This window comes from Kitasatospora sp. NPDC015121, from assembly GCF_055562955.1.
Genome location: NZ_JBVHEH010000017.1, coordinates 1 through 46,279, shown reverse-complemented (window position 1 = coordinate 46,279; position 46,279 = coordinate 1). Strand labels below are relative to the sequence as shown.

The 46,279-nt window shown below is 73.3% G+C and carries 42 protein-coding genes; 37 read left to right on the top strand and 5 right to left on the bottom strand.

What is annotated here, in order from left to right:
* Positions 1-570: 570 nt before the first annotated feature.
* Complete coding sequence (locus ACZ3J7_RS25400) at positions 571-1,275, bottom strand: bifunctional DNA primase/polymerase (RefSeq protein WP_465625024.1); 705 nt, start codon at positions 1,273-1,275, stop codon at positions 571-573.
* A gap of 255 nt (positions 1,276-1,530) precedes the next feature.
* Between ACZ3J7_RS25400 and ACZ3J7_RS25395 the strand changes: the two genes are divergently transcribed.
* Together ACZ3J7_RS25395 and ACZ3J7_RS25390 are read left to right on the top strand one after the other, a co-directional pair.
* Entirely contained in the window at positions 1,531-2,907 is a 1,377-nt protein-coding gene (locus ACZ3J7_RS25395) for a transcriptional regulator (RefSeq protein WP_465625022.1), read from the top strand.
* 182 nt (positions 2,908-3,089) lie between these two features.
* A complete protein-coding gene (locus ACZ3J7_RS25390) occupies positions 3,090-4,277 on the top strand; it encodes a hypothetical protein (protein WP_465625020.1) in 1,188 nt (395 codons plus the stop codon).
* 91 nt (positions 4,278-4,368) lie between these two features.
* On the opposite strand, the gene ACZ3J7_RS25385 is transcribed toward ACZ3J7_RS25390, so the two are convergent.
* Entirely contained in the window at positions 4,369-5,658 is a 1,290-nt protein-coding gene (locus ACZ3J7_RS25385; RefSeq protein ID WP_465625018.1) for an ABC transporter substrate-binding protein, read from the bottom strand.
* A 306-nt stretch (positions 5,659-5,964) separates the two neighbouring features.
* On the opposite strand from ACZ3J7_RS25385, the gene ACZ3J7_RS25380 reads away from it, so the two are divergent.
* The 8 genes from ACZ3J7_RS25380 to ACZ3J7_RS25345 all read left to right on the top strand — a co-directional run bounded on the left by ACZ3J7_RS25380 (position 5,965) and on the right by ACZ3J7_RS25345 (position 13,317).
* On the top strand, positions 5,965-6,402 hold the full coding sequence (locus ACZ3J7_RS25380; RefSeq protein ID WP_465625016.1) for an SCO4402 family protein: 438 nt from the start codon (positions 5,965-5,967) through the stop codon (positions 6,400-6,402).
* A 144-nt stretch (positions 6,403-6,546) separates the two neighbouring features.
* Positions 6,547-7,410: a formyltetrahydrofolate deformylase gene (gene purU / locus ACZ3J7_RS25375; RefSeq protein ID WP_465625014.1), complete on the top strand. Its 864-nt coding sequence runs from the start codon at positions 6,547-6,549 to the stop codon at positions 7,408-7,410.
* Between the two features lie 395 nt (positions 7,411-7,805).
* Entirely contained in the window at positions 7,806-8,261 is a 456-nt protein-coding gene (locus ACZ3J7_RS25370) for an ATP-binding protein (protein ID WP_465625012.1), read from the top strand.
* A gap of 428 nt (positions 8,262-8,689) precedes the next feature.
* Positions 8,690-9,958 (top strand): MFS transporter, encoded by a 1,269-nt coding sequence (locus tag ACZ3J7_RS25365; protein ID WP_465625010.1) that lies wholly within the window; start codon positions 8,690-8,692, stop codon positions 9,956-9,958.
* Positions 9,959-10,045: 87 nt separating this feature from the next.
* Positions 10,046-11,353 (top strand): MFS transporter, encoded by a 1,308-nt coding sequence (locus ACZ3J7_RS25360; RefSeq protein ID WP_465625008.1) that lies wholly within the window; start codon positions 10,046-10,048, stop codon positions 11,351-11,353.
* Positions 11,354-11,363: 10 nt separating this feature from the next.
* Positions 11,364-11,882, top strand: coding sequence for a GNAT family N-acetyltransferase (locus ACZ3J7_RS25355; protein ID WP_465625006.1), 519 nt, complete (start codon positions 11,364-11,366; stop codon positions 11,880-11,882).
* An 82-nt stretch (positions 11,883-11,964) separates the two neighbouring features.
* On the top strand, positions 11,965-12,294 hold the full coding sequence (locus tag ACZ3J7_RS25350) for a DUF4229 domain-containing protein (RefSeq protein ID WP_465625005.1): 330 nt from the start codon (positions 11,965-11,967) through the stop codon (positions 12,292-12,294).
* Positions 12,295-12,300: 6 nt separating this feature from the next.
* Positions 12,301-13,317 carry a LacI family DNA-binding transcriptional regulator gene (locus ACZ3J7_RS25345; RefSeq protein ID WP_465625003.1) on the top strand — a complete coding sequence of 339 codons (1,017 nt, stop codon included), beginning with the start codon at positions 12,301-12,303 and terminating at the stop codon, positions 13,315-13,317.
* Between the two features lie 5 nt (positions 13,318-13,322).
* On the opposite strand, the gene ACZ3J7_RS25340 is transcribed toward ACZ3J7_RS25345, so the two are convergent.
* The gene (locus ACZ3J7_RS25340) at positions 13,323-13,757 is read right to left on the bottom strand and encodes a GNAT family N-acetyltransferase (protein WP_465625002.1); all 435 of its coding nucleotides are present in this window, start codon (positions 13,755-13,757) and stop codon (positions 13,323-13,325) included.
* Between the two features lie 59 nt (positions 13,758-13,816).
* Positions 13,817-15,010 carry an MFS transporter gene (locus ACZ3J7_RS25335; protein ID WP_465625000.1) on the bottom strand — a complete coding sequence of 398 codons (1,194 nt, stop codon included), beginning with the start codon at positions 15,008-15,010 and terminating at the stop codon, positions 13,817-13,819.
* A gap of 428 nt (positions 15,011-15,438) precedes the next feature.
* On the opposite strand from ACZ3J7_RS25335, the gene ACZ3J7_RS25330 reads away from it, so the two are divergent.
* Entirely contained in the window at positions 15,439-16,770 is a 1,332-nt protein-coding gene (locus ACZ3J7_RS25330) for a dicarboxylate/amino acid:cation symporter (protein WP_465624998.1), read from the top strand.
* A 123-nt stretch (positions 16,771-16,893) separates the two neighbouring features.
* Entirely contained in the window at positions 16,894-17,457 is a 564-nt protein-coding gene (locus ACZ3J7_RS25325) for a Uma2 family endonuclease (RefSeq protein WP_465624996.1), read from the top strand.
* Between the two features lie 198 nt (positions 17,458-17,655).
* Here ACZ3J7_RS25325 and ACZ3J7_RS25320 read toward each other — a convergent pair whose 3' ends face one another.
* Positions 17,656-17,859, bottom strand: a complete 204-nt coding sequence (locus ACZ3J7_RS25320) for a cold-shock protein (protein WP_003998944.1) — start codon at positions 17,857-17,859, stop codon at positions 17,656-17,658.
* Positions 17,860-18,213: 354 nt separating this feature from the next.
* Between ACZ3J7_RS25320 and ACZ3J7_RS25315 the strand changes: the two genes are divergently transcribed.
* From ACZ3J7_RS25315 to ACZ3J7_RS25195, 25 genes are all read left to right on the top strand, one after another.
* Positions 18,214-19,101, top strand: coding sequence for a menaquinone biosynthetic enzyme MqnA/MqnD family protein (locus ACZ3J7_RS25315; RefSeq protein ID WP_465624994.1), 888 nt, complete (start codon positions 18,214-18,216; stop codon positions 19,099-19,101).
* A gap of 85 nt (positions 19,102-19,186) precedes the next feature.
* The gene (locus tag ACZ3J7_RS25310; RefSeq protein WP_465624992.1) at positions 19,187-20,794 is read left to right on the top strand and encodes a serine/threonine-protein kinase; all 1,608 of its coding nucleotides are present in this window, start codon (positions 19,187-19,189) and stop codon (positions 20,792-20,794) included.
* 91 nt (positions 20,795-20,885) lie between these two features.
* Positions 20,886-22,094 (top strand): cyclic dehypoxanthinyl futalosine synthase, encoded by a 1,209-nt coding sequence (mqnC, locus tag ACZ3J7_RS25305; protein WP_465624990.1) that lies wholly within the window; start codon positions 20,886-20,888, stop codon positions 22,092-22,094.
* A gap of 14 nt (positions 22,095-22,108) precedes the next feature.
* Positions 22,109-22,696, top strand: coding sequence for an amidohydrolase family protein (locus tag ACZ3J7_RS25300; RefSeq protein WP_465624988.1), 588 nt, complete (start codon positions 22,109-22,111; stop codon positions 22,694-22,696).
* 129 nt (positions 22,697-22,825) lie between these two features.
* Positions 22,826-23,383: a hypothetical protein gene (locus tag ACZ3J7_RS25295; protein WP_465624986.1), complete on the top strand. Its 558-nt coding sequence runs from the start codon at positions 22,826-22,828 to the stop codon at positions 23,381-23,383.
* A 44-nt stretch (positions 23,384-23,427) separates the two neighbouring features.
* The gene (locus tag ACZ3J7_RS25290) at positions 23,428-24,123 is read left to right on the top strand and encodes a demethylmenaquinone methyltransferase (protein WP_465624984.1); all 696 of its coding nucleotides are present in this window, start codon (positions 23,428-23,430) and stop codon (positions 24,121-24,123) included.
* A 93-nt stretch (positions 24,124-24,216) separates the two neighbouring features.
* Positions 24,217-25,497 carry a geranylgeranyl reductase family protein gene (locus ACZ3J7_RS25285; protein ID WP_465624982.1) on the top strand — a complete coding sequence of 427 codons (1,281 nt, stop codon included), beginning with the start codon at positions 24,217-24,219 and terminating at the stop codon, positions 25,495-25,497.
* Between the two features lie 136 nt (positions 25,498-25,633).
* Positions 25,634-26,545, top strand: coding sequence for a DMT family transporter (locus ACZ3J7_RS25280; RefSeq protein ID WP_465624980.1), 912 nt, complete (start codon positions 25,634-25,636; stop codon positions 26,543-26,545).
* A gap of 425 nt (positions 26,546-26,970) precedes the next feature.
* Positions 26,971-27,330 (top strand): NADH-quinone oxidoreductase subunit A, encoded by a 360-nt coding sequence (locus ACZ3J7_RS25275; RefSeq protein ID WP_014137597.1) that lies wholly within the window; start codon positions 26,971-26,973, stop codon positions 27,328-27,330.
* A 77-nt stretch (positions 27,331-27,407) separates the two neighbouring features.
* Positions 27,408-27,962 carry a NuoB/complex I 20 kDa subunit family protein gene (locus ACZ3J7_RS25270; protein ID WP_033251613.1) on the top strand — a complete coding sequence of 185 codons (555 nt, stop codon included), beginning with the start codon at positions 27,408-27,410 and terminating at the stop codon, positions 27,960-27,962.
* Positions 27,959-28,669, top strand: a complete 711-nt coding sequence (locus tag ACZ3J7_RS25265; RefSeq protein ID WP_465624978.1) for an NADH-quinone oxidoreductase subunit C — start codon at positions 27,959-27,961, stop codon at positions 28,667-28,669. The genes ACZ3J7_RS25270 and ACZ3J7_RS25265 overlap by 4 nt, the downstream gene beginning before the upstream one ends.
* A complete protein-coding gene (locus ACZ3J7_RS25260) occupies positions 28,669-29,997 on the top strand; it encodes an NADH-quinone oxidoreductase subunit D (RefSeq protein ID WP_465624976.1) in 1,329 nt (442 codons plus the stop codon). Before ACZ3J7_RS25265 ends, ACZ3J7_RS25260 begins: the two co-directional genes overlap by 1 nt.
* Before the next feature lie 17 nt (positions 29,998-30,014).
* The gene (gene nuoE / locus ACZ3J7_RS25255; RefSeq protein WP_465625243.1) at positions 30,015-30,734 is read left to right on the top strand and encodes an NADH-quinone oxidoreductase subunit NuoE; all 720 of its coding nucleotides are present in this window, start codon (positions 30,015-30,017) and stop codon (positions 30,732-30,734) included.
* Positions 30,734-32,092 (top strand): NADH-quinone oxidoreductase subunit NuoF, encoded by a 1,359-nt coding sequence (gene nuoF / locus ACZ3J7_RS25250; protein WP_465624974.1) that lies wholly within the window; start codon positions 30,734-30,736, stop codon positions 32,090-32,092. The genes nuoE and nuoF overlap by 1 nt, the downstream gene beginning before the upstream one ends.
* Positions 32,089-34,539 carry an NADH-quinone oxidoreductase subunit G gene (locus ACZ3J7_RS25245; RefSeq protein ID WP_465624972.1) on the top strand — a complete coding sequence of 817 codons (2,451 nt, stop codon included), beginning with the start codon at positions 32,089-32,091 and terminating at the stop codon, positions 34,537-34,539. The genes nuoF and ACZ3J7_RS25245 overlap by 4 nt, the downstream gene beginning before the upstream one ends.
* On the top strand, positions 34,536-35,888 hold the full coding sequence (gene nuoH, locus ACZ3J7_RS25240; RefSeq protein WP_465624970.1) for an NADH-quinone oxidoreductase subunit NuoH: 1,353 nt from the start codon (positions 34,536-34,538) through the stop codon (positions 35,886-35,888). The genes ACZ3J7_RS25245 and nuoH overlap by 4 nt, the downstream gene beginning before the upstream one ends.
* A 6-nt stretch (positions 35,889-35,894) precedes the next feature.
* A complete protein-coding gene (gene nuoI / locus ACZ3J7_RS25235; protein WP_465624968.1) occupies positions 35,895-36,476 on the top strand; it encodes an NADH-quinone oxidoreductase subunit NuoI in 582 nt (193 codons plus the stop codon).
* Positions 36,473-37,324, top strand: a complete 852-nt coding sequence (locus ACZ3J7_RS25230; RefSeq protein WP_465624966.1) for an NADH-quinone oxidoreductase subunit J — start codon at positions 36,473-36,475, stop codon at positions 37,322-37,324. The genes nuoI and ACZ3J7_RS25230 overlap by 4 nt, the downstream gene beginning before the upstream one ends.
* Positions 37,321-37,620: an NADH-quinone oxidoreductase subunit NuoK gene (nuoK, locus tag ACZ3J7_RS25225; protein ID WP_014137607.1), complete on the top strand. Its 300-nt coding sequence runs from the start codon at positions 37,321-37,323 to the stop codon at positions 37,618-37,620. Before ACZ3J7_RS25230 ends, nuoK begins: the two co-directional genes overlap by 4 nt.
* 15 nt (positions 37,621-37,635) lie before the next feature.
* The gene (gene nuoL, locus ACZ3J7_RS25220) at positions 37,636-39,534 is read left to right on the top strand and encodes an NADH-quinone oxidoreductase subunit L (protein WP_465624964.1); all 1,899 of its coding nucleotides are present in this window, start codon (positions 37,636-37,638) and stop codon (positions 39,532-39,534) included.
* Positions 39,534-41,171 (top strand): NADH-quinone oxidoreductase subunit M, encoded by a 1,638-nt coding sequence (locus tag ACZ3J7_RS25215; RefSeq protein WP_465624962.1) that lies wholly within the window; start codon positions 39,534-39,536, stop codon positions 41,169-41,171. The genes nuoL and ACZ3J7_RS25215 overlap by 1 nt, the downstream gene beginning before the upstream one ends.
* Positions 41,168-42,805, top strand: a complete 1,638-nt coding sequence (gene nuoN / locus ACZ3J7_RS25210) for an NADH-quinone oxidoreductase subunit NuoN (protein ID WP_465624961.1) — start codon at positions 41,168-41,170, stop codon at positions 42,803-42,805. Before ACZ3J7_RS25215 ends, nuoN begins: the two co-directional genes overlap by 4 nt.
* A gap of 220 nt (positions 42,806-43,025) precedes the next feature.
* A complete protein-coding gene (locus ACZ3J7_RS25205) occupies positions 43,026-44,039 on the top strand; it encodes a polyprenyl synthetase family protein (RefSeq protein ID WP_465624959.1) in 1,014 nt (337 codons plus the stop codon).
* 34 nt (positions 44,040-44,073) lie between these two features.
* A complete protein-coding gene (locus tag ACZ3J7_RS25200) occupies positions 44,074-44,733 on the top strand; it encodes a response regulator (RefSeq protein WP_465625241.1) in 660 nt (219 codons plus the stop codon).
* Between the two features lie 434 nt (positions 44,734-45,167).
* Positions 45,168-46,279: 2-oxoacid:acceptor oxidoreductase family protein (locus tag ACZ3J7_RS25195; protein ID WP_465624957.1), on the top strand; the 1,112-nt coding region annotated here is incomplete at its 3' end.

Genomic DNA, 46,279 nt, shown 5'->3' with positions numbered 1-46,279 from the left:
GCCGTCCCCGGTCGCGGTTGGGGGGGGGGGGGGGCCGGGGGGGGGGCCGGGGGCCCCCCCCCGGGCCCCCGCGCGGGCCCCCCCGCCGGTCGTGGTCGCGCGCGGCTCCCCGGCCGCGCCCGGCCACTCCCTCCCGCCCCTGGTTCCCCTCCGGTTCCCCGCCCCGCTCCCCTCCTGGTTCCCCTCCGGCTCCCCGCCCGCCGCCGCGTTCGGCTTCCCCGTCCGAACCCCCTCCCGGCAGCCCCCCGGGCTCTCGGCACCCCTGGTCCGTCCGCTCCTTTCGCTGGCCCCGCCGTTCCGTGCCGACGCTGAGGATGATCCCCTCGGCAGTCGCGGCCAATCCTTGAGCGATGTCACCCGATCGGTGGGCTTCCGCCGTTGACCTGCGGGTATGACGACCGGTTCCGGAAGATCGCGCTCCGCACCGGTCGGCCCCGCCCCCGGGCGCACGAACGGCGGGCGCACGAACGGCGGGCCCGGTCCCCGGATCGGGGGCCGGACCCGCCGCGGCCGCGCGGGGTGCCGCGCGGACACGCCCCCACCGGATCGGCCGGGGGCACGCTCGGAGGGTCAGCGCACGGCCGCCGCCGGGCGCTGGACGGGGCGCGGGGCCGAGGCCTCGCGCCCGCAGGCGTACGCGAGCGGGCTGATCAGCTCCATCGCGTCCGGCAGCCAGCGGTTCAGCGCGGACGGCGGCCGGGCCCACTGCGCCGACGCGTACCCGCCGACCCGGGACGGCGGGGCCACCACCCAGTCGCCCTCGCCGCGCGCCACCAGGTCGAGCCGCTCCGGCGACCAGCCGATCTGCCGGAGCAGGTCCGGCAGCTTGTCGACCACCCCGGGCAGCACCAGGAAGTGCAGCCGCCGCCCGGTGCGCCCCGGCGCGGCCGGCGCCGCGACCACCGGGCCGAGCTGCAGGCCCATCCGCTCCATCCGGGCCAGCGCCAGGCAGCCGGCCACCTCCGGCACGTCCAGCACGTCGAACGTCCGGCCGGTGGGCAGCAGGATCGAGGCCTCCGGGTGCTCCGTCCACCACGTGCGGACCACCCCGGGCCCGGCGCTCGCCCGGTCCCGCCAGTCCGCGCCGACGGGGTGCGCGCCGGGGAGCGCGCAGCGCTCCTCGCCGCAGGAGCACCGGACCGGGCCGTCGCCGTCGAGCAGCCAGGCGCCCGGCGCGACCTCCCAGTGCCGGTCCTCGGCGTAGCGGACGGCTTCGATCAGCAGCGGCGGCAGGTTCTGTTCGGGGGCTCCCGGGGTGTTGTCCACGTGCAGCACAACTACCGTCCGTGAGTGCGGGTTACGGCCCGGGGCCGAACGCTTCGAACGGACCGCTCGATGTCACCCGGGACGGTGATCCTGGTCGGAACCCGTCCTCCGAGCAGGGGCGGTAACGGGCGCAGTGGGGGCGCACAGGGGCATTCACCCGGGCGCGTGGGGAGCGGGTACGTCACCGTGGGTATTCCGCATGGTGTTGCACAGTCGTCGCCCTCCGGTCGGGTCCGGACGGCGTTGGGGAGGCGGAAAAATCCCATGGCCGCGAGACCACTCGTCGCACGAGAGCCGAACGAGCGCCTACAGCAGCTGATCCAGGAGGCGGGCTGCTCCAACGCGGGCCTGGCCCGCCGGGTCAACCTCTGCGGAGCCGAACACGGACTCGACCTCCGTTATGACAAGACCTCGGTCGCCCGCTGGCTGCGCGGGCAACAACCCCGGGGGCAGGCGCCCGCGGTGATCGCCGAGGCGCTCGGCCGCAAGCTCGGCCGCGGCGTGACCGTGGACGAGATCGGCATGGCCGACGGCAAGAGCCTCAGCTCCGCCGTCGGCCTCCAGTTCGCGCCCAGCCTGGGCGCCGCGCTGGAGCAGATCTGCGAGCTGTGGCGCAGCGACGTCGGCAAGCGCGACTTCCTGGCCGGCACCACGGTCGCCGCCTCCGCGCTGGTCGAACCCAGCCGGGACTGGCTGATCACCCCGCCGGACCCGGTGGTCGCCCGCACCGGCGGCACCCGGGTCGGCCTGGCCGACGTCGCCGCGATCCGGGCCACCACCCAGATGCTGGTCGACCTCGACCACCGGTTCGGCAGCGGCCACGTCCGCCCCGTCGTGGTGCACTACCTGAACAGCGTGGTCTCCGGTTTCCTCGGCGGCTCCTACCGCGACGAGACCGGCCGTCAACTCTTCGGCGCCGTCGCCCGGCTGACCGAACTGGCCGGCTACATGGCGGTCGACACCGGCCAGCCCGGGCTCGCCCAGCGGTACTACATCCAGGCGCTGCGCCTGGCCCAGGCCGCCGACGACCGGGGCTACGGCGGCTACGTGCTCGCCGCCTCGATGAGCCACCTCGCCGCGACCCTCGGCAACCCCCGGGAGATCGCCCAGCTCGCCCGCGCCGCCCAGGAGGGCGCCCGCACGGTGGCCACCCCCACCGCGATGGCGATGTTCTACGCCGCCGAGGCCCGCGGCCACGCCCTGCTCGGCGACGCGTACGCCTGCGAGAACGTCGCGGCGAAGGCGCTGGCCGCGATGGAGCGCCGCAACCCGGCCGACGACCCGGACTGGATCGTCCACTTCGACGAGGCCTACCTCGCCGACGAGTTGGCGCACTGCCACCGGGACCTCCAGCAGGGCGAGCGGGCCGAGCACTACGCCCGCACCGCGCTCGAACTGCACCCCGCGCACCGGGTCCGCCGGCGCGCCGTCGACCTCGTGCTGCTCGCCACCGCCCAGCTCCAGCAGCGCGACCTCGAACGCGCCTGCGAGACCGGCACCGAGGCCGTCCGGCTGCTCAGCGGGCTGCGCTCGAACCGGGGCGTCGAGTACCTGGACGACTTCCGCAACCGGCTGGAGCCGTACCGCGGGCACCGCGCGGTGCGCGAGTTCCACGCCCGGATGGACGGGGAGGCCGCGTAGCCGCCGGACGGCGCCGGGCAGGATACGGGAACGTGAAGCAATAGCACGGAACAGCAGCCCACGTAGTCACCTGTGCCGGTGAACCGGTAGCGTGGCCTCGCAGTTGTGGTCCGCCGTCAGCAATCCGGCGGGGCAACCGAGAGGCCCGGGATCCCGGTGCCGTGCACAGGTGAGGAATCGCGTTGAGCCAGCGCCGCTCGTATCCCAACTCCGGCGACTTCAATCTCGACGACCTGTTCCGCCCGGAGCCCGCCGCAGACGGCCAGGGCAGTCCGGCGCAGGCCGCCCAGCCGCCGTACGCGCAGCCCCCGTACGCCCAGCCGCAGCAGCCCGTCCAGCCGCAGGCCCCCGTCCCCCAGCAGCAGTCCGCGCCGCCGCTCGGCCAGAGCGGCAGCCCCGAGTACTGGGGCGCGCCCGCGCAGCAGCCCGCGGCGGCCCCGCAGGCCGACGAGGGCGCCACCCAGTACCTGCCGCCCTACCCGGCCGGCGGCCCGTCGGTGGGCGCCGCGGCCCCCGGGGCGGGCACCCAGCCCGGCTTCCCGGCCCAGCCGCCCGCCTTCGCGCCCCAGCAGCAGCCCCAGCAGCCCCAGCAGCCCGGCTACCCCGCCCCGCAGACCTTCGGCGGCGGCGTCCCGGGCTACGGCGCCGCGCAGCAGGGCTACGAGCCGCAGGGGTACGAGCAGCAGGGCTACGCGCCCGGCGGCTACCAGGCGCAGCCGGAGGGCGGCGGCCGCAAGCCCGACAAGAAGGTGCTGATCGGCGCGGGCGTGGCCGGCGTCGCGGTGATCGCGATCCTGGTCGGCGTGCTGGTCAGCGGCGGTGGCGACGACGAGAAGGACCCGAAGACCGCCAAGGGCGGCGCGGCCACCCAGAGCGCCGCCGCGCCCGGCGCGAACAGCGGGAACGCCGCCGTCGGCCCCGAGGCGAAGGCCCAGGCGCAGGCGATGTCCGACCTGCTGGGCACCGCGAGCGCCAGCCGCACCTCGGTGGTCAACGCGGTCACCGCCGTCGGCAAGTGCCAGAGCCTGCCCGAGTCGCAGGCCGCCCTGACCGCGGCCGCGGCGCAGCGCCAGGACCTGCTCAAGAAGCTCGGCGACCTCAAGGTCGACCAGCTCACCGACGGCACGAAGCTGGTCGCCCAGCTCCAGCAGGCCTGGCAGGCCTCCGCGACCGCCGACACCGAGTACGCCGGGTGGGCCGGCGACCTGGTGGCGGGCTGCGACCCGGCGAAGGCCAAGGACAACGACCACTACCGCAACGGCAACGCCGCGAGCGGCACCGCGACCTCGGCGAAGGAGCAGGCCTCGGGGCTGTGGGGGGCGATCGCCGCCAAGACGGGGCTGCAGGGCAAGAACGCCGGCGAGCTGTAGGAGCGGGGGCGGACGCGCGGCGGGACCGCGACGAGGGCGGTGGGCCGTCCTCCCGTCGCGATCCCGCGGTGGTGCCGGGCCGCTCGCGCGCTCACGCCGGGGGCCTGCCGTTGGTGAGGACCCAGCGGATGTCGGTGAAGCCCTGGCGCTGCTCGACCAGGCGGCCGTTCTGGACCCGCTGGAAGGTGACCGAGGTGTTCACCAGGCGGGGGGAGTTCGCGCTGGGGAGCATGTTGGTGACGCCCCAGCCGAGCGGCGGGGTGGTCCCGGCGGTGTCGATCGGGTCGCCGCTGTCGAGGACGACCTGCAGCGCCTTCGGGGTGATCGGCTTGCTCTTGTCGATCCGGCCGGCGGCCTGGCGGAGCACCTCGTAGGCGACCCAGGTGGTCTGCACGCCGGGGTCGGAGACGTCGATGGTGGCGCCGTTGCCGTAGCTGCGGGCGGTGTTGCGCAGCTCGTCCCAGACCCGGGAGGACTCGGCGGGGAACCAGCCGGTGGCGTAGGCGCCGCGCAGCGGGCCGTTGTCGCCGCCGGTGGAGTCGACCACGGACTGCTGGAAGGAGCCGATCACCGAGGCGAGTTGGGTGTTCTTCGGGTTGGCGCGGCGGTACGGGTCGAGCAGGTTGGCGGTGGGCTCGGCGCCGAGCGCGGAGAGCACGCAGTTGCCGGGCCGGTCGTCGCCGATGGCCCGGCGGGTGTACGCCGAGTAGTCGTTGGACTTCTCGGGGGCCTTGATGTCGGTGACCTTGACGTCGGTCTGCCGGACGGCGCCGCCGAGGTAGTTGACCAGCGCGTCGCCGGCCCGGCTGTCGGGGCGGATCAGCGAGATCTGCTTGCAGCCGGCCTCGACCAGCTGGCGGCCGCTGCCCGCGACCAGGGCGGGCAGACCGCCGTTGACGGGGTAGGAGAGCGGGCTGCTGAACTCGGGGCCGGAGAGGCCGTAGCCGCCGACGAACGGGATGCCGGCCTGCTCCAGGATCGGCATGAAGCTGCTGCCGTACTGGCTGGCGGAGCCGACCACGGCGACGGCGTGGGCGTTGACGGCCTGCTCGGCGCAGGCGGTGGCGCCGTCGGTGCTGTCGTGCTCGTTGCAGGTCAGCACGCGGACCTTGCGGCCGGCCAGGCCGCCCTGGTCGTTGAGCTGGCGGCCGACGGCCTCGGCGAGGGCGGTCATGCCGGGGCGGTCGGCGGCGCCGGTGCCGGACGGGGCCCAGGTCATGACGGTGACGTCCTTGCCGGCGGCGTCGGCGGCGGCGGGTCCGCCGCAGGCGGAGGCGGAGAGCAGGGCGGGCAGGACCGCGGCGGAGGCGGCGAGAGCGGCGGTGGTGCGGCGGCGTCCGCTGACGGCGGGTAGCGGGTGGGGGTTTCCGGTCCGCGTCATGGTGCTCTTTTCCTCCCTGGACATGCTGCTTCGGGGTTCCCGTGCTCCGTTGCGCAGGCTCGGCGGACCAAGGGTGGTCGTCACCGGGCACGTCGAGAGGGACGCCCAGTGAACGGAGAGCCAACGAGGGAGGAACACGGAGCGTTGCCGGTCCGTGACGCGTGTAGAGGCGCGGTCGGGCCGCGGGTGGAGCCGCGCCGGGGTGGGAACGTACGATCGGCTCCCGTGTCCGACAGCATGGATTCTCCGCACCGGTCTGCCCGAAACGCTTCTCGAACGGGCGCCCGCTCCAGCACGATGGGCGTCATGCCTCTGAGTGATCTGCCCTGGTGGCGCTGGCGGGCCCGGATCCGCTCGGCGCTGCACATGCTCGCCGACCCCGGCTTCCAGCAGCGGGCCTGGCTGGACGGCCGGTCGGGGTACGGCGACCCCTCCGACGCGGTGTACCGGCTGGTGGAGGACAGCTGGCTGGACCGCTGGTCGGCGGAGAAGTACGTCGGCTCGGTCTTCCGGGACTCTGCGGAGGCCGTCGCGGTGAACGCGGCGGTGCTGCGGGTGCTGCTGGTCGTGCACCAGGTCGGCGAGGACGCCCCGGCCGCCGCGTACCTGGGCCACCCGGACTGGGCGGAGGCGGTCCGGGCGGCCCGCGAGGCGCACCACCGGCTGGCCGTCGCCGACGGCGACGACCCCGGGCTGCCGCCGCTGCCGCTGGACGAGCTGGCCCGGCTGACCGCGCGCGGCTGACCGGTCGGCGCGGCGCGCGGGGCGTCCCGGGTGCCGCGCGCGGGAGTCTCGGGTGGCGGGCGGCGGCGCTGCGACCGGCCGATCTGTGCGAGGCTGGGCGGTCGCCGTCACCACCCGAGCCCAGAAACGGGGTCCCGCGCACCCATGGAAGAGACCGCCCGCTCGCAGTACGTCCTGACGCTGTCCTGCCCCGACAAGCAGGGCATCGTGCACGCGGTGTCCAGCTACCTGTTCATGACGGGTTGCAACATCGTCGACAGCCAGCAGTTCGGTGACGCCGGCACCGGACTGTTCTTCATGCGCGTGCACTTCTCCGCCGAGGAGCCGGTCACCGCGGAGAAGCTCCGGGCGAGCTTCGCCGCGGTCGGCGCCTCGTTCCGGATGGAGTGGCAGATCCACGCGTCCGCGGAGCGGATGCGGGTGCTGCTGATGGTCTCCAAGTTCGGGCACTGCCTGAACGACCTGCTGTTCCGCACCCGGATCGGGGCGCTGCCGGTGGAGATCGCCGGGGTGGTCTCCAACCACACCGACTTCCGCGAGCTGACCGAGTCGTACGGCATCCCGTTCCACCACCTCCCGGTCACCCGGGACACCAAGGCGGCGGCCGAGCGGCAGCTGCTCGACCTGGTCGCCGAGCAGCGGATCGACCTGGTGGTGCTGGCCCGCTACATGCAGGTGCTCTCGGACGACCTGTGCAAGGCGCTGTCCGGTCGGGTCATCAACATCCACCACTCCTTCCTGCCGAGCTTCAAGGGCGCCAAGCCGTACCACCAGGCGCACGCCCGGGGCGTGAAGCTGATCGGCGCGACGGCCCACTACGTCACCGCCGACCTGGACGAGGGTCCGATCATCGAGCAGGAGGTCGCCCGGGTCACCCACGACGTGACGCCCGACCAGCTGGTGGCGCTCGGCCGGGACGTCGAGTGCCAGGCGCTGGCCCGCGCGGTGAAGTGGCACAGCGAGCGCCGGGTGCTGCTGAACGGTTCGCGCACCGTGGTGTTCGCCTGACCGTCCGGTCGCCCGCTCCCCGTCCGCCGTTCCCATCTCCCCGTCCGCACCCGGGTGTTCGAGCGCCGGTTGGACATTTGTAGGAAGGGTGGTTCGCTCGTGGCGCCCCGGTCCCGGGGTGTCGCGGGCGGTACGGTCTTGGGTACCCGTGAGGCCGGTGCCGCCGACCGGTCGTGCGAACCCCGGCAGGGTGAGCGGGACAGTATGCACCGAGCCGTCCCCCGAACGCTGGAATATGCCCGAAGCTCTTGCTGCGACCCCGTCGCGGAATCATTCTGGGGCGTATTCGTGTCGATGCCATGGGCAGTCGCGGGCCGGTGACCCCCGCTCCGAGGAGCGACCGGCCGGACCGGCGGGACCGAACGGGCCGAATACCTAGTGCGGGTGGTGGAACGGTGCAGGTACTCCAGGTACAGCTGGCGGTCCAGGCGGACCCGGCGGAGGTGTCACGGGCCCGGCGGTGGGTCGGGGACCGGTTGCGGGCGGTCGGGATCGACCGGGACTCCGCGCTGGCCGAGACCCTGGTGCTGGTGGTCTCCGAACTGGTCACCAACGCGGTGGTGCACACCGGCTCCCCGGCGGTGCTCAGACTGCTGCTGCCGGCCGACCCCGCCGTGCCGCCCGCGGTCCGGGTGGAGGTCGCCGACGCCAGCCGCACCGCCCCCGCGCCGCGGCACGCCGGGGCCGACCAGGACGCCACCAACGGCCGCGGCCTGGAGCTGGTCGAGCTGCTCTGCGAGCGCTGGGGCTGGTACCCGGAGAACTCCGGCAAGCGGGTGTGGTGCGAGATCGGCGACCCGGACGGCACGGTCGGCGCGCTCGGCGCCCGGCCGGCGGTCTCGGCGGTCTGAGCCGGGCCCGGCGGTCCGGGCCGGCCCGCCGCCGGTCCGGTCCCGAGGACCGGTCCCGCCGGTCGGTCCGCGCCGGTCGCGCGCTACCTACGCTCCGGATGATCCGGTCTGAATTTCGGACAACCCATTGACGTGACGTATCCGACTGATCACTCTTGGGTGCGGCGCCCGTTGCGAGGGGACGCCGAGGGAGCCCGGGCGGTGCCGACACTCAGGGGGTCGTTGGCCGACTCCGCCCGGAACCTCGGCGAGATCGGGTCGCCCAGGCGTCACGGCTCTCGGGGCCCGGACGCCGACCGGGCGGCGGGCCGCCGTGCCGTGCTCGGGGTGCGCACGGCGGGCCGTCGTCCCGACCGGGCGGGGCGTAGGCCGCATCGTGACCCAAAATCACTGGAAACCGGTAGTGGTCTACACCAAAACTGTGGGACGTGACCGCACCCGAACTGCAAGCCGCCCCCACCCCGCAGGTCAGCACGGCGAAGGCGCCCGCCATCTGGTCGGGCAACTTCCGGCTCTACTTCACCGCCCGCACCGCCGGGCTGCTCAGCGACGCGATGCTCCCGGTGGCCGTCTCGGCCGGCCTGATCACCGCCCATTACAAGACCTCCGAAGTCGGCTTCGCGATGGCCTTCCTGCTCGGCCCGTTCGCCGGCCTGGTGCTGTTCGGCGGCGTCCTCGCCGACCGGTTCACCGCCCGGCGCCTGATGATCTTCGCGGACCTGCTCAACCTCGCCACCCGGGTGCTGCTCGCGGTGCTGTTCTTCCGCGGCCTCGACCAGCTCTGGCAGCTCTACCTGCTGCTCGCGCTGGCCGGCACCGCCGCCGCGATGTTCCAGCCCGGCGCGGCCTCCACCGTCCCGCTGGTCTCCCGCGACGTGCAGGGCGCCAACGGCGTGCTGCGGATCTCGGAGGCGCTGACCGCCCTGGCCGGCCCCTCGCTGGCCGCCGCGCTGATCACCCTCTCCACCGGCTGGGTGATGGTGCTCGCCGCCGTGATGTACGCGGTCAGCGCCGGCTGCCTGTTCGCCCTGCGGCTCGGCCCCGTCCCCGCCCCGCCGCCCGGCGACAGCCTGTGGCGCAACCTGGTGGTCGGCTGGCACGAGTTCTGGTCCCGCAGCTGGATGTGGGGCGTCATCCTGATCTGGATGGTCTTCACCGTGCTGTCCTGGGGCCCGCTCGCCCCCGTGGTGGTCGGCGACATCGCCGAGCGCGACGGCGTGGTGGTCTACGGCGTGATCAACAGCATGCTCGGCGCGGGCACCATCATCGGCGGCGTGCTGGCGATCCGGGTCAAGCCGGTCCGCCCGCTGGCGGCCGGCGCCTGCGCCCTGTTCCTGTTCGCCGTCCAGCAGTTCGCCTTCGCGGCCGGCCTGCCCTGGCCGCTGCTCGGCGCCGCCCAGCTGGTCTCCGGCATCGGCATCAGCTTCTGGGGCGTCATGTGGGCGACCAGCGTGCAGACCCAGGTCCCCGGCGAGGTGCTCAACCGGATCCACGCGTACGAGGTGGCCGGCTCGGTCTGCATGTTCCCGCTCGGCTCGGCGCTGGCCGGCCCGGCCGTCGACCTGTTCGGCACCACCGAGGTCTACCTGATCGGCGGCGTGGTCACCCTGGCCACCGCGAGCGCGCTGCTGCTCAGTCGGCCGATCCGCGAACTGCGCCGGGTCCCCGACGGCGAGGTGGTCGCCGCCGGGCACTGAGCCGCCCGCCCCGGCTGTCAGGAATTCGGGGATCCATGGCAGCCGGGGCCGTCGTGCCGGACCGGCCGGGTCGGGAGACTCGGACGGGTGAAGGAACCGCAGCTCACCGCCGAAGCCCCCGCCCCGCCCGGCAGTCCCCGCGCGCCCCGCGCGCCCCGCGTCCACTACGGCTGGATCGTGGTCGCCGTCTCGCTGGTCGTCCTGATGGGCTCGGCCGGGTTCCGCTCCGCGCCCAGCCTGATGATGGACGCCCTGCACGACGAGTTCGGCTGGTCGCGCGCCACCGTCTCCAGCGCGGTCTCCGTCAACCTCGCGCTGTACGGGCTCACCGCGCCGTTCGCCGCCGCCCTGATGGACCGCTTCGGCGTCCGTCCCGTGGTGGTCTGCGCGCTGCTCGCCATCGCCACCGGCAGCGGGCTGAGCATCCTGATGACCCGGCCCTGGCAGCTGGTCCTCGGCTGGGGCGTCATCGTCGGGCTCGGCAGCGGCTCGATGGCCGGCGCCTTCGCCACCACCGTCTCCGGCCGCTGGTTCCAGGCCCGGCAGGGCCTGGTCACTGGTGTGCTGACCGCCGCCGGGGCGGCCGGCAACCTGGTCTTCATGCCGCTGCTCGCCGCCCTGGTCGAGCGGCACGGCTGGCGCACCGCGGTCGTGGTGGTCTCGCTCTGCGCCACCTCGGTGGCCGTCCCCGTCCTGCTGCTGATGCGCGAACGGCCCGCCGACGTCGGCCAGTTGCCCTACGGCGCGACCGAGGCCCCGGCCCCGCCCGCCGCCGGGGGCCCGGCGGTCGCCCGCTCGCTGCGGGTGCTGCGGACGGCGACCCGGCAGCGGGTGTTCTGGCTGCTCGCCGGGTCCTTCGCGATCTGCGGCGCCACCACGGTCGGCCTGGTCGGCACCCACTTCATCCCCGCCGCCCACGACCACGGCATGCCGGTCACCACCGGCGCCTCGCTGCTCGCCCTGATCGGCGTCTTCGACATCGTCGGGACGGTCGCCAGCGGCTGGTTCACCGACCGCTTCGACCCGGCCGGGCTGCTGATCACCTACTACGCCCTGCGCGGGCTCTCGCTGGCCTGGCTGCCCGCCCTGTTCGGGGAGGGCCTGCGGCCGCCGATCCTGGCCTTCGTGGTCTTCTACGGCCTGGACTGGGTCGCCACCGTCCCGCCCACCGTCGCCCTCTGCCGCCGCCACTTCGGCGCCGACGCCCCGGTCGTCTTCGGCTGGGTCCTCGCCGCCCACCAGCTCGGCGCGGCCGCCGTCGCGGGCCTGGCGGGCCTGGCCCGCGACGGCTTCGGCGACTACGACGCGGCCTGGTACGCGGCGGGCGGGCTGTGCGCGCTCGCGGTGGGGTGCTGCGTGCTGCTGCGCAGGGGGCCGGTCGGCGCCCCCGCCTAGGCTGGGCCGCATGAACCTGCGATTCGTCCTGGACCCCGAGCTGACGCCCGAGCTGCGGGAGGAGGTCACCGCGCTGTGGACGGACGCCTCCAACGCCGGGGGCGCGGTGGGGTTCGTGCCGCCGGTGGAGGTCGCCGAGGTGCGGCCGGTCGCCGAGCGGCAGTTCGCGGCGCTCGGGCCGGACCGGCTGCTGGTCGGGTTCGAGCCGGGCGGACGGGTCGCGGCGGTGCTGTTCTTCGAGGACATGCGGTTCGGGCTGATGGACCACTGGCGGATGCTGAAGCGGGTGATGGTGCACCCGGACTTCCAGGGCCGGGGCTACGGCGCCCGGTTGCTGGCGGAGGCGGAGCGGGTGGCCCGGGCGTGGGGGCTGGCCGGACTGCGGCTGACGCTGCGCGGCGGGCACGGCCTGGAGAAGTTCTACGGCCGCAGCGGCTACACCGAGGTGGGCCGGGTGCCGGGGGCGATCCGGGTCGCCCCCGGGGACGACCGGGACGACGTCACGATGTGGCTCGACCTGCGCGCCTGAGCGGTGTGAGGTCGTGCTTCACTGGGAGGGCCACTACCCCCGCGCGCCCCTCGGCGCGACCCGGCAACGAAGGACGAACCCGGTGAGCAGCAAGAACCACGCCACGCTCCGCTACACCTCCCTGCGGGTGAGCATCTTCCTGGCCTGCCTGCTGGTCGCGCTGCTGCTGGGCCACTTCAAGGTGATCCCGGTGGTCGGCACGATGGGCCTGCTGCTGCTGTTCGCGCTGGCCGCGGTGGCCTCCTCGGCGCTCAGCTACGTGCTGCTGAGCAAGCAGCGCGACGAGATGTCGGCGCAGATCGCGGCGCGGATCGAGACCCGCAAGTCCCGCTCGGTGCTGCGGGACGCGGCCGAGGACGAGGCGGACGACGCGGCCCGGGCGGCCGCGTCCGGGCAGGCCCAGGCCGGCTGACCGGCGTTGGCGGACAGCCCGCCCGGCGAGGGCGCGCGCCGGCGCCCGACCGGCCGTGACGTGGCCCGGCTGGCGGGGGTCTCGCAGGCCACCGTCTCGCTGGTGTTCTCCGGCAGCTCCGGGCACCGGGTCTCGGCGGCCACCCGGGAGCGGATCCACGACGCCGCCCGCGCGCTCGGCTACCGGCCGCAGGCCGCCGGCCGGCAGCTGCGGCTGGGGCGCAGCGGCATGGTGCTGCTGGCGGTGCCCAACCTGCTCGGGCCGTTCTTCGGCCGGGTGCTGACCGGCGTGCACGAGGAGGCGGCCCGGCACGGCCTGGCGGTGGTGGTCTCCAGCGGCTGGGACGCGGCGACGCTGGCCGACGCGGCCGCCGCCGGACGCTTCGACGGCCTGCTGGTCTGCTCGCCGGACGACAGGCAGCTGGGCGCGCTGCCGCCGGACACCCCGGCGGTGTTCCTGGACGCCGACCCGGCCGCCCACCCGGGCCGTCCGACGGTCGAACTGGACCTGGCGGCGGGCATGCGGGCCGCCGTCGACCACCTGGTCGGGCTGGGGCACCGGCGGTTCGGCTACCTGCGCTCGGTGCACTCGGCGCACACCTTCCGGGTCCGGCAGGCGGCGTTCGCGGCCGCCTCGGCGGGCCTGGGCCTGGAGGTCCGGGAGCTGGCGGTCAGCCTGAACGAGGGCAGCCGGGAGGCGGCCCGGGCGGCCCGCGAGCTGCTGGCCGGGCCGTGCCCGCCGCGCGCGGTCGTCTGCGACGACGACGTGGTGGCGTCCGGCCTGTACCGGGCGGCGGGCGAGCTGGGGCTGCGGATCCCGGCGGACCTGTCGGTGGTCGGGATGGACGACGTCCCGGTGGCGGAGCTGCTGAGCCCGCCGCTCACCACCGTCGACCTGCCGGGCGAGCAGCTCGGCCGGGCCGGGCTGGCCCTCCTGACCGCCCTGCTCGACGGCGGGCTCCCGCCGCCGGTGCCCCCGCTGGCGACCGCCCTGGTGGTCCGCGGCTCCACCGCGCCGGCCTGAGCGGCCTACTGCTCGCCGAGGAGCATCCACTTCTCCGGCACCGCCAGCGGTTCGAACCCCACCTTGGCGTACACCTCGTGCGCGTCCCGGGTGGCGAGCAGCAGCCGCCGCAGGCCGAGCGCGGCCAGCTCGTCGCGGACGGCGGCGGTCAGCGCGGTGCCCAGGCCCCGGCCGCGGGCCTCGGGGGCGATGAACACGTCGCACAGCCAGGCGAAGGTGGCGCGGTCGGTGACCACCCGGGCGTAGCCGAGCTGGGTGCCCGAAGCGTCCTCGTACAGGCCGAAGTTGAGGGAGTTGTCGATGGCCAGGTCCTGCTTCCCGCGCGGCCGTCCGAGCGCCCAGTAGGCCCCCTCGGACAGCCAGCGGTGCACGGCGGCCCGGTCGAGGCGGGCGGGGTCGGTGGAGACGGTGTGTCCGGCGGGGAGGGCGAAGTGCGTCATGCGGCGCATCCAAGCAGGCCGGGGGCGGCGCGGGCCAGCCGTTCGCGGGCGGGGACCGCTCAGGCGGCGGTCACCAGGGCGGGGGCCGGGTGCAGGCGGGTGCGGGTGGCGAGCAGGAGGAGGCCGCCGAGGGTGACGCCGCCGACCGAGCAGAGGGCGACGGCGTGCAGCGAGGTGTCGACCAGGGCGCCGGAGACCGCGTAGCCGGCCGCGTTGCCGGTGGCGAACAGGGTGACCAGCCAGGCGAAGGCCTCGGTGACGGTGCCGGTCGGGGCCAGTTCGGCGACCAGCACGAACGCGGCGGCCAGCAGCGGGGCCAGGCCGAGGCCGGAGACGAAGGCGAGGGCGGCCATCGGTCCGGGGCCGGGCAGGAGCAGCAGCGGCAGGTAGCAGGCGGCCATGCCGAGGGCGAGCACCCAGGTGCGGGTCGCGGTGCCGGCCCGCCAGCGGGCCGCGCCGTAGACGAGCGCGCCGAGCAGTCCGGCCAGCGCGGCCAGCGCGAGCAGGGTGCCCGCGCCGCCGGGCAGGCCGCCGGGGTGCTGCTCGGCGTACGCGATGAACAGCACGTTCTGCGCGCCGACGGCCCAGCCGGCGCCGGCCAGGCCGAGCAGCAGCAGGACCAGGCCGGGGGAGCGCAGCGGTCCGAGCAGTCCGGCGGAGGCCGCCCGGGGCGGGGCCTGCCAGGCTCGGGCGGGTGCGGAGCCGGCCACCACCAAGGCGCCGAGCAGGCCGAGCACGGCGGCGGTCCACAGCGCGGCGGTGGGGGAGAGGGCGCCGGCGATCCCGGCGACGGCGAGCGGCCCGGCGACGTACAGCACCTGCTGGGAGGCGGAGTCGAAGGCGTACGCGGTGTCGAGCTGGTCCTCGGCGACGACGTCGGGCCAGAGCGAGCGCAGGCAGGGCTCCAGCGGGGGCATGCACAGTCCGGCGACCGCGGCGCCGAGCGGGGCGGCCAGGGCGTTGCCGGGGGCGAGGGCGAGCAGCGCGTAGCCGGTGCCGGCCAGCGCGGCGGAGGCGAGCAGGACGCGGGGCTGCCCGGTCAGGTCGACGATCCGGCCGAGGACGGGCCCGCCGACGGCGGCGGCGATCGCGTAGGCGGCGGTGGCCAGGCCGATCCGGCTGTACGGGGTGCCGGCCTCGCGCAGCGCGAGCGCGATGACCAGGGCGGTCATCCCGGCCGGGAGCCGGCCGAGCAGGGTGCCGAACAGGAGCCGGGCGACGTGCGGGGCGCGGAGCAGGGCGGTGTAGCCCATGGGCGTCCTTCCGGGCGGGGTCGAGCAGGTGTCGCTTCAAGTTATACGTATAACTGACCAGCGTCAAAGCCGACCGGGTAGGGCTGATGGCCCGTCAGGAAAGGGTGGTTCGGTAACGATCTCAAACAAGTACTTTGAACATCTCAAAGGTTTGTTGCTAATGTGCCGGTCATGACCACCGCAGACGCCGCGCGCCAGGCCGGGACGAGCACCCCGCTCGTGCCGCGCTGCCCGCGTCTGCCCGGTGCCGTGGACGGCCCGCGCCGCTGTCGCTCCGGCGGCTGTATGCGGGCGGCACGCCACTCCTGACGCCGACCGACCCCGTCGGTCCCCCGGGTCTCCCCGCCCGGCCCCGCGTCCGTCGTGCCGCCGCCTCCGCCCCCTCCCCCCCCCGCCTGCTCCACCACCCCCCCCGGAGACGCACACCCATGTCCACCGCGCCCGCGCCCACCCTGCTGGGACGCCTCCGCCGCACCCCCTTCTGGGTCCAGATCGTCGGCGGCCTCGTCCTCGGCCTGCTGCTCGGCTGGATCGCCCGGTCCGGCGACGTGTCCTGGCTGAAGACGACCCTCGACACCATCGGCAAGACCTTCGTCCAGCTGCTCAAGCTGGCCGTCCCGCCGCTGGTCTTCACCGCGATCATCGTCTCGGTCGCCAACCTGCGGAACGTCACCAACGCCGCCCGGCTGGCCGCCCGCACGCTGTTCTGGTTCCTCGCCACCTCGCTGATCGCGGTCGCCGTCGGCCTCGGCCTCGGCCTGCTCACCGACCCCGGCAAGGGCGCCAACCTCTCCACCGCGGGTGTCAAGGGCGTGGAGAAGGGCGGTACCTGGGTCGACTTCCTGACCGGCATCATCCCGACCAACATCGCCGACGCCTTCCTGAAGGTGAACGTCCTCCAGATCGTCTTCCTCGGCGTGGTCGTCGGCGCGGCCCTGCTCAAGCTCGGCGACAAGGCCGAGCCGGTCCGCAAGCTCTCCGAGGCGGTCCTCGAACTCGTCCAGACCGCCCTGTGGTGGGTCATCCGGCTCGCCCCGCTCGGCACCCTCGGCCTGATCGGCAAGTCGGTCGCCGTCTACGGCTGGGACCTGCTCAAGCCCTTCTCCACCCTCACCATCGACGTCTACGCCGGCTGCGCGATCGTCCTGTTCGGCGTCTACTCGCTGCTGCTGCGCTTCGTCGCCGGCCTCAACCCGCTGAACTTCTTCAAGGGCGCCTGGCCCGCGATCCAGCTCGCCTTCGTCTCCCGCTCCTCGGTCGGCACCCTGCCCGTCACCCGCCGCGTCACCGAGCGCCTCGGCGTCCCGTCCGAGTACGCCTCGTTCGCCGTCCCGTTCGGCGCCACCACCAAGATGGACGGCTGCGCCGCGATCTACCCGTCGCTCGCCGCGATCTTCGTCGCCCAGGTGTACGGCATCGACCTCGGCGTCAAGGACTACCTGCTGATCGCCTTCGTCTCGGTGATCGGCTCCGCGGCCACCGCCGGCCTCACCGGCGCGATCGTGATGCTCACCCTGACCCTCTCCACCCTGGGCCTCCCGCTGGAGGGCGTCGGCCTGCTGCTGGCCATCGACCCGATCCTCGACATGATGCGCACCGCCACCAACGTGGCCGGTCAGGTCGTCGTCCCGATCCTGGTCTCCGCCCGCGAGAAGACCCTCGACCTCACCGCCTACAACACCCCCACCGGCGACCTCCTCGCCGAGGACCGGCCGGCCGCCGTCCCGGCCCAGGCCACCAAGGAGCCCGTCACCGCCTGACCGGCCCGCGGCACGGACGCGGAGGCCCGCACCCCGGGAGGGTGCGGGCCTTCGCACGTCGGAGTGAGATCGCTTGGGGCGGAGCGGGGCGGTCGGTAGCGTGGAGCCGACGAAGGAGGGGCGATGAGCGCGCTGCCCAGCGGTGGACGTCCGTACAGCTCGGTCGACCCGGAGCAGGCACTGAAGTACGCGATCCAGCACCACGCCGGTGATCGCGTCCAGGTCGTCGAAGGGGTCATCGAGCCGATGTCGCCGGGGTGGGACCACGAATCGATCGCCAGCCACCTGCGCCGCCAGCTGACGGCCAGGGTCTTCGAGCTCGACTGCGTGATGGGCTCGGGCGACCTCGACCTGCCGGGATCGAGCAATTGGTACGTCCCTGACGTCGCGGTCGTGCCCGAGGCGCTGGCGAAGGGCGGCGCCGCCCTCCTGCCCGATCAGACGCTGCTGGTGGTCGAGGTGACCTCCGCCTCGAACGCGGACACCGACCGGGTGGTGAAGCGGCGCCGGTACGCGGAGTACGGGGCGCCGCTCTACCTGCTGGTCGACCGACAGGACCGGGCCTGCACGCTGTTCTCGGAGCCGGGTGCGCTCGGGTACACCCTGGCGGTCGGGCCGCTGCCGTTCGGGGAGCCGGTCGAGCTGCCGGAGCCGTTCGGGCTGCGGGTGGACACCTCACGGTTCTGAGCCGGGGCCGGCGCCGGGCGGGAACGGGGCGGCGTTCCGCCGGGGGAGAAAAGGGGCAGGCGGGGAAAGGCGGGCGCAACCGGGGGAATGCGGCGGGAATGCGCGGAAAAGGCAGGAGGCCCGCCGGGGCGGGCCTCCTTGGGAACTGCTACTCGTACGGACCCGAGGGGCCGTGAGCGATCACTGGGAGATCCCGTCTCAGACGGGGGTGACGTTCTCCGCCTGCGGGCCCTTCGGGCCCTGGGTGACGTCGAAGCTGACCGCCTGGTTCTCCTCCAGCGAGCGGAAGCCGCTCGCGTTGATGGCGGAGTAGTGGACGAAGACGTCGGGGCCGCCGCCCTCCTGGGCGATGAAGCCGAAGCCCTTTTCGGCGTTGAACCACTTGACGGTTCCGGTCGCCATACCGTTCTCCTTGCGAGGGACGTTGTGGACGCCACACCTTGTGGCGCCCGGGTCCGCTGCGCTGATCGCCCCGCCTCCGGACGAGTCCGGAGTTTTTCGCACAGTGCTTCAATCAATGCTCAATTGACGCCTGATACTGCTGAAAAATTACAAAAAGCCTGCGGTTACATGCTCCGCAGGCTCCAAGTACTGCAAGGGGAATCAAACTGCAACTGAGTGGAACGGTAGCACGCGGGGGCTGCCCCGACCAGGGGTGAACAACGGTGTCGGGCGGTGTGTCGGACACCGGATGCGGAGCGTCCCAATCAGCGGGCATACCCTGCCGGGAGAGCACCAACGGCAAGGGAGCACACGGTGAGCAGTCGGGACGCGGACCGGTCGGAGAGCGCGGTCAGGCCCCGGGTCGGCCATATTCAGTTCCTCAACTGCCTGCCCCTCTACTGGGGCCTCGCGCGCACGGGGAACCTGCTCGACCTCGACCTCAGCAAGGACACCCCGGAGAAGCTCAGCGACCGGCTGGTGGCCGGCGGCCTCGACATCGGGCCGATCACCTGCGTGGAGTACCTGCGCAACGCCGGCGAGCTGGTCGTGCTGCCGGACATCGCGGTCGGCAGCGACGGGCCGGTGATGTCCTGCGTGATCGTGAGCAAGGTCCCGCTGGCCGAGCTGGACGGCCGCCGGGTCGCCCTCGGCTCCACCAGCCGCACCTCGGTGCGGCTGGCCCGGCTGCTGCTGGAGGAGCGCGAGGGCGTCCGCCCCGAGTACTTCTCCAGCCCGCCCGACCTGGACGCGATGCTCGCCGACGCCGACGCCGCCGTGCTGATCGGCGACCCCGCGCTGCGCGCCTCGCTGGAGCAGGCCCCCCGGCAGGGGCTGGCCGTGCACGACCTCGGCGCGATGTGGAAGGAGTGGACCGGCCTCCCGTTCGTCTTCGCGGTCTGGGCCGCCCGCCGCGACTACGCCGAGCGGCACCCCGAGCTGACCGCCGCCGTCCACCGGGCCTTCCTGGAGTCCCGCGACCTCTCGCTGGCCGAGGCCGCCCAGGTCGCCGAGCAGGCCGCCCGCTGGGAGGAGTTCGACGCCCCGCTGCTGGAGAGGTACTTCTCCAAGGCGCTCGACTTCTCGCTCGGCGAGCGCCAGCTGGCCGGCATCGCCGAGTTCGCCCGCCGGGTCGCGCACGACAGCGGCTTCGCCCCCGACGTGCCGGTCCGGCTGCTGGCGACCGCGCCGGCGGTGGTCTGAGCGAAGCGTGTACCCGGCCGGGGCCGCCCTGGGATGATCGGACCCGGTCGGGGCGGTGGCCCCCGGCGGCGGGAGGCGGACGGGCATGGAACGGCTGACGGCTGACGACCCGTCGGTGATCGGCGACTACCGGCTGCTGCGCCGGCTCGGCGCGGGCGGCATGGGACGGGTCTACCTGGGCCGAACCGCGGGCGGGCGGACCGTCGCGGTCAAGGTGGTGCGCTCCGAACTGGCCGACGACCCCGAGTTCCGGGCCAGGTTCCGCCAGGAGGTGGCCGCGGCCCGCCGGGTCGGCGGCCGCTGGACCGCCCCCGTGCTGGACGCCGACACCGAGGGCCGGCACCCCTGGGTCGCCACCGGCTACGTCGCCGGACCGGCGCTCGGCGAGGCCGTCCGCACCGCCGGCCCGCTGCCCGCCGCCTCGGTGCACGCCCTCGGCGCCCGGCTGGCCGAGGCCCTGGAGCAGGTGCACGCGCTCGGCCTGGTGCACCGGGACGTCAAACCGTCCAACGTGCTGCTCGCCCTGGACGGCCCCCGGCTGATCGACTTCGGCGTGGCCCGGGCGCTGGACGCGGCCGCCGCCCTCACCCACAGCGGCTACGTGGTCGGCTCGCCCGGCTTCATGTCGCCCGAGCAGGCCGCCGGCGCGCCCACCGGGCCGCCCGGCGACGTCTTCTCGCTCGGCGCGCTGCTGGCCTTCGCCGCGACCGGCACCGCCCCGTTCGGCGAGGGCGTCAGCGCCGCCGTCCTGCTCTACCGCGTCCTGCACGAGGAGCCCGCGCTGGACGGGCTGCACGGCGACCTGCGCGACGCGGTCGCCGCCTGCCTCGCCAAGGACCCCGCCCGCCGGCCCACCCCCGCCGAGCTGCGCGCCCGGCTCGCCCCCGCCGCCGCGGCCGGCCCCGAGGGCTGGCTGCCCGGGCCGCTGGCCGCCGCGGTCGGCCGCGCCGCCGTCGAACTCCTCGACCTGGAGGGCGACGGCGGCCCCGCCGCCGCCCCCGCGGACCGGGTGCCGACCGTGCTGGACGGCGGGCGGCGCGCCCCGGAACGGGAGCGGCGCGGTCGGCGGGGATGGGCGGCGGCCGCCGCCGCGGCGGTGCTGGCGGGCGCGCTGTACGGCGGGCTGGCGGCGAGCGGCCACCTGCCCTGGTCGCCGGACGACCCCGGCCCGAGCAGCACGCCCGGGCAGGACGCGGCCACCGGGGAGGCCACCGCGACCCCGAGTCCGAGCCCGAGTGCGCGGACGAGCGCGAGCGCGAGCGCGGGCCGGAGCCCGGGCGGGAGCCCGAGCCCGGGTCCCGGCCCGAGCGGGACGGCGACGCCGGGGAAGGGGAACGGGAAGGCGCTGCCCGACGCCTTCGTGGGCACCTTCCGGGGCACCATCACCACCAGGATCGTCCCGCTGGGGTCCACCTTCACCGTCACCTTCACCCCGGGGAAGGTCGGCGACGAGGTCGGACGCACCAGCAACGCCTCCGCGTTCGACAGCACCGTCTGCCGGGGCGTGCTCACCCTGCTCTCGGTCGAGGACGGCAGGGTGCTGCTGCAGGAGCGCCCGGACGGCGCCGACAGCGCCTGCACCGGCGTCCCCGAGAAGCAGGCGTACACCCTGCTCGGCGGCGGCGGACTGCACGTGGCGGTCTCCGGGGCGGCGCTCGGTTCGGACCCGGAAGGCGACCTGGCCAGGCAGTAGGACGGCCGGGAACGGGCCTGCGGTGGGGCGCGAACGCCCTGGCGTAGGCTGGGCTGGTCCGGCCCTTCGACGAAGAAAGCAGGCCCGCCAGGTGTCCGAGCAGAACCTTTCCGCCACCCAGCTGCAGGCCGTACTGGACCGCGCGGCCGGGGGCGGCCGGATCACCGCCGAGGAGGCGCTGGAGCTCTACCGCTCGGCGCCGCTGCACGCGCTCGGGGCGGCCGCCGACGCGGTGCGCCGGCGGCGGTACGCGGGTGTCGAGCACATCGCGACGTACATCATCGAGCGGAACATCAACTACACCAACGTCTGCGTGACGGCGTGCAAGTTCTGCGCGTTCTACGTGCCGCCGAAGAGCGACAAGGGCTGGTCGCGGGAGCTCGACGAGATCCTCCGCCGGTGCGCGGAGACCGTCGAGCTCGGCGGCACCCAGATCATGTTCCAGGGCGGGCACCACCCGGACTACGGCGTCGAGTACTACGAGGAGAACTTCGCCGCGATCAAGGCCGCGTTCCCGCAGCTGGTGATCCACTCGCTGGGCGCCTCCGAGGTCGAGCACATGGCGAGGATCTCGGGCGTCTCCGTCGAGGAGGCGATCACCCGGATCCACGCCGCGGGCCTGGACTCGTTCGCGGGCGCCGGCGCCGAACTGCTGCCGGAGCGGCCGCGCAAGGCGATCGCGCCGCTGAAGGAGTCCGGCGAGCGCTGGCTGGAGATCATGGAGACCGCGCACCGCCTCGGCGTCGAGTCCACCTCCACCATGCTGATGGGCACCGGCGAGACCAACGCCGAGCGGATCGAGCACCTGCGGATGATCCGCGACGTGCAGGACCGCACCGGCGGCTTCCGGGCGTTCATCCCCTACACCTACCAGCCGCAGAACAACCACCTGAAGGGCTCGACCCAGGCCACGGTCTTCGAGTACCTGCGGATGATCGCCATCGCCCGGCTCTTCCTCGACAACGTCGCCCACATCCAGGGCTCCTGGCTCACCACCGGCAAGGAGGCCGGCCAGCTGTCGCTGCACTACGGCGCGGACGACCTCGGCTCGGTCATGCTGGAGGAGAACGTCGTCTCGGCGGCCGGCGCCAAGCACCGCTCCAACCTGCACGAGCTGATCCACCTGATCCGCACCGCCGGCCGGGTGCCCGCCCAGCGCTCCACCACGTACGAGCACCTGCGGGTCCTCGACGACCCGGCGAACGACCCGGTCGACCCGCGGGTCGCCTCGCACATCGCCTCCACCGCGATCGAGGGCGGCACCGCGCACCCCGAACTCACCATCCTCGCCACCAACTGACGCCCCGCGCCGCGATGCTGACCCTGCACCGGGCCCGCCGGCTGCACACCGGCACCGGGACGCTCCCGGACGGCGCGGTGCTCGTCGACGGCGCGACCGTCGCCGCGATCGGGCCGTACGCCGACCTGGCGGACCGCCCGGCGCGGGTCCGCGACTGGCCCGGGGTGCTGGTGCCCGGGCTGCTCAACCCGCACGCGGCGTGGCTGCTGGAGGGCGCCTACCACCCCGACCCCCGGGAGGAGCTCGGCGACCGGCCGCTGCCGCCCCCGGCCGGGCTCACCGACGAGCGGTGGGGCGGCAGCGCCCGGCGCGGCCTGCAACGGCTGCTCGGCCACGGCACCACGGCCCTGGCCGGTCCGCTGCACCGCCCCGCCGTCCGCACCGCGGTGGCCCGCTCCGGCCTGCGCCACCTCCCCGGCCCGGACGCCGGGCCCGGCGCCCTCGACCCGCTGGCCGGGCGGCCGCTGGCGGCGGCCGTGCACCGGCCGCTGGCGGTCGGGGCGGCGGCGGACTTCGCGGTGTTCGCGGCGGAGCCGGACGGGGGCGGCGCGGACTGCCTCGCGACCGTGCTGGGCGGGCGGCTGGTGTACCGGCGGAGGTAGCGGCGGAGGCGGCGGCGGAGGTGGTGGCCGACCCCGGGAGGGGGCCCGCTTTCTGACTCCCCGTGACCCGGGCGGGGCTTTCCGGCTACCATCCCGGTTCAGACCTCACCCGAGCCAGGAACAGGACGCATGCGAGCCGCGACCCCCGAACGTCCCCGGACCCGACCGGCGCGGGGGTGGTACGTCGGAGCCGTGCTGAGCGCGGTGGTGGCCGTGGCGATGTGCCTGCTGGGGTGGCGGCAGGCCGACCAGGCGGACCGGATCGACGCGCACCCGGTGCGGGTCGAGGGAACGGTCACCCAACTGCCGGGCGGCAGCGGAACGTACAGCCAGGTCGCCTACCAGGCGGACGGGCGGCGGCTGACCGCGGCCGACCTGTGGCTGCCGGCCGACGCGCGGGTGGGGGAGCCGGTCTGCCTGGAGCGGGCGGCGGACGACCCGGCGGCGGTGCGGGTCTGCGGGCGGACGTACCCGCAGCCGGTGGGGGTGGTGCTGGCGCAGACCAGCGTGCCCGCGGCGGTGCTCGTGTGCCTGCTGTGCCTGTGGCGGATCCGGCGCGGAAGGGCCGGGGCGGAGCGGGAACAGGCCGCCTTCACGGTGGCGTTCGCCGCGGAGGGGATGCCCGCGCTGACCCACGGGAAGCGCTCCCGCCGCCGCCGCAAGGGGGGCCGCCGCGCCCTGCGGTGAGCCCTGGTGACCACCCCCGGCGTCGCAAGGTGAACAATGGGGGCGTGACCCGAGCCCATCTGGACAAGCAGCCGCAGGACGTCGCCGCCATGTTCGACGACGTCGCGGCCAAGTACGACCGCACCAACGACGTGCTCTCGCTGGGCCAGGCCCGGTTGTGGCGCCGGGCGGTGGCCGACGCGGTGGGTGCCGTCGCGGGCCAGCGCGTCCTGGACCTCGGTGCGGGCACCGGGACGTCCTCGCTGCCGTTCCTGGAGGCGGGCGCCGACGTGGTGCCGTGCGACTTCTCGATCGGGATGCTGACCGAGGGCAAGAGCCGTCACCCCGAACTCGCGCTGACCGCGGGCGACGCGACCCGGCTGCCGTTCGCGGACGAGTCGTTCGACGCGGTGACCATCTCGTTCGCGCTGCGCAACGTGCAGGACCACGAGGCGGCGGTGCGCGAGATGCTGCGGGTGACCAAGCCCGGCGGCAAGCTGGTGATCTGCGAGTTCTCCACGCCGACCTGGACGCCGCTGCGCACGGTGTACACCGAGTACCTGATGCGGGCGCTGCCGCCGGTGGCGACCCGGGTGTCGTCCAACCCGGAGGCGTACGTGTACCTCGCGGAGTCGATCCGGGAGTGGCCGGACCAGCCCGCGCTCGCCGCCGAACTCCAGCGCGCGGGCTGGACGAAGGTCGCCTGGCGCAACCTCACCGGCGGCATCGTCGCCCTCCACCGCGGCTTCAAGGCGCCGTAGACTGCGGTGGTTCGGCACCCCGTCCGCCGACGCGGCGCCGACGGGGCGTCGGCCCCGACTCCGTGACCCCGACGCGCTCAGGAGAGAACCCGTATGACCGAGACCGCCGTCGAGTCCACCGCCGACGTCATCGTGGTCGGTGCCGGTCCGGCCGGTGCCAGCACCGCGTACTGGCTGGCCCAGGCGGGCCTGGACGTGCTGCTGCTGGAGAAGACCGAGTTCCCGCGCGAGAAGGTGTGCGGTGACGGCCTGACCCCGCGCGCCGTCAAGCAGCTGGTCGACATGGGCGTCGACGTGTCCGCCGAGAACGGCTGGCTGCGCAACAAGGGCCTGCGGATCATCGGCGGCGGCGTCCGGCTGGAACTGGACTGGCCGGACCTGGCCGCGTTCCCCGACTACGGGCTGGTGCGCAAGCGCGCCGACTTCGACGAGCTGCTGGCCCGGCAGGCGCAGAAGGCCGGCGCCCGGCTGTACGAGAGCTGCAACGTCAGCGGGCCGGTCACCGACCGCGCCGGGCGGATCACCGGCGTCACCGCCAAGCTCGGCCCGGACAAGCGCGAGGTCGAGTTCCACGCGCCGCTGGTGGTCGCCGCCGACGGCAACTCGACCCGGCTGTCGCTGGCCATGGGCCTGCACCGGATGGAGTCCCGGCCGATGGGCGTCGCCTACCGGACGTACTTCACCTCGCCCCGGCACGACGACGACTACCTGGAGTCCTGGCTGGAGCTGTGGGACACCCGCGGCGGCCAGAAGAAGCTGCTGCCCGGCTACGGCTGGATCTTCGGCATGGGCGACGGCACCTCCAACGTCGGCCTCGGCATCCTCAACTCCTCGCCCGCCTTCGGCGACCTGAACTGGCGCGAGGTGCTGAAGAGCTGGTGCGCCAGCATGCCGGAGGAGTGGGGCTACACGCCGGAGAACATGACCGAGCCGATCCGCGGCGCCGCGCTGCCGATGGCCTTCAACCGGCAGCCGCACTACACCAAGGGCCTGCTGCTGGTCGGCGACGCCGGCGGCATGGTCAACCCGTTCAACGGCGAGGGCATCGCCTATGCGATGGAATCCGGCCAGCTCGCCGCCGGCGTCATCGTGCAGGCGATGGCCCGGATCACCCCCGAGGGCCGCGAACGCGCCCTGGCCCGCTACCCGCAGGTGCTCAAGGACACCTACGGCGGCTACTACACGCTCGGCCGCGCGTTCGTGAAGCTGATCGGCAACGACAAGGTGATGCGGATCGCCGCCGAGCGCGGCCTGACCCACCCCGTCCTGATGAAGTTCGTCCTCAAGCTGCTCGCCAACCTCACCGACCCGAGCGGCGGCGACGTCGCGGACCGGATCATCAACGGCCTGACCAAGGTGGCGCCGCGCGCCTGACCAGGGGCGTGCCGGGAGGCGGCGGGCGGGCGTGAAAGCGCTTGCCCGCCGCCTTTCGCGTGCGGGAGAGTGGCGGCCTCCGAACGTCCCGTCCGATGCCGCACGGGCCCCCGTCGAGTGTTCCGGGAGCCGCGCCGTGGCCGTCCTCTCCGTTGGTGTCCGTCCGCAGCCGCTGCGGGACCTGCCGCTGGTGGCGGTGGCGGTGGTGTGGGGTTCGAGTTTCCTGGTGGTGAAGCGGGTCGCCGAGCCGGAGACGGTGGTGGCGGTGCTGGCGCTGCGCTTCGCGGTGGTGCTGCCGGTGCTGGGGGCGGTGGCCTGGCGGCGGCTGCGCGGGCTGTCGCCCGCGCAGTGGGGCGGCGGGGCGGTGCTGGGCGCGGTGCTGGGGGCGGTGTTCCTGCTGGAGACGTACGGGGCGGTGCACACCTCGGCGACCAACGCGGGGTTGGTAATCAGCCTGACGATGGTGTTCACGCCGCTGGCGGAGGCGGTGCTGCGGCGCTCGGCGCCGTCGGGGGCCTTCCTGGCGGCCGCCGGGCTGTCGGTGCTCGGGGTGGCGCTGCTGACCGGGGACGGCGGGCTGCGGGCGCCGTCGGGGGGCGACCTGCTGGTGCTGGGGGCGGCGGTGGCCCGGACGGTGAACGTGCTGGCGACGGCCCGGCTGCGGGTGCTCCGCGGGGTGGACGCGCTGGCCCTGACCTGGGTCCAACTGGCCTGCGCGACGGCGGTGTTCGTGCTGGCGGCGCCGCTGGCGGGCCCGTCGCCGCTGAGCGTGGCGGCGTCCTTCGACGCGGCCCGCTGGGGGCTGCTGCTGTACCTGTCGCTGCTGTGCACGCTGTTCGCGTTCTTCGTGCAGCTGTGGGCGGTGCGGGCCACCTCGCCGTCCCGGGTGAGCCTGCTGCTGGGCACCGAGCCGCTGTGGGCGGCGCTGTTCGGCGTCGCGCTGGCGGGGGACCGGCCGGGCCCGCTCGCGCTGCTGGGGGCGGTGGCGGTGCTGGCGGGCACCGAGTGGGGCCGGCGGCGGGCGCCGGGCGGCCCCGCCGGATCTTGAGCGCTTGTGAACGAAGGGTCAAGCGGCCGCCGTCCCGGGTCCACCTCCTGGGTGAGATCCACTACCACGTAAACCGGATCACTCCGAAATTTGCCTCGACCGCAGCACAATTGATATAGGGCGTGGCCGAACGGCGGTCGTTTCGCGGTGCCTTGCGACTGTATGTGGCCAGATGCCCACTACCGGTCGAACGGTGGTGATCGATCCGGTTTCGCGGGCCTTCGTCGGGTGGCGAAGATCACAAAGATCATCGGGAACTGCGTGTCGCAGATCACAAGCGGACGGGCATAGGATGCGCTCCAACCTGGCTTTGTGAACTGCCTCACATGGAGCCGGATCTCACGAAGTGGATCATCATTTCACCCCTGGTGACCTGGTGGTTCCGATCTGCAGTCAAGGACGACTGGACGGAGGGAGCGGGGGCTATGAATGCCTACGCGCCGATCCTCGTACTCGGTGCCATCGCGGCGGCGTTCGCGGTCGGTTCCGTGGTGATGGCCTCGCTCACCGGCCCGAAGCGCTACAACCGGGCCAAGTTGGAGGCGTACGAGTGCGGCATCGAACCGACCCCGCAGCCGGTGGGCGGCGGTCGGTTCCCGATCAAGTACTACCTGACGGCGATGCTGTTCATCGTCTTCGACATCGAGATCGTCTTCCTCTACCCGTGGGCGGTCAGCTTCGACGCCCTGGGGATCTTCGGGCTGGTCGAGATGCTCCTGTTCATCGCCACCGTGTTCGTCGCCTACGCCTACGTCTGGCGCCGCGGCGGCCTGGAGTGGGACTGACCACCGGAGGCCGCCGCGCGCGGCGTTTGTGAACGGGCGGACAAGCCACCGGACTCGAGGGCATTGAGAGGGAACTGATGGGAATCGAGGAGAAGCTGCCGAGCGGCTTTCTGCTCACCAGCGTGGAGGCCGCCGCGGGCTGGGTGCGGAAGGCGTCGCTCTTCCCGGCCACCTTCGGTCTGGCCTGCTGCGCGATCGAGATGATGACCACCGGCGCGGGCCGCTACGACCTGGCCCGGTTCGGCATGGAGGTCTTCCGCGGCTCGCCCCGGCAGGCCGACCTGATGATCGTCGCCGGCCGGGTCAGCCAGAAGATGGCGCCGGTGCTGCGGCAGGTCTACGACCAGATGCCGAACCCCAAGTGGGTCATCTCGATGGGCGTCTGCGCGTCCTCCGGCGGCATGTTCAACAACTACGCGATCGTCCAGGGCGTCGACCACATCGTCCCCGTGGACATCTACCTGCCGGGCTGCCCGCCCCGCCCGGAGATGCTGATGGACGCGATCATCAAGCTGCACGAGAAGATCCAGCACGAGAAGCTCGGCGTGCACAAGCGCCGGGCCGAGGAGGAGGCCGAGCGCCTCGCCCTGCAGGCCGTCCCGACCAGCGAGATGCGGGGGCTGCTGCGATGAGCGAGGAGCGCAAGCCCGACGTGCCCGCGACCCGGCGGGAGATCCCGGTCGAGGTGGTCGGCGCCCGGCAGGGCATGTTCGGCGCCCACGGCACCGGCGACACCTCCGGGTTCGGCGGCCTGACCGCGCCGATCGTGCTGCCCGGCCCGAGCGAGCGCCCGTACGGGGGCTACTTCGACGAGGTGGCCGACGAGTTCGAGGGCGCGCTGGAGGAGCAGGGCCTCGACCCGGCGGACGTCATCGAGAAGACCGTCGTCGACCGCGGCGAGCTGACCTTCCACGTCGACCGCGCGCACCTGCTGAAGGCGGTGCGGATCCTGCGCGACGACCCGGCGCTGCGCTTCGAGCTGTGCCTGGGCGTCAGCGGCGTGCACTACCCGCAGGACAAGGGCCGGGAGCTGCACGCGGTCTACCACCTGCGCTCGATCACCCACACCCGGCTGGTCCGGCTGGAGGTCACCGCGCCCGACGCGGACCCGCGGATCCCGTCCGTGGTGAGCGTCTACCCGACCAACGACTGGCACGAGCGGGAGACCTACGACTTCTTCGGCCTGGTCTTCGAGGGCCACCCGGCGCTCACCCGGATCATGATGCCGGACGACTGGCTGGGGCACCCGCAGCGCAAGGACTACCCGCTCGGCGGCATCCCCGTCGAGTACAAGGGCGCCCAGATCCCGGCTCCCGACCAGCGGAGGTCGTACAGCTGATGAGCAGCACCCACTACGAAGCAGGCGCCCGGGAGACCACCGAGGGACGGGTGTTCACCGTCACCGGCGGCGACTGGGGCGAGGTCGCCGAGGCCGTGGCCGGCGCCGACGACGAGCGGATCATCGTCAACATGGGCCCGCAGCACCCGTCCACCCACGGCGTGCTGCGGCTGATCCTGGAGATCGACGGCGAGACGGTCACCGAGGCCCGCTGCGGCATCGGCTACCTGCACACCGGCATCGAGAAGAACATGGAGTTCCGCTCCTGGGTGCAGGGCACCACGTTCGTGACGCGGATGGACTACCTCACCCCGCTGTACAACGAGACCGCCTACTGCCTGGCCGTGGAGAAGCTGCTCGGCATCACCGCGGACGTGCCCGAGCGGGCCACCGTCATCCGGGTGCTGATGATGGAGCTGAACCGGATCTCCTCGCACCTGGTGGCGCTGGCCACCGGCGGCATGGAGATCGGCTCCACCACCCTGATGATCTACGGCTTCCGGGACCGCGAGGTCGTCCTGGACATCTTCGAGCTGGTCACCGGCCTGCGGATGAACCACGCGTACGTCCGCCCCGGCGGCCTGGCGCAGGACCTGCCGCCCGGCGCGGTCGACAAGATCCGCGAGGGCGTGAACCTGCTGCGCTCGCGGATGCACGAGTACGACAAGCTGGCCACCGACAACCCGGTGTTCAAGGCCCGGTTGGTCGACGTCGGCTTCCTCGACCTGCCCGGCTGCCTGGCGCTCGGCGCCACCGGCCCGATCCTGCGCGCCACCGGGCTGCCGCACGACCTGCGCAAGTCCGACCCGTACTGCGGGTACGAGACCTACGACTTCGACGTCGCGGTGGCCGACACCGCGGACTCCTACGGGCGGTTCCTGATCCGCCTGGAGGAGATGAGGCAGTCGCTGCGGATCGTCGAGCAGTGCCTGGAGCGGCTGGCCCCCGGGCCGGTCATGGTGGCCGACAAGAAGATCGCCTGGCCGTCCCAACTGGCCGTCGGCCCGGACGGCATGGGCAACTCGCTGGACCACATCCGGAAGATCATGGGCACCTCGATGGAGGCCCTGATCCACCACTTCAAGCTGGTCACCGAGGGCTTCAAGGTGCCGGTGGGCCAGGCCTACGCCGCGGTGGAGTCGCCCAAGGGCGAACTCGGCGTGCACGTGGTCAGCGACGGCGGCACCCGGCCCTACCGGGTGCACTTCCGCGACCCGTCCTTCACCAACCTGCAGACGATGGCCGCGATGTGCGAGGGCGGCCCGCTGGCCGACGTGATCGTGGCGGTGGCCGGGATCGACCCGGTGATGGGAGGCGTGGACCGGTGAGCAGCACTGAACTCGGCCTGCCGGCGCTGCCGGCCAAGCCCTACCCGCCGGAGGTCGAGGCCCGACTCGCCTCCGACGCACGGGAGTTGATCTCCCGATACCCGCAGTCCCGGTCCGCGCTGCTGCCGCTGCTGCACCTGGTGCAGGCCGAGGACGGCTGCGTCACCCCGACCGGGATCCGGTTCTGCGCCGAGCAGTTGGAGCTGACCACCGCCGAGGTCACCGCGGTCGCCACCTTCTACACGATGTACCGGCGCCGCCCGGCCGGCGAGTACCACGTCGGCGTGTGCACCAACACGCTGTGCGCGGTGCTCGGCGGCGACCAGATCTTCGACGAGCTCTCCGAGCACCTCGGCATCGCCAACAACCGCACCACCGAGGACGGTTCGGTCTCGATCGAGCGGATCGAGTGCAACGCGGCCTGCGACTACGCCCCCGTGGTGATGGTCAACTGGGAGTTCTTCGACAACCAGACCCCCCAGAGCGCCAAGCAGCTGGTCGACCAGCTGCGCGCCGGGCAGGAGGTCCGCCCCACCCGGGGCGCCAAGCTCTGCTCGTTCAAGGAGGCCTCCCGGATCCTGGCCGGCTTCCCCGACGAGCGCCCCGGTGCCAACGACGAGTCCGGGGCCGGCGGCGCCCCCTCGCTGGCCGGCCTGCGCCTGGCCAAGGGCGAGGCGCTGCCCGGCACCCCGGGCACCAAGGTGGTCTCCCCGCGGCACGAAGGGACGGAAGCGTGATGACCTCCGCCGAACCGGCCGAGAAGCTCCTCTCCCCGGTCCTGTCCGCGTCCTGGGACGACCACCGCCCCTGGACCCTGGAGACCTACCGCCGGCACGGCGGCTACGACGGCCTGGCCGCCGCCCTCGCGATGCCCCCGGACGACGTCATCGCCCTGGTCAAGGACTCCGGTCTGCGCGGCCGCGGCGGCGCCGGCTTCCCGACCGGCATGAAGTGGCAGTTCATCCCGCAGAACGACGGCAAGCCGCACTACCTGGTGGTCAACGCCGACGAGTCCGAGCCGGGCACCTGCAAGGACATCCCGCTGCTGTTCGCCAACCCGCACGCGCTGATCGAGGGCATGGTCATCGCCTCGTACGCGATCCGCTGCGAGCACGCGTTCGTCTACCTGCGCGGCGAGGTCGTCCCGGTGCTGCGCCGCCTCCAGGCGGCGGTCGCCGAGGCGTACGCGGCCGGGTACCTCGGCAAGGACGTCCAGGGCTCCGGGATCAACCTGGACATCACCGTCCACGCCGGCGCCGGCGCGTACATCTGCGGCGAGGAGACCGCGCTGCTCGACTCGCTGGAGGGCCGCCGTGGCCAGCCCCGGCTGCGGCCGCCGTTCCCGGCGATCGCCGGCCTGTACGCCTGCCCGACCGTGGTGAACAACGTCGAGTCGATCGCCTCGGTGCCGCCGATCCTGGCCCGGGGCAAGGACTGGTTCAAGTCGCTGGGCACCGAGAAGTCGCCCGGCTTCACGCTGTACTCGCTGTCCGGGCACGTCACCAACCCCGGCCAGTACGAGGCGCCGCTCGGCATCACGCTGCGCCAGCTGCTGGAGATCACCGGCGGGATCCGGGCCGGGCACCGGCTCAAGTTCTGGACCCCGGGCGGCTCCTCCACCCCCATGTTCACCGAGGAGCACCTGGACGTCCCGCTCGACTACGAGGGCGTCGGCGCGGCCGGCTCGATGCTCGGCACCAAGGCCCTGCAGGTCTTCGACGAGACCACCTGCGTGGTGCGGGCCGTCACCCGGTGGACCGAGTTCTACGCCCACGAGTCCTGCGGCAAGTGCACCCCGTGCCGCGAGGGCACCTACTGGCTGGTCCAGCTGCTCAAGCGGATCGAGGCCGGCCAGGGCGCCCCCGGCGACCTGGAGAAGCTGCTGGACATCGCCGACAACATCAACGGCAAGTCCTTCTGCGCGCTGGGCGACGGCGCGGCCAGCCCGATCGTCTCCTCGCTCCAGCACTTCCGCGCCGAGTACGAGCAGCACCTCAACGAACACCGCTGCCCGTTCGACCCGGCGGCCTCCACCGTCTGGGCCGACCGGGCCCCCGCCCACGAGTCCGCCACCGAGAGGGAGGTGCACGCGTGACGGTCACGGAGCCTTCCACCCAGACCGAGCTGGTCACGCTCACCATCGACGGCGTCGAGGTCAGCGTCCCCAAGGGCACGCTGGTGATCCGCGCCGCCGAGCAGATCGGCACCCAGGTCCCGCGCTTCTGCGACCACCCGCTGCTCGACCCCGCCGGGGCGTGCCGCCAGTGCATCGTGGAGGTCGAGGGGCAGCGCAAGCCGGTCGCCTCCTGCACCATCCCGGTCGCCGAGGGCATGGTGGTGCGCACCCAGGTCTCCTCGCCGGTCGCCGAGAAGGCGCAGCGCGGCGTGATGGAACTGCTGCTGATCAACCACCCGCTGGACTGCCCGGTCTGCGACAAGGGCGGCGAGTGCCCGCTGCAGAACCAGGCGATGTCCACCGGCGACACCGACACCCGGTTCGAGGGCGTCAAGCGGACCTACGAGAAGCCGGTCCCGCTCTCCACCCAGGTGCTGCTGGACCGCGAGCGCTGCGTGCTGTGCGCCCGCTGCACCCGGTTCTCGCAGCAGATCGCCGGCGACCCGTTCATCGACCTGGTCGAGCGCGGCGCGCTCCAGCAGATCGGCACCGGCGTCGACCAGCCGCTCGACTCGTACTTCTCCGGCAACACCATCCAGATCTGCCCGGTCGGCGCGCTCACCTCCGCCGCCTACCGGTTCCGCTCCCGCCCGTTCGACCTGGTGTCCTCCCCGTCCGTGTGCGAGCACTGCTCGGCCGGCTGCGGGCAGCGCACCGACCACCGGCGCGGCAAGGTGCTGCGGCGGCTGGCCGGCAACGAGCCGGAGGTCAACGAGGAGTGGAACTGCGACAAGGGCCGGTTCGCGTTCCGCTACGCCCAGCAGCGCGACCGCCTCACCACCCCGCTGGTCCGCCGGGACGGCGAACTCGTCGCCGCCTCCTGGCCGGAGGCGCTGGCCCGGGCCGCCGAGGGGCTGCGCGGGGCGCGCGCCGCGGTGCTCGCGGGCGGCCGGGTCACCGTCGAGGACGCGTACGGCTACGGCAAGTTCGCCCGCCTCGCGCTCGGCACCAACGACGTCGACTTCCGGGCCCGGCCGCACAGCGGCGAGGAGGCCGACTTCCTGGCCGCGGCCGTCGCGGGGCACGGGGTCGACCTGGGCGGTCCCTCGGTGAGCTACCGGGACCTCGAAGCCGCGCCCGCCGTGCTGCTGGTCGGCCTGGAGGCCGAGGAGGAGGCGCCGATCGTCTTCCTGCGGCTGCGCAAGGCCAGCCGGGCGTCCGGGCTGCGGGTCTTCTCGATCGCCACCCACGCCACCCGCGGCCTGGCCAAGCTGCGCGGCGCGCTGCTGCCCGCCGCCCCCGGCACTGAGGTCGAGTGGCTGGCCGCGCTGGCCGGCGACGAGGTGCTCGCCGACGACGCCGGACGCTGCGCCGACGCGCTGCGCTCCCCGGGCGCCGTCGTGCTGGTCGGCGAACGGCTCGCGCAGACCGCCGGCGGCCTGACCGCCGCGCTGCGCCTGGCGCACGCCACCGGGGCGAAGCTCGCCTGGGTGCCGCGCCGGGCCGGCGAGCGCGGCGCCGTCGAGGCGGGCGCGCTGCCCGGGCTGCTGCCCGGCGGCCGGGCCGTCGCGGTGCCCGCCGCCCGCGCCGAGGCCGCCGCGCACTGGGGCCAGGCCGACCTGCCGTCCCGCCCCGGCCGCGACACCGGCCAGATCCTGGCCGCGGCCGCCGCCGGCGAACTGGACGCGCTGGTGCTCGGCGGCGTCGGCCTGGACGACCTGCCGGACCCGGCGCTCGCCGAGGAGGCGCTGGCCCGGGTCGGCTTCGTGCTCTCGCTGGAGCTGCGCCCGTCCGCGGTCACCGAGCGCGCCGACGTGGTGCTGCCGGTCGCGGCGGTCGCCGAGAAGGCCGGCACCTTCCTGGACTGGGAGGGCCGGGTCCGGATGTTCGAACCCGCGCTCAAGCCCGACCAGTTGATGCAGCGCCACCTGCACGCCGACGTCCGGGTGCTGAACATGGTCGCGGACGCGCTGGACCGGCCGATCGGCCTGCCCGACGTCCGGGCGGCCCGGATCGAGCTGGACCGTTTCACCCCGTGGCAGGGCGACCGCCCGGCCGTGCCCGCCGCGCACCCCGACGCGCTGCCCCGCCCGGCCACCGGGCAGGCCGTGCTGGCCGGGCACCGGATGCTGCTCGACCACGGCACCCTGCAGGAGGGCGACACCCACCTGGCCGGGACCCGGCACGCCGCCGTCGCCCGGCTCTCCGCCGCCACCGCCGCCGAGATCGGCGCGGCCGCCAGGGGCGGCGCGCTGCGGGTCACCGGCCCGGCCGGCTCGCTGACCCTCCCGCTGGAGGTCACCGACGCGATGCCGGACCGCACGGTCTGGCTGCCGCTCAACTCGACGCCGGACGGCGGCGCGTACCGCGCGCTCGGCACCACGGTCGGCCACCTGGTCACCATCGCCCCGGCGGAGGAATCATGAGCCCCCTCGCTGCCCCCCTCGCCGCCCCACTCGCCGCCAACGCCGAGACGCTCGGCTTCTTCGGCCGCGACCCGTGGTGGCTGGTGCTGCTGAAGGCGGTGTTCTGCTTCGCGTTCCTGGTCCTGACGGTGCTGATCGCGATCGTCTGGGAGCGCAAGGTCGTCGCCTGGATGCAGCTGCGGATCGGCCCGAACCGGCACGGCCCGTGGGGCCTGCTGCAGTCGCTGGCCGACGGCGTGAAGCTGGCGCTGAAGGAAGACCTGGTGGTCAAGGGCGCCGACAAGGCGGTCTACGTCCTGGCGCCGATCGTCGCGGCGATCCCCGCGTTCATGGCGTTCGCGGTGATCCCGTTCGGCCCGGCCGGCAACGAGGTGTCGATCTTCGGCACCCGGACGCCGCTCCAGCTGACCGACCTGCCGATCGCGCTGCTGTACATCCTGGCCACCGCCTCGGTGGGCATCTACGGCATCGTGCTGGCCGGCTGGTCGTCCGGTTCGACGTACCCGCTGCTGGGCGGCATCCGCTCGTCCGCGCAGATGATCAGCTACGAGATCGCGATGGGCCTGTCGTTCGCGGCGGTGTTCATCTACTCGGGCTCGATGTCGACCTCGGAGATCGTCGCCTCGCAGCAGCCGACCTGGTTCGCGGTGCTGCTGCCGGTGTCGTTCATCGTGTACGTCATCGCGATGGTCGGCGAGACCAACCGGGCGCCGTTCGACCTCCCGGAGGCCGAGGGCGAGCTGGTCGGCGGCTTCAACACCGAGTACTCCTCGCTGAAGTTCGCGATGTTCATGCTGGCCGAGTACGTCAACATGGTCACCGTCTCGGCGGTCGCCTCCACGCTGTTCCTGGGCGGCTGGCGCGCCCCGTGGCCGGTCTCGACCTTCTGGGAGGGCGCGAACCACGGCTGGTGGCCGATGCTGTGGATCGTGCTGAAGATCCAGCTGCTGCTGTTCTTCTTCATCTGGCTGCGCGGCACCCTGCCCCGGCTGCGCTACGACCAGTTCATGAAGCTGGGCTGGAAGGTGCTCATCCCGGTCTCGCTGGTCTGGCTGGTGATGGTCGCCACGGTGCGGGCGCTGCGCAACGAGGGCTACGACTTCGCCAACGTGGTGCTGTACGTGGGCGCGCCGCTGGGAGCGGTGCTGCTGGTCGCGCTGGTGGTCGACCTGCTGCGCAAGAAGCCCGGGCCGGAGCCGGAGCGGGCCCCCGCGTTCGACCCGATGGCCGGGGGCTACCCCGTCCCGCCGCTGCCCGGGCAGGAACTGCCGCCCGTCCCGCGCCGCCGCCGCCGGACCCCGCAACTCCAGGACGCCCTCAACGGGGCCGACCATTCCGAAGGGAGCTGATCCGAGATGCCTGACGAGTCGTCAGAGAAGTCGGTCCTCGGGCCGGCCGCCGGCTTCGGCGTGACCTTCAAGGCCATGTTCAAGAAGCGGCTCACCGAGCAGTACCCGGAGTACAAGAAGCCCACCGCTCCGCGCTTCCACGGCCGCCACCAGCTGAACCGGCACCCGGACGGCCTGGAGAAGTGCGTCGGCTGCGAGCTGTGCGCCTGGGCCTGTCCGGCCGACGCGATCTACGTCGAGGGCGCCGACAACCGGGACGAGGAGCGCTACTCGCCCGGCGAGCGGTACGGCGCGGTCTACCAGATCAACTACGCCCGCTGCATCCTGTGCGGGCTGTGCGTCGAGGCCTGCCCGACCCGGGCGCTGACCATGACCAACGAGTACGAGCTCGCGGACTCCTCCCGGCAGGACCTGATCTTCACCAAGGAGCAGCTGCTGGTCGGGTTGACCGAGGGCATGGTCGACTCGCCGCACTCGATCTTCCCGGGTGCCGACGAGGGCGCGTACTACCGGGGCGAGATCTCCGGCGCCGCGCCCGGCACCGTCCAGCAGGAGCGGCACGACCGCGAGAAGGAGGAGCAGGCATGACCTCCACCGGCGAGGCCGTGCAGTTCTGGGTGCTGGCCGTGATCGCGGTCGGCGGCGCGCTCGGCATGCTGCTGATGAAGAAGGCCGTCCACTCGGCGCTCTGCCTGGCGGCCACCATGCTCTCGCTGGCGGTCTGCTACCTGGCCCAGGGCGCGGTGTTCCTGGGCGTGGTGCAGGTCGTCGTCTACACCGGCGCGATCATGATGCTGTTCCTGTTCGTGGTGATGCTGGTCGGCGTCTCGGCGGCGGACTCGCTGAAGGAGCAGCTGAAGGGCCAGCGGATCGCCGCGGTGCTCTGCGGCCTGGGCTTCGGCGTGCTGCTGGTCGCGGGCCTGGCCAACGCGCACCTGCGCGACTTCACCGGCCTGGCCGGCGCGAACGCCGAGGGCAACGTGCAGGGCCTGGCCCGGCTGATCTTCACCAAGTACGTGTGGGCCTTCGAGGTGACCGGCGCGCTGCTGATCACCGCGGCGGTCGGCGCGATGGTGCTGACCCACCGCGAGAAGGTCAAGGCGCCGCCGACCCAGCGCGAGCTGGCCGCCCGGCGGGTCAGGGACAACATCCAGGTGCCGCCGCTGCCCGCCCCCGGCGTGTACGCCCGGCACAACGCGGTGGACGTCCCGGCGCTGCTGCCGGACGGCACGGTCGCCGAGGACTCGGTGATGGGCACCCTGCGCGAGCGCGGCCAGGTCCGCGACGTCAGCCGGGAGATGCTCGACCGGATGGCCGAGCTGGAGGAGACCACGGCCGACTGGCTGGGCCGCCCGTCCTCGGCCCGTCCGCGGGTGACCGGCCCCCGCCAGGCGCTGGAGACCGTGCCGACCCCGACCAAGGAGGAGGCCGAGTGAACCCGGTCAACTACCTGTACCTCGCCGCGCTGCTGTTCACCATCGGCGCCTCCGGCGTGCTGGTGCGGCGCAACGCGATCGTGCTGTTCATGTGCGTGGAGCTGATGCTGAACGCCTCGAACCTGGCGCTGGTCACCTTCTCCCGGCTGCACGGCAACCTGGACGGCCAGATCATCGCGTTCTTCACCATGGTGGTCGCGGCGGCCGAGGTCGTGGTCGGCCTCGCCATCATCGTCTCCATCTTCCGGACCAGGCACTCCGCTTCGGTCGACGACAGCAACCTGATGAAGCTGTAGGCGGAGGGCCCTTCAGTGAACTCTCTCATTCCGCTGCTGGTCGCGGCGCCGCTGGCCGGCGCCGCCCTGCTCCTGCTCGGCGGACGGGCCCTGGACCGGTTCGGGCACTGGATCGCGACCGCCCTGGCGGCGCTCTCCTTCGCCTTCGGCCTGGCCCTGTTCGCGGACATGCTCGGCCGGGACGCCGAGCACCGCGCCGTCACCGAGCGGCTGTTCAGCTGGATCCCGGTGAACGGCTTCCAGGCCGACGTCTCCTTCCAGCTCGACCAGCTCTCGGTCACCTTCGTCCTGCTGATCACCGGCGTCGGCACGCTGATCCACCTGTACTCGGTGGGCTACATGGCCGAGGACGAGCGGCGCCGCCGCTTCTTCGCCTACCTGAACCTGTTCCTGGCCGCCATGCTGGTGCTGGTCCTGGCCGACAACTACCTGCTGCTGTACGTCGGCTGGGAGGGCGTCGGCCTGGCGTCCTACCTGCTGATCGGCTTCTGGCAGCACAAGCCGAGCGCCGCGACGGCCGCCAAGAAGGCGTTCGTCGTCAACCGGGTCGGCGACATGGGCCTGTCCATCGCGATCATGCTGATGTTCGTCGAGTTCGGCTCCTTCGCCTTCCAGCCGGTGTTCGCCACCACGGGCGACGCGAGCGAGGGCAAGCTCACCGCGATCGGCCTGATGCTGCTGCTCGCCGCCTGCGGCAAGTCCGCGCAGGTGCCGCTGCAGTCCTGGCTGGGCGACGCGATGGAGGGCCCGACCCCGGTCTCGGCCCTCATCCACGCGGCCACCATGGTCACCGCGGGCGTCTACCTGATCGTCCGCTCCGGCGCGATCTTCAACCTGGCGCCGGACGCGCAGACCGCCGTGGTGGTGGTCGGTGCGGTGACGCTGCTGTTCGGTGCGGTCGTCGGTTGCGCCAAGGACGACATCAAGAAGGCGCTGGCCGGGTCGACCATGTCGCAGATCGGCTACATGATCATGGCGGCGGGCCTGGGCCCGATCGGCTACGCCTTCGCGATCATGCACCTGGTCACCCACGGCTTCTTCAAGGCCGGGATGTTCCTCGGCGCCGGGTCGGTCATGCACGGCATGAACGACGAGGTGAACATGCGGCACTACGGCGGCCTGCGGAAGTACATGCCGGTCACCTTCGCCACCTTCGGCCTCGGCTACCTGGCGATCATCGGCTTCCCGGGCCTGTCCGGCTTCTTCTCCAAGGACAAGATCATCGAGGCGGCGTTCGCCAAGGGCGGCACCGAGGGCTGGATCCTCGGCCTGTGCGCCCTGACCGGCGCCGCGGTCACCGCGTTCTACATGACCCGGGTGATGGTGCTGACCTTCTTCGGCGAGAAGCGCTGGCAGCCGGACGCGGAGAGCGGCGAGCCGCCGCACCCGCACGAGTCCCCGAAGTCGATGACCGTCCCGATGGTCGTGCTGGCCTTCGGCTCGGTCTTCGCCGGCGGCCTGTTCGTCTACGGCGACTCCTTCCTGCACTGGCTGGAGCCGGTCACCGGCCACGCCGAGGGCGACTCCCCGCTGAGCCCGTGGACCGTCACCGGCCTCGCCACCGTCTGCATGCTGGCGGGCGCCGCCCTGGCCTGGCAGATGTACGGGCGCGGGCCCGTCCCGGTCAAGCCGCCGGTCGGCTCGCCGCTCACCCGGGCCGCCCGCCGCGACCTGCTCCAGGACGACTTCAACCACGCCGTCCTGGTCCGGCCCGGCACCGCGCTGGCCGCCACCCTGGTCTGGTTCGACAGCCGGGGCCTGGACGGCTTCGTCAACGGCCTGGCCGCCGCGATCGGCGGGGTCTCCGGCCGACTGCGCCGGATCCAGACCGGCTACGTCCGCACGTACGCGCTCTCCATGTTCGGCGGCACGCTGGTGCTGGTCGCCTCCACTCTCCTGATGAGGTCGGTCTGATGAGCTACCTCCTCTCCGCCACCTGTGCCGTCCCGGCCGCCGGAGCGGTGCTCACCGCCGCCCTCCCGGCCGGGACCAGCGCGGCCCGGCGGCGCACCACCAAGACCGTCGCGCTGGCGGTCTCGGCCGTCACCCTCGGCCTGGCCGCCGCGGTCGCGGCCTCCTTCGAACCCGGCGGCCCCCGCTACCAGCTGACCGAGTCGTACAGCTGGATCCGCTCGTTCGGGATCAGCTTCTCGCTCGGCGCGGACGGCATCGGCACCGCCCTGGTGCTGCTGACCGCCGTGCTGGTGCCGCTGGTGATGCTGGCCGGCTGGCACGACGCCACGGGACCCGTCGGCGGCTCCGCCGCGGGCGCCGCCCCCGAGGGCTCGTTCGAGTCCAAGCGCCGCACCCAGGCGTTCTTCGCGCTGATCCTGGCCGTCGAGGCGATGGTGCTGGTGTCCTTCCTGGCCACCGACGTCTTCGTGTTCTACGTGTTCTTCGAAGCCATGCTGATCCCGATGTACTTCCTGATCGGCGGCTTCGGCGACCGGGCCGGCGGCCCGGACTCCGACCGGCAGCGCTCCTACGCGGCCGTCAAGTTCCTGCTGTACAACCTGCTCGGCGGCCTGGTCATGCTGGCCGCCGTGATCGGCCTGTACGTGGTGGCCGGCGACCAGGGGCACGCGACGTTCAGCCTCACCGCGCTGACCGACGCGATCTCCTCCGGGCAGCTGGTGATCGAACCGAACGCGCAGCGGGCGCTGTTCCTCGGCTTCTTCTTCGCCTTCGCGGTGAAGGCCCCGCTGTGGCCGCTGCACACCTGGCTGCCGAACGCGATGGGTGAGTCCACCGCCGGGACGGCCGTGCTGATCACCGCGGTGGTCGACAAGGTCGGCACCTTCGCGATGCTGCGCTTCTGCCTCGGCCTGTTCCCGGACGCGTCCAGGACCTTCGCCCCGGTGATCATGGTGCTGGCGCTGGTCGGCATCGTCTACGGCGCGCTGGTCGCGATCGGCCAGAAGGACATCAAGCGGCTGGTCGCCTACGCGTCCATCTCGCACTTCGGGTTCATCATCCTGGGCATCTTCGCGATGACCAGCCAGGGCCAGTCCGGCGCCACGCTCTACATGGTCAACCACGGCATCTCCACCGCCGCGTGGATGCTGGTGGCGGGCTTCCTGATCTCCCGCCGCGGCTCCCGCCTGATCGCCGACTACGGCGGCGTGCAGAAGGTCGCCCCGGTGCTGGCCGGCACCTTCCTGATCGGCGGCCTGGCCACCCTGTCGCTGCCCGGCCTGGCCCCGTTCGTCAGCGAGTTCCTGGTCCTGGTTGGCACCTTCAGCCGCTACCCGGCGCTCGGCGTCGTCGCGACCTTCGGCATCGTGCTGGCGGCGCTGTACGCCCTGCTGCTGTACCAGCGCACCATGACCGGCCCGGTGAAGGCCGGCGTCGAGCGGGTCGAGGACCTCAAGGTCCGCGAACTCGCGGTCGTCGCCCCGCTGGTGGCGCTGACCCTGCTGCTCGGCGTCTACCCGAAGCCGCTCACCGACCTGGTCAACCCGGCCGTCGACGACACCCTCAGCCAGGTGCACCGCACCGACCCCGCGCCGGCCCACCCGGTCGCCGCCACCAACGGAGGTGAGCAGAAGTGATCTCCACCCACGCGCTGGCCGCCGCCGGCGGCAACAGTCCGAGCATCCCCGCCCCGCACGTCGAGTACGGGCAGCTCTCGCCGATGCTGGTGGTGTTCGGCGCCGCGCTGCTCGGCGTCCTGGTCGAGGCGTTCCTGCCCCGCCGGGCCCGCGCCTCCGCCCAGCTGGGCGTGTCGCTGCTCGGCCTGGGCGGCGCCTTCGCCGCCGTGGTGGTGCTGGCCGCCCAGGGCCACGCCACCACCAGGTCCGGCCTGCTGGCGATGGGCGCGGTCGCCATCGACGGCCCCGCGCTGTTCCTGCAGGGCGTGATCCTGCTCACCTCGGTGCTGGCGGTGCTGACCTACGCCGAGGGCCGGCTGGAGCCGCGGATCAACGGCCACCGGATCGACGCGTTCGCCGCCCAGGCCGCCGCCGTCCCCGGCGGCGAGCAGGAGCGCGAGGCCACCCGGGAGGGCCTGCGCACCACCGAGATCTACCCGCTGACGCTGTTCGCGGTCGGCGGCATGCTGCTCTTCCCGGCCGCGAACGACCTGCTGACCATGTTCGTGGCGCTGGAGGTGCTCTCCCTCCCGCTGTACCTGATGTGCGCGATCGCCCGCCGGCGCCGCCTGCTCTCCCAGGAGGCGGCCGTCAAGTACTTCCTGCTCGGCGCGTTCGCCTCGGCGTTCTTCCTGTTCGGCACCGCGCTGGTCTACGGCTACGCGGGCTCGGTCCAGCTCGGCGAGATCGCCGACGTGGTCTCCGGCGTGGCACCCGTCACCCCGGCGCTCGCCGTCACCACCCAGAACGACGCGCTGCTGCTGATCGGCCTGGCCATGCTCGCCGTCGGCCTGCTCTTCAAGGTCGGCGCGGTCCCGTTCCACACCTGGACGCCGGACGTCTACCAGGGCGCCCCGACGCCCGTCACCGGCTTCATGGCCGCCGCGACCAAGACCGCCGCGTTCGGCGCCTTCCTGCGGCTGTTCTACGTCGCCTTCCCCGGCCTGCGCTGGGACTGGCGGCCGGTGATGTGGGGCGTGGCGATCCTCACCATGGTGGTCGGCGCGATCCTCGCCGTCACCCAGCAGGACGTGAAGCGGCTGCTCGCCTACTCGTCGGTGGCGCACGCCGGGTTCATCCTGACCGGCCTGATCGCCACCGACCGGCGCGGCGTCGCCGCGGTGCTGTTCTACCTGCTGGCCTACTCCTTCGTGACGCTCGGCGCGTTCGCCGTGGTCACCCTGGTGCGGGACTCCAAGGGCGAGGCCACCCACCTGTCCAACTGGGCCGGTCTGGGCCGCCGTTCGCCGCTGCTGGCGGCGGTGTTCGCGCTGTTCCTGCTGGCCTTCGCGGGCATCCCGCTGACCTCCGGCTTCACCGGCAAGTTCGCGGTCTTCGAGGCGGCGGCGCAGGGCGGGGCCACCCCGCTGGTCATCGTCGGCGTGCTCTCCTCGGCGGTCGCCGCGTTCTTCTACATCCGGGTCATCGTGCTGATGTTCTTCTCCGACCCGCAGCCCTCCGGCCCCGCGGTCGCCGTGCCCAGCCCGCTCACCGCCACCGCCATCGGCGTCGGCGTGCTGGTCACCCTCGGCCTCGGCCTGCTCCCGCAGTACTTCCTCGACCTGGCCTCCAAGGCCTCGCTGTTCGCCCGCTGACCGGCCCGAACCGGCCCCCCGGCCCCCGCCCGCGCCGGGCGGGGGCCGGACCCGTGCGACGGCGCGAACCGGAACGTCCACGGCCCACCTCCCGCCACCAGGGAAGTCGGGACCATGCCCGTGCAGTGATCCACTCCGGACCGGATACGCTGCCTTGTATGTGCATCGGCGGCGCTGAGGGACCGGCCCGCTGGATCGACCAGGGACAGGAGTGGTCAGCGTGACCGTCGTGGGGCCCTTCGGGCTGAGCGTGCAGGACCGCGATCTGACCCGCGACGTCCAGGCCGGGATGGAGGCCGTGGAGGCCGCCCTGATCGAGGCAGTCAAGAGCGACGTGCCCTTCATCACGGTGACCGCCAGCCACCTCATCGAGGCCGGGGGGAAGCGGTTCAGGCCGCTGCTGGTGATGCTCGCCGCCCAGTTCGGCGACCCGGCCGCACCCGGCGTGGTGCCCTCCGCGGTGGTGGTCGAACTGACCCACCTCGCGACGCTCTACCACGACGACGTGATGGACGAGGCGCCCGTGCGCCGGGGCGCCCCCAGCGCCAACAGCCGCTGGGACAACTCGGTGGCCATCCTCACCGGCGACTTCCTGTTCTCCCGCGCCTCGCAGGTGCTCTCCGACCTCGGCACCGAGGCCGTCCGGATCCAGTCCGACGCCTTCGAGCGCCTGGTCACCGGCCAGATCCTGGAGACCGCGGGCCCGCGCCCCGAGGACGACCCGCTGCGCCACTACCTCGACGTCATCTCCGGCAAGACCGGCTCGCTGATCGCCGTCGCCTGCCGCTTCGGCTCGCTGATGGCCGGCGCCGAACGCTGGATCGTCGACCTGCTCACCCAGTACGGCGAGCGGATCGGCACCGCCTTCCAACTCGCCGACGACGTCCTCGACATCGCCAGCGACGGCCACGAGTCCGGCAAGACCCCCGGCACCGACCTGCGCGAGGGCGTCCCCACCCTGCCGGTGCTGATGCTCCGCCAGAGCCCCGTCGACCCGGACGACCCCGAGGACGTCCGGCTGCGCGAACTCCTCGACACCGACCTCGCCGCCGACGACGCCGCCCACGCCGAGGCCCTCCGCCTGCTGCGCCGCCACCCGGCGCTGGAACGCGCCCGCCGCGAGACGCTGCGCTACGCCGAGGAGGCCCGCGCCCTGCTCGACACCCTGCCCGACTGCCCCGCCAAGGCCGCCCTCCAGGAGCTCTGCGACACCGTCGCCATCCGCACGATGTGACGCCCCCGCCGCGCGCGCTAGGGTCGGTGCCATGTTGCGCGTGGTGATCGCCGAGGACTCCGTACTGCTCCGCGAGGGGCTGACACGGCTGCTGACGGATCGTGGGATGGAGGTCGTGGCGGGGGTCGGGGACGGCGAGGCGCTGCTCCGGACGATCGGGGAACTGCACGGGGCGGGCGCCCTGCCGGACGTCGTGGTGGCGGACGTCCGGATGCCCCCGACGCACACCGACGAGGGCGTCCGGGCCTGCGTGGAACTGCGCAAGCGGCACCCCGGCCTGGGGGTGCTGGTGCTCTCCCAGCACGTCGAGGAGCAGTACGCCAGCGAGCTGCTGGCCGGCTCCACCCGGGGCGTCGGCTACCTGCTGAAGGACCGGGTCGCCGAGGTCCGCGAGTTCGTCGACGCGGTGGCCCGGGTCGCCGAGGGCGGCACCGCGCTCGACCCCGAGGTGGTGCAGCAGCTGCTCAGCCGCAGCCGCCAGGTCGACACCCTGGCCGGCCTCACCCCGCGCGAGCGCGAGGTGCTCGGCCTGATGGCGGAGGGCCGCACCAACGCGGCGATCGCCAAGCAGCTGGTGGTCTCCGACGGCGCCGTCGAGAAGCACGTGTCGAACATCTTCCAGAAACTCGGTCTGGGCCAGAGCCAGGAGGACCACCGCCGGGTCCTCGCCGTCCTCGCCTACCTGGAGTCCTGACCCCCCGCTGACCCGCCGGAACCGTCTGCGCGAGTTCCCCTCCCGCCGTGCCCCGCCCGCTTAGGATGCCCTCTGGTGCTCCAGGCGGACGGGGCACACCGCTTCACGCCCGCCCTCCGGCCCGCCGGGGCGGGCGCGCCGTTCACCGGGCCGCGCCGGGCGGGGGACCGTCGGCGCGTCGTCGCACACCACCCGCGCACAACCGAACATCCACTCCCACACTGCACATTGACTCGTCGTCGGGTTCAGGCGGAAGGAGTATCGAAGGTGCACGAGCCCAGCCTGCCGTACGTCACTGGCACCGGCACCCGCCCGAGCCCCCGAAGACCGTGTCGCGGGGCCGTGGGTTCGGTCCGCGGCCCCTCCTCCGTCCCCGGTGTGGAGGGACGTCCATTTTCCCGGCCTGAAGGCCGTAGCCTCCTGGGAGAACAAAGGTGACCAGTCAGGTCGATCAGTCAGAAGCAGTGGACGGCTCGGACGGCCCCGGCCGTCCCGAGGGCTCCGCGCCGGTGGCGGGCGGGCGGTCCGCCAAGCCGATCCGGCGGCTGGACCGGGTGATCATCCGGTTCGCGGGTGACTCGGGTGACGGGATGCAGCTCACGGGTGACCGGTTCACCTCGGAGACGGCCGCGTTCGGCAACGACCTGTCCACGCTGCCGAACTTCCCGGCCGAGATCCGGGCGCCCGCGGGGACGCTGCCGGGTGTGTCCTCGTTCCAGCTGCACTTCGCCGACCACGACATCCTCACTCCCGGGGACGCCCCGGACGTGCTGGTGGCGATGAACCCCGCCGCGTTGAAGGCCAACCTGCCCGACCTGCCCGCCGGCGCGGAGGTGATCGTCGACACCGACGAGTTCACCACACGCGCCCTGGCCAAGGTCGGCTACAGCGCCTCGCCGCTGGAGGACGGCTCGCTGGAGGCCTTCCGCCTGCACCCGGTGCCGCTGACCACGCTGACCCTGGAGGCCCTCAAGGACAGCGGCCTGGCCCGCAAGGACGCCGAACGGGCCAAGAACATGTTCGCGCTGGGCCTGCTGTCGTGGATGTACCACCGCCCCACCCACGGCACCGAGCTGTTCCTGCGGGCCAAGTTCGCCAAGAAGCCCGACATCGCCGAGGCCAACGTGGCCGCGTTCCGCGCGGGCTGGAACTTCGGCGAGACCACCGAGGACTTCGCCGTCTCCTACGAGGTGCCGCCCGCGAAGCTGCCCCCCGGCACCTACCGCAACATCTCCGGCAACCTCGCCCTGTCCTACGGCCTGGTCGCCGCCGGACAGCGCTCGGGCCTGCCGGTGTTCCTCGGCTCCTACCCCATCACCCCGGCCTCGGACATCCTGCACGAACTGGCCCGCCACAAGAACTTCGGCGTGCGCACCTTCCAGGCCGAGGACGAGATCGCCGGGATCGGCGCGGCGCTGGGCGCGGCGTTCGGCGGGGCGCTGGGGGTGACGACGACCTCGGGTCCGGGGGTGGCGTTGAAGTCGGAGACGATCGGGTTGGCGGTGTCGATGGAGTTGCCGCTGGTGGTGGTGGACATCCAGCGCGG

Bases quoted from the DNA above. Each gene is read 5' to 3' on its own strand.
- ACZ3J7_RS25395 (WP_465625022.1), top strand. From the start codon at position 1,531: ATGGCCGCGAGACCACTCGTCGCACGAGAGCCGAACGAGCGCCTACAG.
- ACZ3J7_RS25385 (WP_465625018.1), bottom strand. From the start codon at position 5,658: ATGACGCGGACCGGAAACCCCCACCCGCTACCCGCCGTCAGCGGACGC.
- ACZ3J7_RS25380 (WP_465625016.1), top strand. From the start codon at position 5,965: ATGCCTCTGAGTGATCTGCCCTGGTGGCGCTGGCGGGCCCGGATCCGC.
- purU (WP_465625014.1), top strand. From the start codon at position 6,547: ATGGAAGAGACCGCCCGCTCGCAGTACGTCCTGACGCTGTCCTGCCCC.
- ACZ3J7_RS25355 (WP_465625006.1), top strand. From the start codon at position 11,364: ATGAACCTGCGATTCGTCCTGGACCCCGAGCTGACGCCCGAGCTGCGG.
- ACZ3J7_RS25340 (WP_465625002.1), bottom strand. From the start codon at position 13,757: ATGACGCACTTCGCCCTCCCCGCCGGACACACCGTCTCCACCGACCCC.
- ACZ3J7_RS25335 (WP_465625000.1), bottom strand. From the start codon at position 15,010: ATGGGCTACACCGCCCTGCTCCGCGCCCCGCACGTCGCCCGGCTCCTG.
- ACZ3J7_RS25330 (WP_465624998.1), top strand. From the start codon at position 15,439: ATGTCCACCGCGCCCGCGCCCACCCTGCTGGGACGCCTCCGCCGCACC.
- ACZ3J7_RS25325 (WP_465624996.1), top strand. From the start codon at position 16,894: ATGAGCGCGCTGCCCAGCGGTGGACGTCCGTACAGCTCGGTCGACCCG.
- ACZ3J7_RS25320 (WP_003998944.1), bottom strand. From the start codon at position 17,859: ATGGCGACCGGAACCGTCAAGTGGTTCAACGCCGAAAAGGGCTTCGGC.
- ACZ3J7_RS25310 (WP_465624992.1), top strand. From the start codon at position 19,187: ATGGAACGGCTGACGGCTGACGACCCGTCGGTGATCGGCGACTACCGG.
- ACZ3J7_RS25300 (WP_465624988.1), top strand. From the start codon at position 22,109: ATGCTGACCCTGCACCGGGCCCGCCGGCTGCACACCGGCACCGGGACG.
- ACZ3J7_RS25295 (WP_465624986.1), top strand. From the start codon at position 22,826: ATGCGAGCCGCGACCCCCGAACGTCCCCGGACCCGACCGGCGCGGGGG.
- ACZ3J7_RS25285 (WP_465624982.1), top strand. From the start codon at position 24,217: ATGACCGAGACCGCCGTCGAGTCCACCGCCGACGTCATCGTGGTCGGT.
- ACZ3J7_RS25275 (WP_014137597.1), top strand. From the start codon at position 26,971: ATGAATGCCTACGCGCCGATCCTCGTACTCGGTGCCATCGCGGCGGCG.
- ACZ3J7_RS25270 (WP_033251613.1), top strand. From the start codon at position 27,408: ATGGGAATCGAGGAGAAGCTGCCGAGCGGCTTTCTGCTCACCAGCGTG.
- ACZ3J7_RS25265 (WP_465624978.1), top strand. From the start codon at position 27,959: ATGAGCGAGGAGCGCAAGCCCGACGTGCCCGCGACCCGGCGGGAGATC.
- ACZ3J7_RS25260 (WP_465624976.1), top strand. From the start codon at position 28,669: ATGAGCAGCACCCACTACGAAGCAGGCGCCCGGGAGACCACCGAGGGA.
- nuoF (WP_465624974.1), top strand. From the start codon at position 30,734: ATGACCTCCGCCGAACCGGCCGAGAAGCTCCTCTCCCCGGTCCTGTCC.
- nuoH (WP_465624970.1), top strand. From the start codon at position 34,536: ATGAGCCCCCTCGCTGCCCCCCTCGCCGCCCCACTCGCCGCCAACGCC.
- nuoI (WP_465624968.1), top strand. From the start codon at position 35,895: ATGCCTGACGAGTCGTCAGAGAAGTCGGTCCTCGGGCCGGCCGCCGGC.
- ACZ3J7_RS25230 (WP_465624966.1), top strand. From the start codon at position 36,473: ATGACCTCCACCGGCGAGGCCGTGCAGTTCTGGGTGCTGGCCGTGATC.
- ACZ3J7_RS25215 (WP_465624962.1), top strand. From the start codon at position 39,534: ATGAGCTACCTCCTCTCCGCCACCTGTGCCGTCCCGGCCGCCGGAGCG.